The organism is Alicyclobacillus contaminans DSM 17975 (genome assembly GCF_000429525.1).
Classification (GTDB): Bacteria; Bacillota; Bacilli; order Alicyclobacillales; family Alicyclobacillaceae; genus Alicyclobacillus_A; species Alicyclobacillus_A contaminans.
In genome coordinates this window covers 1-50,529 of sequence record NZ_AUCA01000026.1, presented here as the reverse complement: position 1 = coordinate 50,529, position 50,529 = coordinate 1, and the positions used below count along the sequence as shown (strand labels likewise).

The following is a 50,529-nucleotide window of genomic DNA, read 5'->3' as shown; positions in this document are numbered from 1 at the left end:
CGTTATCACCGTTCCGAGCGGCTGTACATCATCCTGGACAACTTTTCGCCGCACAAGCATGAGCGTGTCCGAAACTGGGCGGTCGAGAACAATGTGGAATTGGTCTACACTCCGACACACGCATCGTGGCTCAATCGGATTGAGTGTCATTTCGGGCCGTTGCGCAAGTTTGTGCTGAGTGGCAGCAACCATGAGGACCACAAGGCACTTGCTGACGCAATTCGGGCATATATTCGCTGGCGCAATAAGCACAGGCGAAACGCTAGCCTTCTACGGGAACAAAAGAAGATCAAGGTTGCCTGAAGGGGCACTACAATGCACCTGTCTCAATATGTGATTACAGCCTACATGATGATGATTGGGCTTTTCGAGCCGATGACCGCTTACTTGGCAGATACACTGGGGACCAAGCGAATTTACATCCTCAGCCTAGTCGTGTTTACCGCAGGATCGGTACTTTGCGCCATAGCGTGGAACATCCAATCACTCATTGTGTTTCGCATCATTCAAGCCACTGGCGGCGGTATGATTATGCCGCTTGCACTCTCCATTGTTGAAAAAACCTTTAGTAAGAAAGAATTGCCTCTAGCTATGGGACTGATGGGAATTCCTTTACTGGTTGCGCCCGCCATGGGCCCAACCATCGGAGGCTATTTCGTTGAATACATCAACTGGAGATGGATATTCTGGATCAATATCCCCATTGGGATCACGGCCGTTTTCGCTTCTGTCTTGTTGTTGCAGGAATTTACCACCATGTCTAAGAAACTTGATCTGTTCGGGTTTATCTTTTCCGCGATTGGATTTGCTGCATTGCTGCTTGCCGTAAGTAATGGCCCGACGGATGGATGGCACTCGTTATCCATCCTCTCTCTATTTATCCTGTCTGGAATCTGTCTGTTGACATTTGTATTCGTAGAAGCCAGACACCCAGTTCCCCTCCTCGATCTAAGGATCTTTAAAAATCGAGTCTACACCGCATCTCTGTGGATTACGTTCTTTATGATGATTGGGCTTTTTGGAAGTCTATTTCTTGTTCCGTTATTTATGCAGCAGCTCAGAGGACTTGGGGCAATGGAGACGGGTATCATTTTAATTCCGGAAGTGATTGGAGCGGCGGTATTAATTCCTATTAGTGCTTTATTGTTGCCACTTGTTGGAGCACGGATTTTAACAATCATAGGGATCGCAATAATGACTGCGGGCGCTTTTCCCTTAACCCAAATCCAGATTGACACAAGTATATCATCGATTGAGAGTGACCTCGTCATTGTCGGAGCAGGCATTGGGTTCGCGATGATGCCCGCAATCACGATGGCCTACACTGTTCTGCCTGAACATCTTGTCAATCAGGGTTCGGCGTTTATCAACATGACGCGACAAATTGGAAGTTCACTAGGTGTCGCTATACTGACCAGTGTCATCCAAGAGCGCGTACCTGTTCATTTCGCGCACCTTGCTGAATCGGTTACCCCTTGGTCTACAACTGGACAGATGCTGCAGGTACTTATTCAACGGTTCCAATCCGCAGGGTATGAACTTCAACAAGCTCATCAAATGAGCTTGTCGGTAATCTACCAGCAAGTTCAACTCATGTCGAACGTATTGGCGTTCCATGATGCTTTTCTTGTCTCAGCATTATTAGGTCTTTCTGGAATCATTCCTGCACTGTTTCTCTTTGACAGAAATAGCGAAAAGGAACAGAGCATCTCCATCTCAGAAGATGTATTCATTTAAACCTTACTCAAGGGTCGGAGAGACTCCTGTAAATGGAGAGTCAAGCACATGCTTTCTGCTCGGATGACTCGCCTTTGCCCCCTGGCAGTGTTCGGGCCATTCCGACGCGGCTACACACTCGGCATCCGCCACCAAGAGAGGATAAAATAGGGACATGACCATTTACCAGCTCACCTATCTGTCCGAGGAACTCCCCGTGCGGGCATATCTCGGCATCCCTGACCACGTACAGATCTGTCCCAATGACATACTGATCCTGCTCCGGGCGCGATACGGAGCCCACAGCGGCGTGACGGTGGAGGTGGTACCGACACCTGCGCCTGCCACTGCCGTGCCCGTCCGCCCCGGCCCGCTGCCAGGTCTCGTGTACTGTCGAGGCGGCATTGGCCGCGTGGGCATGGCAAAACTGGACTGGATTCACGATTTCATGGCCCATGGCGTGGTGGTCATGGCGCCATGGTATCGAGGGACATACGGCGGACCTGGAAGCGATGAGTTCGGCGGAGCCGATTGTGAGGATGTGAACGAAGCCTTTCGCCTGGTCCGGTCGCTGCCTTTCGTACAACCGGATCGAGTGGCAGCGCTGGGATTCTCCCGCGGCGCCATCAATGCCGCCCGCTTGGCGGCCACGCTGCCCGGTGTTCACCACCTCATTCTGTGGGGCGGTGTGGCGGACCTGGCCTGGACGTATGAAGAACGTGTGGACCTGCGCCGCATGCTCCGGCGCGTGCTCGGCAAGTCACCCATGCGGCGCCCGGAGGCGTACGCATCCCGCTCTCCCGCTCACTTCGCACAGGCCATTCGCTGCCCGGTTCTCATCGTGCACGGGACGGAGGATGTACAGGTGCCTTACCGGCATGCGGAGCGCATGTGTGAGGCGCTGCAGAGAGCGCATCGGCCGTTTGCGCTGCACACTTATTCTGGATACGGGCACCATCTGCCGCCCGCAGTGCGCAGACTGGCCATCCGTCGGATGTTGGAACACGTCTTTCAAGACCCATGATGCGGATACGCATCCACTGGAAATTCACCAAGCTGCCGTGGCAAACGCACAGGAACGGATACACAGCCCTGCGTATGGTGTAGGCAGAAGCAACCCTGTAAATGTCCCATACGGAGGCTGATTTCATGGAGATGACCAAAGAACATTGCCGGAAATACGTGGGCCAGTGGGTTCATGTCCACTCCATGTACGGCATGCACGTGGGAATTCTGCACAGAACTCTGCACGACGGCATCATCCTCGTGCATCATACCCAACTGACCCACGGGATCCATGCATCTTCGGACACGTTTCAACCCGGCGTGCATCGCGCAGCAGACGGCGTGGACGCGGCACAGGTGCAGTTCTTCCTGCCGGCTCCCGGTCTGTTTGTGCCCTACGCCGGATTGTTCGGCATATGGCCCCGCCCGGCATTCTTCATCTGATGTCGTGCCCTACGCGCCGAATCCGCCGCCCCTGGCGCCAAAAGAAGCCCCCGCATCCATGCGGGGGCTTGTCTATCCGTTGCCCAATGGCTCAGTGGTGTCCATGTCCTTTTGCGTGGACTTGACCGTGGAACGGGGTAAACGCGTTCCAGGGGCCGAAGCCCTGACTGACTGCAACGACCGTTACGCTTGCGGAGGATGGATTTCCGCCCCCGGATCCATCCAACGGCCGTCGTGTGCCATTTCAATATATCCGTGATCCTGCAATGCCTGAAGCACCTCGAACAGACTGTTCTTCTTGTCCGCAGGCAGATCGCGCACGAACTCATTGATGTCACGGGCGTGCCGCAACTGGATAAAGTGTACGCCGCCGTACTTCGCGTGCAAGGAACGCTCGCGTTGCATCACATCTCCCCCTCGCCACTAGTCTGCCTCAATGGTTTGCCGCTATTCCGCCGCACCGGTGACGCTGCAGACGGCATCTACGGGCCCCCGATATGCTGGAACCATCACGGCGAGGAACCAATACTATATCGTAGCCGACACCCCATCCAGGGCCGCGAGGGAGGTGGTACGCTTGGCTGGCACGCCCACCAGAAGAACTGGGGCACACCCGACTTCCAGGGCGCGGCGGACCGGCGTCGCGCCCCGACGGAAATCGACGCCGCAAAAGCGGAAGCGCAGATTGAACAAGCCGACGGCCGCACCGTCCTCGGCTGCTCCGGGATCGACCAGCAACCGATTGAATTTTGGGAAACTCCTATCGCCCAAAAATCTGCAGGACACGCTGAAAAGCGTCGGCAATCTGCGCGGCACCGTGAAAAACTGGCTGCAATATTTACAACAGGCGGATCAATTGTTGGACACGTTGTACGTGGCCTCCAACTCGCTGAAAGAAACCGGCGTGCTCGACAAACTGGTCAAGCACAAAGGAAGGAACCTGAACACCGAGGACTTCACCAACATCCTGATGGCACTCATGAACACGCCGGTCGGCGCTCAGTTGTTCAAAGGCGGCCGTGAAGACAACGCGAACACGGAGTCGTGATGGCTTGGTTCTGCGGTGCCCCGGCGAATGGCCGTCCTCCACACAAAACCCCCGCGTGACGCAGTCACACGAGGGTTTTGTTGTACAGCGTGATTCCGGATGTCAGCCCTTCGCCTTCGGAACAAACTTTTTGATTTGGTTCAGCGTCTCGCTGTCCACGTTCTTCCCGTACTTTTTCACCAACTCATCCACATTGGCGTTCGGACCGTTCTTTGTCGCGTCCTTGTACGCATTCACGAACTGCTTGATGCGCTGTTCCGGCACCGGCAGCCCGAGTTTTCCCGCGAACGTCTTCGCCAGTTGTTCCACCTGGTTCGGATCTTGCCATTGCTCCGGCCGGACCTTTTTCACATCATCCAGAATCTCGAAAATGGCCCTGCGCTTGCCGGACAGATTCTGTTTCAACGTATCCAACGGTTTCCCGCTCGGCGCTGATGTCGTCTCCGCCACCACCGGTTCCTGCTGCACCGGAGCCGGACTGGGCTTGGCAACGCGAACCCTGTGCTTCTTCGCGGTACGCTTGACTGGTTTCGACACGCTGCACCCTCCTTCAGTGTGTGTCGCTCCCCAGCACGGGGAGCCTTCCACACACTCTATGGCCGGGCCGAGGAGGATGCGCCAACTTCTGCGGAAATCGGGCGGGTCTCCTCACCCGACTCCTTGCGCGACCGTGGAACCAGCGGAAAGAACACCATGCCCACCGCCAACATGGCCACGCCGAGCAGGAATGTCTTCCAGTCGGACGATCCCGCCTTGACCACCCACACGGAGTACACACTCGCCAGCACGGCGATGATGCCGTCCGCCAGACGCCCGCGCGGCTGCGTATCGTACGTTTCCCCGCGGACAACCATCACCACGTGATAGACGGTCGAGACCAGATAGGGCAGCAGGTACGACAGGGTCGCCAACGTGATCACAAACGTGAAAGCGCCGGACATGGATTCCGACAGGGTGGAGAAAATGAGGATCTGCGACATGACGTTGGTCACCGTGAGCGCCCGCGTCGGAGTTCCGCGTTGGTTCTGTTTCGCAAACCACTTCGGGAACATGCCGTCCTTAGCCGCTTGGTACGGCACCTCCGCACTCAACAGTATCCACCCAATGGTGGATCCGACCAGCGAAATCAACCCGAGGCCGGCCATGACGTAAGCGCCGCCCGAACCAATCACCCGGTCCAGCGCGTCAATCAATGGCTTGTTGGTCTCCATCAACACGTGTTGCGGCAACGCGCCCATGGTGAGCAGTGTAATCCCCACGTAAATCGCCAGCGCGATCAACAGGCCGAGAATGGTCGCGACCTTGATATCCTTCGCTTTGCGAGCGCGAGCGGACAGCACAACGGCCGATTCCACGCCCACAAACGCCCACAGGGTGGAGAGGGCGGCGTGGTTCACCTGCCCGAGCAGAGACAACGGCGCCCCCGAGGCATCGGTACGCGGTTGAACGAGGGGCAGGAGGTTGGCCTTTTCAAACGTGAACAGGCAGACGACGATGAAAAACACAAACCCGAGCACCTTGGCGGTCGTTGCCACCAGGTTGACTTTACCGGCACCCTCTATACCGCGCACAATCAGTGCGTGAATGACCCACAGCAGCGCACTGCAGACGAGGAACGTGAGCGCGCCTCCGACGGTGACCACAAACCGGCCTACCTGAAAAAGGACCGCCTGGCTCGCCATCACAGGAAAGAATGTCGACAGATAGCTTGCGAACGTCGTGATGGTTGCCACATTGCCGGACCAGTTGGCCGCCCAGTACCCCCACGCCACCATGTATCCCGCAAAGTCGGACCGCCGCGTTCCAGCACGGAAAATCGCTCTGGCGTAGGCCTGGGGCCCGCCGTTCAACTCCGGCCTGCGGATGGCGAGGTTGCCAAAGACAAGCGCCAGCATCAGCACACCAAGACCCGTCACACACCACGCCAGCAGTACACCCGCAGGGCTGGCGGCCTGCGCCAAGGAGGACGGCAGCATAAAGATGCCAGAGCCCACCATATTGCCGACCACCAACGCGGTCAGAATCCAGATTCCAAACAGCCCGTTTTTCACAACGCATCCCCCTCTGAGCACAACAAGGCACGGACAGCAGCGATGGGATGAGTCTTTCCGCTCACACGCTGCAACAGCACCGATTTATTTCTTTACCAAACTAAAGTGGTCGGACAACAAAAAAGGCGCGCATGCGTCCATGCAAGCCTATGAATCCTTCCGCCCGGCGCCCCGCGATACCGCAGAACGCCGAACGTTGTTTCGATGTGTCCTAATATACCTCAGAACAAAAGAAAGGATCAAGCGATTTCTAGAAGGCAATATTCTGCAGACGGAACGCGGTTTTCCAGGCCTTCCTCAGTCCGGTTCATATATCATTTTCTTGGTCATCCCGCCGTCCACCACCAGATTCTCTCCGGTGATAAAATCGTTCTCCGGATGGGTGAGGTACAGACAAGCCCGCGCAATGTCGGCCGGTCGCCCAACCCGACCCGCGGGGTGTTGCGCGTGGTCAATGTCGCGCAGGACGGCTTTCGGATTCGTCTCAATCCATCCGGGGCTGATGGCGTTGACCCGGATGCCGTGGGGCCCGAGCGAGACGGCCAACGCGTGCGTCAAGGAAACAATGCCGCCCTTGGATGCCGCGTATGCCTCGGAGTTGGGTTCGGACATCAACCATCGCGTGCTCGCCACATTGACAATCGCCCCGCCTCCCGTCCGCCGCATCACCTTCGCAGCCTCACGGGCCATGAGAAACGTCCCGCGCAGGTTCACGGCGAGGACCCTGTCCCACTCCTCCACCGTCAGTTCGAGCGGAGACTTCCAAATCCCGATGCCCGCATTGTTAATCAGCACATCCAGTCGGCCATGAGCCGCGGCGACCGCCTCCACGGCACGGATCACATCGGCCGGAGCGGCGACATCGGCCACCACGGGCAGGCAGGAGCCCAGGCGCCCGAATTCGTCAGCCGTCTCCTTCAGTGCAGCCGCGTCCACGTCAACCAATGCCACATGGGCACCCTCGCACAGATACGCGTACGCCACGGCGCGGCCAATCCCCCGTGCCGCACCGGTCACCAAGACCACTTTGCCTTTGAATCCCGACAATGTTTGTGTCAACCTCCGATTTTCGACATTTCCACGCGCGGGGAATGGGTGGTATGCGCGGATCGAACTTCCGAATACCGATCCACGCGGCGGCCCCAGACTCCTGCGAGCGCGTCCAAAAGAGCCTCGTCACTCCAATTCTGCCGCAGCCAAGCGCGCACATCGTGCCCACGACTGCCAAACAGACAGGTGAAGAGCTGTCCGTCCGACGACAGCCTCGCCCGCGTACACCCTCCGCAAAATGGACGCGTCACCGAGGCAATCACGCCGATTTCGCCAGCGCCGTCCAGGTAGCGATAGCGTGTGGCGACCTCTCCCGGATGGGCGGGCGGCACCGGCTCCAGTGGCCAACGCTCGTGGATTGCCCGTAGCATGTCCTCGGCGGGCACCACATCCTCCATTCGCCAGCCGTTGGTGTTGCCAACGTCCATGTACTCGATAAAGCGAAGGACATGCCCCGTGTTGCGGAAATATTCCGCCAACGGGACGATCTGTTGGTCGTTCACACCGCGTTTGACCACTGCGTTGATTTTGACCGGCTGAAGCCCCGCCGCAGCGGCCGCATCCATCGCCGCCAACACGCGGGACACCGGAAACCGGACATCATTGAGGGCCTGGAACACGGCATCGTCCATTGCGTCGAGACTGATGGTGACACGCCGCAACCCAGCGGCTTTCAGAGCTCTCGCACGTTCCGGCGTCAACATCGATCCGTTCGTGGTCAGCGCCATGTCCTCAATGCCCTCGACCTCTGCAATCATAGCCACCAATGTCTCCAGGTCGCGGCGCAACAGCGGTTCGCCGCCGGTCAATCTGACTTTGCGTACGCCAAGTTGGACGAACAGGCGAACCAAGCGGACAATTTCCTCGAAGCTGAGCAGCGCGCTGTGGGGTAAGAACGGGTAATCCGCGCCGAATACTTCCTTCGGCATGCAGTACGTACAGCGAAAGTTGCATCTATCGGTCACCGAAATCCGCAGATCGGACACTGGCCGGCCCAAGCCATCCCGGACTGCTCGCCTTGGTGCCATCATCATCACAACGTTTCTGTTTGGAATGCGGAACGCACGCAAGCCTCCCGTCTTCATCCATAATACCGAAAAGCTGCAGAGGAACAAAGCGGGCACCGTAAAACAAACCATCCGATGCCCACAGCCTGGGCATCGGATGGCGATGAATCACTCGGACACGGGCGTCAGCGCACACGGAGTGCCTGCCCGTATTGACCTTCAAAGACAAACGTTTCGAGCCGACGCCGCGTGGACGGTTGCTCGCGAGCCTTCAGCGGTTCCGGAAGCTCCGCCGGGTCTCCGTAGTAGCCCAGGCTGATGACCACATGGGGAACCACGGACTCCGGCAGATTGAGCACGCGCTTCGCCTGCTCTTTGTCAAAGCCACCCATGGCGTGCGTATACAGACCGAGGCGCGCCGCCTGAATGGAGAGGAATCCCCACGCTGTGCCTGCATCAAATGCGTGTGCCGTGTTCTCGCCCTCCCCGTCCGGGCGGAGCGATTCGGATGCAAGCAGGATGAGCACCGGGGCCTGTTTGCACCAAACCGCATTTCCTTCGAACAGGAACGAAAGAAACTTGGCTCTGTCTTCCTCCGTTTTCGCCACGACGAATCGCCATGGCTGCCAGTTCACCGCGGAGGGCGCCCAGCGGGCAGCCTCAAGTACCTGGAGCAGTGTCTCATCGCTCACGGGACGAGAGCTGTATGCGCGAGGCGACCAGCGCTGGAGGAAAACCGGATCGATTTCGTACTCGGCCTTTCGGTTCGTGAGGACCAGTTGCTGTGGATGTGTGTTCGCGGAAACCGTCATGCGTTGCACCTCCATCGAAATGTGCATATTCCGCTCGGAAATAGCGGTGTCGCACCCTACATTATATCGGATGACACGGACAGATTCACAGACGCGCGTCGTCCACCTGGTTCAGCCACTGCTCGATGTGACCCACGACGGACGCGACGCATCCCTCGTCAAACGGGGAAACCAGCCGCGCTTCCTCAACCAGCCGGAGAAAGGACTGACTCCCTCCCAGTTTGCAGAGACGCAGATAGTCTGCCCAGGCACTGTCCCTATCCTCGTGCATCTTCTTCCAGAATTGCAGCGCGCAAATCTGCGCTAAGGTGTAATCGATATAGTAAAACGGCGACGTGAAGATGTGCTGCTGTCGGAACCAGTAGCCGCCGCGCTCCAGGAAGGCATTGCCTTCGTAATTGCGATGAGGCAGATACACCTTTTCGAGATCGCGCCACACCTGCTTCCGTTCGGCCGGCGTCATGTCCGGATTTTGATACACAATGTGCTGAAATTCGTCCACAGCCACGCCGTACGGGATGAAGAACACCGCATCCGTCAGGTGCGCGTAGTGGTACTTCTCGGTCTCATCCTGGAAGAACTGTTGCATCCACGGCCAGGTGAAAAATTCCATACTCATGGAATGGATTTCGCACGCTTCGTACGTCGGAAAATGGTATTCCGGTACTTCGTAGCCGCGGCTGAGGTAAACCTGGAAGGCGTGGCCCGCCTCGTGGGTGAGGACGTCGATGTCCCCCGCCGTACCGTTGAAGTTGGAAAAAATGAAGGGCGACTTGAACTCCGGGATGTACGTGCAGTATCCGCCACTGGCTTTTCCAGGTTTGCTGACCAAATCGAGCAGCTGATTTTCCTGCATGAAGTGGAAGAATTCCGCCGTCTCCGGCGACAGCGCTTCGTACATCCGCCGGCCATTCTCCACAATCCACTGCGGATCTCCCTTCGGCGTCGCGTTGCCGCTCTTGAACATGAATCCGTCGTCGTAGTAGCGCAGGGTATCCACACCGATGCGCCGGCGCTGCTTCTCCCGCAGCCGCGTGGCAACCGGCACGAGCACCTCGCGCACCTGTTTGCGAAACGCGGCAACCATGTCGGCGTTGTAGTCGGTTCGATTCATCAGGAGGTACGACATCTCCGCGTAGTTGGAGAATCCCAATTTACGCGCCATTCTTGTGCGGATGGCCACCAGGTCGGAGTAAATTTGGTCAATCGTATCCTCATGCTCCGCGAAAAACGACCAGCGCGCGTCCGCCGCGCGCTTCCGCATATCGCGATCCGGCGACAGCTCGAACGGCTGCAGTTGCGGCAGGGTGCGCGTTTCCCCTTCGAAAGGAATCTCCGCTGACGCAATCAATTTCACATAATCGCTGACCCGCTTGTTCTCCTCCTGCAAATCCGCCACGATTTCCGGTGAAAAGGACCGCACGGTGCATTCCGCGAGCGCGAACAGCTGACTGCCCCACTTGACTTCCAGCTCCTGGCGGAAGCGAGATGCGAGCATGGCTTTGTACAGGTCGGCCACCAACGCCTGGTACTTGGGCATGGTCTCGTCGAAATAGTCCTGTTCCGCAGCGTAAAATTCGTCCTTGGTATTCACGCTGTGCCGTATATACACCAGTTGGTACATGGAGTCGAAGTGTTCCCGCAGGTCAATCAACCGCTTCAGCGCCGCGTTCTGAGCCTCAGCCGTGGCGGCCGCGTTGAACTCGGCCAGCCCCGCGTCAAACGCCGCTTTCAATTGATCAAAATCCGGCCGTTCGTACGTCATTTCCTGAAATGTCATGGCATCGCACGCTCCATCCCGTTTTGACATTTTGTACTTCCGCCATTATACCCGTTCCCGGTCACTCGCGCCGCCTGTTTGGCGCTCTGAGAACGGACAGGCTCCATGGTACAATGATGGACAAACATACAAGGAGGTTTCTTTCGCGTGAGCATCCATATTGGAGCCAAACCCGGAGACATCGCGGATACCGTGCTTCTCCCGGGCGATCCGCTTCGCGCCCAATACATTGCGCAAACCTATCTGGAAAACCCCGTGCAGTACAATCAGGTGCGCGGCATGTACGGTTTCACCGGGACCTACAAAGGCCGCCGCATCTCCGTGCAGGGAACGGGCATGGGCGTCCCCTCCATCTCCATCTACGTCCACGAGCTGATGGAGCAGTACGGCGTCCAGAATTTGATTCGCGTTGGCACCTGCGGCGCCATCCAGAAAGACATCCGCGTTCGCGATCTGGTGCTCGCGATGAGCGCCTCCACCGATTCGGCCATCAACCGGGTGCGCTTCGGAAACATCGACTACGCGCCCACCGCGAACTTCAGCCTCCTGCAAACGGCGTACCAAGTGGCCAAGGAACTGGCGGTGGACGTCCACGTCGGCAATGTGTTCACCGCCGACGCGTTCTACAATGAAGATGAATCCGCCGTCCACAAGTGGGCACAGTACGGCGTCCTCGCCCTGGAAATGGAAACGGCGGCTCTGTACACGCTGGCGGCAAAGTTTGGACGGCGGGCGCTGACCATTCTCACCGTCAGCGACCACGTTCTGACCGGAGAAGCCACCTCCGCAGAGGAGCGACAGACCACGCTCAACCAGATGATTGAGATTGGCCTCGAAACGGCGCTCCGGGCATGACCTTGAGATGAGCACAGACAAAGGGAAACCGCTCCGATGGGAGCGGTTTTCACTTCTCCGGCTGTACGCGGACGGGACTCCGTTCATCCCCGCTGCCTCCCTCAATGGCAAGCAGCGAGATGTTCAATTATGAATTCGGCCGTTGCGCCATAAATGCTTCAATTTCCTCGACCGTTTTGAGAATATTTTTTGATAAATTTTCGTGTCCATCCGAGGTCACCAGCACATCGTCCTCAATGCGGACACCAATCCCCTCTTCCGCAATGTAAAGCCCAGGTTCAATGGTGATGACCATCCCCGGCTGCAGAGGATCCGCATCGGACAGCGCGGTCACATCGTGGACGTTCAATCCCAGTTGATGCCCGACCGAGTGGTAGTAGTAGCGGCTGAGTTCCTCGTCCTGGGTTATGAGGCCCAGCCCTTTCAGTCCCTCCGCCAGCCACTGCTTCGTCCATTCATTCAACGCTCGCCACGTGACACCGGGACGCACAGCGGCAATCACGCGTTCCTCCACGTCCAGTACCAGATTGTATATCTGCTTCTGCCTGTCGGTGAACTTCCCATTGACCGGGAACGTACGACTGATGTCCGCGCTGTAGTACCCGTATTGCGCGCCGAGGTCAATCAGCACGAGATCGCCATCCTCCGTCCGGCGGTTGTTCTCTTCATAATGGAGAATGACGCCGTTGGGGCCGCTCGCGACAATCGACGCAAAGCCGGGCTCGCGCACTCCCTGCCTGCGGAGGGGGAACTCGTAATACGCCTCCAATTCGTACTCCATCATGCCCGGCCTGGCATGCGTCAGCATGTTCTCAATACCTTGCCGCGTGAGATCAATGGCCGTCCGAATACACGCCACCTCTTCTTCCCGCTTGAACATGCGCATACCCGCGAGCATGCGATGGGCATCACGAATCACGAGGTACGGGTGTTTGCGCTGCAGTTCGGCGGCGAACTCGTGCGCCTTTGACAACGGAATGTCCCAACCCGCCCGGGCGAGGTCGAGATAAGCGGCATCGCACCGGCTCCGCGCCAACAAGCGTCCGAAGACAGCGGAGAAGTGGTCCAAGATGTGCACGGTGGTGACGCCTGAAATCTCCATCGCCTCCGCGGCCCGCAACCTGCGCCCCGTCCATTTTTCCAAGTCCGGGTTGGCCGGCTCGATGAACAACATCTCGGAAACGTTTTCCGCCTGCTTGGTCAGCAGCAAAATCATGTTTGGACGTGCAATGCCCGTCAGGTAATAGAAGTTCCGGTTCGGCGTATACGGATACTCCATGTCTTCAGACTTGTGGGGAGCGGTCCCGGAAAACAGAACACAGACCGAGTGCTCCTCCATTTGTGCGGCGAATTGTGCTCTGCGCTCTGCGTAGATGGTTGAATTCAGCATGGTTTATGTATGCTCCCTTCGCGTGTTCCTGTTTCCAGTATACCGATTGTTTCCCCGGAAATCGTGCACCGTCACCGCGCTCCCCGAACCGACAGGGTGACGGTGACCCTCGTTCGCTTGCATTTCAGCGCTTCATCCGGGACCTGGCCCAGTTTATGAAGCGCCTCCAGTTTTTCTTTGTCCACAACTTCCACCACGCATTGTTTGCGCGCCTGTGCCGGCAACAACGGTAAAACCTCATCCAACTCGTAGGTGGTGTATCGCGCGCTCAGCAGCGGACGGTCCTGCGTCGCCCGCTCGACGCGGGCCGTTCCATCGGAAGTCGTGATGACGCCGACGCCCTGTTCCGCCATGTAGGGCTCAATCACTTGGCGCAGCGCCTCCATTTCTTCTCGCACCGCCTTCATCTGGGCGTGCAGCCGCACGAACGCATCCACTGCCCCTTGAATGTCCTTGCGTACCGTCACCGGCATGGCCAGTCCCCCTTCACACCACTTTTTCTCTCTTTCTTATGAGAGAAGGGGGAGAACCATGCAAAATGTGAACAAGGTCTGCCCGTCCGCATGGGACTCGGCAGACCACATTCTTGCATGCACCATTCAACCGCCTGCGCTCTCCCCGAATCAACCTCGGCCGGAGCGCAACATCAGCCTTTGATGGAACCTGCCAGCAGACCGCGCACAAAGTACCGGCTGAGCAGGACGTACACAATCAGCGTCGGCAGCGCGGACAGAAACGCGCCGGCCATTTGCACATTCCACTGCACAATCTGGCTGCCCGACAGGTTCTGCAGCGCCACCATGACCGGTTGGTTGGGCGGTTGCGTCATGGAGACGGCAAACAGGAACTCGTTCCAAATCGAGGTGAACTGCCAGATGCCGACCACCACGAAGCCGGAGATGGACAGCGGAAGAATGATCCGCCGGTAGATTCCCCAGTACCCCGTGCCGTCAATCGTGGCCGCCTCAATCAGATCCGTCGGAATTCCGGCGTAGAAGTTCCGGAAAATCAGCGTGCAGATGGGCAGGCCGTAGATGACGTGAATCAGAATCAACCCCGGAATCGTGTTGTACAACCCGATGTTGGTCATGAACTGAATCAGAGGAATCAACACACTCTGATACGGGATGAACATGCCGAACAGCATGATGGGAAACAGCACGTCCGCGCCACGGAACTTCCACTTCGACAGCGCATAGCCGTTGAGCGATCCGAGCACCGCAGAGATCACCGTTCCGGGAATGGCGAGGTAGAAGCTGTTGCCCAGATTCGGCGCCAACTTATTGAACGCTTCCCCGTAGCTCGAAAAGTCCAGGTGTTTCGGCAGCCACCACATGTGGGACAGATCAATTTCCGCGTTGCTCTTCAGACTCGTGACAATCACCACGTATACCGGAATCAGGTAGATCAACGCGAAGATAATCAGAAGCAGATACAACAGCGCTCGATTGAGCCGACGCACCGCCATCAGTCACCCTCCTTCCGCAGGCTGGTCACCATGTACGGCACGATGAACACAGCCAATGCCAGCAGCATGAAGATGGCAATCGCGGCACCTTCCGCGTAATGCTGGCCCTGGAAGGTGGTGTTGAACATGTTGACGCTCGGCATGTCGGTGACGAATTCCGCGCCGGGGCCGGTCATGGCATAGATCAGGTCAAATATTTTCATCGAAATATGGGCCAAAATGATAATTGTGGTCGCGGTAATCGGCCGCAGCTGCGGGAACGTGACCTTCCAGAACGACTTCCACTCACTGGCTCCATCCACGCGCGCCGCTTCATGGATCTCATCCGGAATGGCGCGCAATCCGGCCAGGTACAGCGCCATCGCAAACCCGGACATCTGCCACACCGCCGCAATTACCACAGCGACCAGTGCGACGGGAATGCCGAACTGAATTTGCCCCCAGTGAATGCTCGGGATGATGTTGGTGGACGTGTACCACCCAGGCAAATGGTTCGGATTCCATCCCAGGGCCTTCAAAATCAAGTTGAACCCGGAACGCGGGCTGAGCAGCCATTGCCAGACCACACCGGTGACGATGAAGGAGAGCGCCATTGGAAAAATGAAGATGTTGCGGAAGAATCCTTCCGCGCGAATCTTGCGGTCCACCATCACCGCCAGGAGCAAACCTATGACGAGACACAGCAGAATGAACAGCAGCGTAAAGAACAACAGGTTGCGCAAGTCTGCCTGAAACCGGAATTCGGTGAACAGGCGGGCGTAGTTCTTCAACCCGACAAACGCCATATTCGGCGTCAGCGTGTTCCACTTCGTCAGGGAAATCCAGCCCGTCCAGGCAATGAACCCGTAGACAAATACGACAATGGCCACGAACGAAGGCAACACGGTCAAAAACGGGAATGCCCGCTCCCACGTCCAGGGTCGCTTGCGCTTCGTCGGTACCGGCGGCAGACCTGCCGCTGGCGGGGTGTTTTGGGACACCGGAATTCCCCCTTTCATAGCGCATGAGTGATCACGGAAGTCTCTCGATGCAGAAAGTCAGGCAGCGACGTGCGCTGCCCTGACCCTGCACTGCTTTCGTATGAATGGCAACACACAGTTTCCAACTCCGCCATTCTTAGCTGAGCGGGTTCTGATCCGCCGCAGACTTCAGCTGCGTGATGAAGCTGTTGATGTCACCGTTGCTGACGAACACCTGCATCGCCTGGTTGACCGCATCGAGGAATCCAGGATTTGCAGCCGATCCGTGCGCGAGACTCGGCGTCAGCGAATCCTTCTTGAAGTCCGCAATCGCAGACTGGCTGTACACGTCGTACTTGCTGGTATCCGCGTCGAGACGCGCCGGGATGGAACCCTTCAACGGGTTGAATGCATCCTGCCCCGCCTGGCTGCCGAGCACCTTCAGGAACGCGATGGCGCCGTCCTGATGCGGTGCGCCTTTCGGCAGTCCGAACGTGTCGGAGATGACCATGAAGTCACTGTCGGTTCCGGGCGTGGTGACCCAGCCAAAGTCGACGTTCGGCTTCAGATGCAGGTCGGTGGTGAAGTAACCCTTCGCCCAGTCGCCCATCACATTCATCGCCGCTTTGCCGTTCGCCACCAATTGCGAAGCGTCCTGCCAAACGAGGGATGCGTGGTCACTGTTCACGTACTGCAGCATCTTCTTAAACGTCTCGAGCGACTGTTTCACGCCCGGATCGTCAAAGGACAGCTTACCTTGCCACAGTTGGTCGTACTTGTCCGCGCCAATGGTGCCAAGCAGCACGTCTTCCCACAGCATGGTGGCTTCCCATGTATCCTTGTCGCCCAGCGCCAACGGGGTGACCCCGTGTGCCTTCAGGACGTCCGCGTCCTTGAAGAAATCATCGAACGTCTTCGGCGGCGTCAGGTGGTATTGGTCAAAGATTTTCTTGTTGTACCACAGCACGTTGCCGCGGTGGATGTCCACCGGCACGCCGTAGATTTGCCCATCCTTGCTGACCATGTCAATCAACTGCTTCGGGAACTTGTCGTTCCACCCTTCCTGCTGATACAGGTCGTTCAGCGGCTGCATCTTGCCCGCGTCCACCCAGGACATCAATTCCGCACCCGCGTGAACCTGGAACGTATCCGGTGGGTTGTTTGCGTTCATCCGAGTTGCCAACACCTGCTTCGCGTTCGTCCCAGCGCCGCCGGCCACGGCAGAATTCTGAACCTGAATGTCCGGATTCTGATTTTGGAACAACTTAATCAACGCCTGCAGGCCGTCCGCTTCGCCGGCACCTGTCCACCACGAGAAAATCTCCACCTTTTTCGCCGACGATCCGGACGAATTCGACGTATTCCCACCATTGCTGCTGGACGTTCCACAAGCTGTGGTCAGCGCGACGGCCACAGCCACCGCGGAACCCCATTTCAACGCTTTGCTGAGCTTCACGAACTGAACCCCCTCGTCAATCCTTGATTTTCCTAAAGGAACGCTCGAACCCATTTGTATCCGGTTTCGTAAGCGGATACAAAACTCTGGCTCTTCTGCGCAGAGCCCCCCACATTTCTATTCCGTTTACGACAGTTTGTTTATTTATAAAACCAAGGTGTACAATTGTAAACGGATTCAGTGTATCATGTGAGAGTCTGCACAACATCAGCGCCAGTCTTGGTTTGTATAGTAAACTATCTTCGCTGCGGTTGCAACAGGTTTCCACACCGATTCATGCAGTTTTTAGGGGTGTTCTGACAGAATGACGAAGCGCATTGACGCATCCACAATGAGGCAGTGGAACAAGGCCACCGTCTTGCACTGCATTCGGTCGCAGAGCCCAATCTCGCGCATCCAATTGGCGGAAGTGACCGGCTTGAACAAAGCCACCATCTCTTCGCTGGTAGATGAATTGCTGACGGAACAGTACATCGTCGAAGTGGGTTTCGGCGACTCCAACGGCGGCCGCAAGCCCATCCTGTTGGAGTTCAACGCCAACGCTGCGTTCACCGTGGGCATTGACGTCCAGATCTCGCACGTCACAACGACCCTGTGCAACGCCTTGGAACAGGTGGTCTGGGAGCACACGGTCGACATGACCGTTCCCGGCACTGAGGTGAAAAACATGCTCCTGGAGCTGCTCACGTTGGAAGCCAAGCGCGCCATCGCAGCGGCGCCGGCCAGTCCACACGGGGTCCTCGGCGTAGGCATCGCGTTGCCCGGCATGGTCAGCTTCGAGAATGGATATGTGTACATGCTGCCGAACCTCGGTGTCACCGAGTGGGATGTTCGCACCCCGCTCCAAGCGCGCCTTCAATTGCCCGTGTTCATCGACAACGACGCCAACTGTGGCGCATGGGCGTCGTACCGGCTGCATCCGGAATACCAGAATCTCATTTATGTATCCGCGGGCATCGGTGTGGGCGCCGGATTGGTCATGGAAGGAAAACTGTACCGCGGAAGTCGCGGTGTGGCGGGAGAATTCGGACACACCACCATCGTGGCGATGGGAATCCGGTGTTCTTGTGGAAACTATGGTTGCTGGGAGCGATACGCAGCGCAGGACAGCCTGTATCGGTACCTGCTGGAAAACGGCGTCACCGAGTTTTCTGAAGGAGAACGAGACTTCGTGGCTCGCGTCGTGCAAGAGGCCAATCGCGGCCGCCGGGAGTGCGCGCGTGCGCTCACAACGCTCGGCCAGTTCCTCGGCGTTGGTGTTGCCAACATCGCCAATACGCTGAACCCTGACGCCATTTTCCTGGGTGGTCAATTGATTCAAGCCGAGTCCTGGCTTCTGCCGCAACTGCGCGTGGCCATGCAAATCAAATCGGTCGAAGCGGTGCGCCACACGCCCATCCACCTGGCGAAAGTGGACAGTATGGCGGTGGGCGCTGCCGGCATCGCCTTATCTGAAACACTGTACCCAATCCGTATGGGCAGCGACACCCCTGGCACCGTCGGCTCCACGCTGCGCCACCGCTGAAACCCCAGTGGTCATCCGCCGTGCTTGCTGCACAGCCGCTTACCGAGCGGCGCGTTCACTTCCACCGCAGGCGTTCCTGGTGGAGCACCGCATGGGATTCCGGCAGTCGTTCCAGGGTGACCGGTCGCTCCCAATAATACCCCTGACTCAGCGATACACCGATTTCTTGGACGGCCTGGAGGTCGTCCTTCTCTTCAATCCCTTCGGCAATCACTGACTCTTCTGTATTCATGTAGTCTGCCAGGTGAATGAGCAGTCGGCGCTTTCTGTCTGATGCGGCAATGCCCTGTACCAAGGAGCGGTCGACTTTGACGAAATCCGGATCGAGCTCAACCAGCGCACTCATGCCAGACGCGCATACGCCAAAGTCGTCCAACGCAATCCGCAATCCCATGGAACGCAGGGAACTGACTGCGTCAGCGAGGTAGCGAGGGTTATAAGATATGTACTCGATGAGTTCAATCACGACTTCCTGCGGCACGAGCATGCCATGGTCGAACAACTCCTCCAAAGCCCGCAGGAATCGCGGCTCGGAAATCGTGGTCGGGGTGATGTTTACAAACAGCGGCATGACGTTGTCTGTCATCGCATATGACGCCACGTGTTTGACGGCACTGTGCAATGCCAACAAATCAGCTTCCACCGCCAAGCCGCACTGATGGGCTGCGCGAAACCACAAATCCGGTCTGACCATCTCTCCGTTTGCCTGGGGCCTGCTCAGCGCTTCATGACCGAATAAGATGCCCTCCGCGTGGTTGACAATCGGCTGGTAAACCATGTGCAGATCCCCGCCTGCGAGAACATCCTGAACGATGGATTGCATATTTTTCGGGCGCAGCACCGCGATGTCCGCATCCGTCACGTTCGCGCCATCCCCCGTTGCCCGACTTTTTGTCTCTCTCTTCATGCGCTTGCCCTCACCCCACTAACAAACAACGGGCAACCCCAATCACAGGAGTTGCCCAATTGAAATTCATTCAAATATGGCGTGGCAACCCGGCGATCATAGACCTCCAGTCCGTAGACCCGTAGCTTTGCGCCCCAGCGTTTCCACTGGTTTGCCTTGAGACACTTACTTTTTATGTGATTTGTTTCCACTCAAGCAACTCTATTCTTTCGTTGAATTGACTGGTTGTCAACCCCCAAATCGACACGCCGCGCCGGCAATCGACAGTTCACGACGCCGAGTTTGGATTTCCCTTCAGAAGAATACGCTGAACCACAGACTCCATGGCCCAAGCCACCAGGAGAAGTACCGCAATCAACCCCACCACGCCCGGCCAGGCGAGTGCGCTCCAGAACAGCCCGCCGACGGCGCCGACAATGCTCGAACCGGCGTAATAGAAGAACAGATATAGGGACGACGCCTGAGCCCGAGCGTCTCGCGCCAGTTGGCCCACCCAACCACTGACCACGGCGTGTGCGCCAAAAAACCCGAACGTGAAAACAGCCAGCCCCACCAACTTGATCCACAATGCCCCAAACAGCGTGACAAGACAACCGAATAGCGCAAGGACCACGGCGATGCGCAGCGCGCTGCCTCGCCCCATCTCCTGCGCCAGTCGCCCCATCCAGGCGGAACTGATGGTCCCCGTCAGATATACCAGAAACAGAAATCCAACCACCGTTTGGCTGAGGTGGTACGGTGGTCCCACCAGCAGATAGCTGATGTAGTTGTACATGGTCACAAACCCGCCCATCAAGAGAAACCCAAGGCCATACATGCAAATGAGTGCAGGGTGTCGGATGGCCCGCACAAACCGTCGCCACATTTCCCGGCCGCTGACCGGCTGCGGCGTAAAGTGGGCCGGTTTGGGCAGGCGCAGCCAGAACCACACCGCCAGTGCGAGGCTGATGCAGCCGATGGCGAGTATCGCCAGCCGCCAAGAATACAGGTCGGTCAATACCCCCGTCACAATTCGGCCGGTCATCCCGCCGACGGAGGTTCCACTGACGTACAGTCCCATCGCGGCCGCTGCGGAGGATGGATGAAACTCCTCGTTCACATAGGTCATGGCGATGGATGGAAATCCTGCCAACACCACGCCCTGTACGGCGCGCAGCGTCACGAGCAAACCGAAGCTCGGTGCTGCAGCCACGCCGAAGCACAGCAGGGAAGACAGTAACAGGGACAGAGCCATCACCCGCTTCCGTCCAAACCGGTCGGATAATCCTGACACGAACAGCATGGCGACAGCCAGCGCCCCGGTGGCTGCGGACAGAGAGAGACTGGCCACTGCGGGGCTCACCCCGTAGTCACGCGACAACAACGGCATCACCGGCTGTGTTGTATACAGCACCGCGAACGTGATGAATGCACCGGAAAACAGCGCCAGCGTGGCGGCGCCATATCCCGGTTGTCCGCGTTCGATGTAAGACACCATGAGGACTCCCTTCGCTGTGGTCTCCGTCTATTTTCGCAGATGACGACCCTGGACTCAAAAGCCCGATAAAACCTTCCGTCATCGCGTATGCTGCACAGAGCCGCGAAGGGAGTGACATTTTACTATGACATGCGTACCAGGACGCCTTCGTCATGAGCATTTTGGAGCAAGAGTGCAGCCCCTGAACAAAAGAGGGGCTCCTTGAGTGAAACGGGCTGTCCCAAGCCATTGAAAGATGGACTGAAGGGACCGGCCCTTTCTGTGATGGAAAGCAGCTTTGTCACAGCAGACCGTTCTGTTTCAGCCACTCTTCCGCCACATCGGCAGCCTTTTTGTGCTGCAAATCCACTTCCTCGTTCAATTTCTGCATTTCTGCATCGGTGATCTTGCCCGCCAATTTGTTCAGCACATCCTTCAGCTCAGGGTGCGCCTTCAGGACACTGTCTCTCACAATGGGCACGGCATAGTATGGTGGGAACAGATGTTTATCGTCCTTCAGCAGAACGAGGTGATTGGCGGGAATATTGCCATCTGTGGAGAAGGCGTCAATCACATCGACCTTCCCATTGGTCAAGGCGGAATACTTCAAACCAATTTCCATCGATTTGACAGCCTTGAAATGGGTGTTGTACAGCTTGTTCATCGCGGGAAGACCATCGGCCCGCGTGATGAAGTCCTGCTCTGTCCCGAGCGTGAGTTGATCGGACTTTGCGGCCAACTGAGAGACGGTCGAAATGCCGAGACGCTTGGCTTCGCCTGCTCGCATGGCCATGGCGTACGTGTTGTTAAACCCGATGGGTTCGAGCCAGGTCACGTGGTACTGTTGTTCAAACTGCTTTTTCACCTCATCGTAGACCTTCTGCGGATCGGTCATCGGCTTCTCCTTGAGAATGTTTGCGAGACCGGTGCCCGTATATTCGACATAAACATCGATGCTGCCGTTCTTCATCGCGTTCCAGACCACGTTGCTGTCCAGCCAGGTCTTCGTTTTCACATGCAGCTTCGTATCTTTCTGAATCAAATCGGTCAGCATGTTGGCCATGATGTCCTGTTCGGTGAAGTTCTTCCCACCGACAACGATGGTATCTGCATCGCTCACGCCTGGACCGCAGGCGGTCAGCCCCGCGGTGAGCCCGACGGCCAGTACGACAGTGGACAGTCCTCTCGACACGCCGCGCATTGAAATCCACGGTTTCACGTTCATCCACATCCTGCACATCCCTCCGTTGTTCTCATCTCTGGCAAGGTTAAGCGCCACGCCGCCGAATGTCGGCCGTCTCCACCGTCACATTCCCGTCGGCTCTGCGCTGCCCCGAGCGCGCAGCAACCCGCAATCCACGCGGGGTGAGCCAGCGGTCCAACCACATCAACAACACGTCGAACACGATGGCCAGCAGGGCTGCCGGGATGGCCCCCACCAGAATCGTGGGCGTGTCAATCATATCTATCCCGCGCATGATGATGTCTCCCAGCCCGCCGGCGCCGATGAACGTGGCCAGCGTCGCCACGCCGATGGTGGTCACCGCCGACGTACGCACGCCGGCGATAATGATGCCGCGCGCCATCGGCAGTTCCACCATCCACAGAATTTGCCGGCGCGTCATCCCCATGCCCGTCGCCGATTCAATCAGGCTTCGGTCCACTTCCTGAATGCCCGTGTAGGTATTGCGAACCATCGGCAACAGGGCGTACAGCGTCAACGCAATCACCGCCGGAACCGTGCCGATTCCGAGCAGCGGAATCATGAAGCCCAGCAACGCCAGGCTGGGAATCGTCTGGATGACGGAGACCACCGTCAACACCGGTCCGGCCAAGCGTCGGTGGCGCGTCAGATAAACACCCAGCGGCACCGAAATTACGCATCCCAACACCACGGCGACCAGAGACAGAAACAGATGCTGCCCAAGCGCGGTGGCCAAGTCACCCCAGTTTTGCGACAACGCCTGCATCAGTGCGTTCATTGGCCGCACCTCCCCTGTAGGTCTCTACCACCAGTCGAATCACACTGGCCCGCGTAACCACCCCGAGCAGCTTCCTGTTCGCGTCCAGCACAGGGAGGTACCCTCTGCCCGATTCCATCGCCGCCAGCACGCGAGGGAGCGGGGTGTCCTCCGACACGACGGGCAGATCCCGGTTCATCACGTCCGCCACAGTCTGGCGTTCGTTACCGTAATTCCGATACACTTCCTCAGCGCCGACGACCCCCAGGTAGTGCTGGTGATTGTCGGTAACCATCAGCCCGTTGACGCGCTGGCGCCCCATCAAATGCACCGCTTCCGCAAGGCCGCGGGACGGAGAGATGGTGACAGCGTTGGTCATCACATCCCCTGCCACCGCCGACCACGCGGCCTGCCGGAAACGTTTCTCCCCAACAAAGTCGCGGACAAACTCATCTTTCGGATGTCGAAGGATTTGATCCGGAGAGTCTGCCTGAACAATCTCCCCGTCCTTCATAAGGATGATGTTGTCGGCCAGTTTCATGGCTTCGTCCATATCGTGGGTGACAAACAGAATCGTTTTGCGGAGCGTTCCCTGCAGGCGCAGCAATTCATCCTGCAGACTTTCGCGGCTGATGGGGTCGAGGGCGCTGAACGGTTCATCCATCAGAATGATGTCCGGATCCGCCGCAAGGGCGCGCGCGACGCCCACGCGCTGCTGCTGACCGCCGCTGAGTTCCCCAGGATAGCGGTGGCGAAAACGGGCCGGATCGAGCCCAATCAAATCGAGCAGTTCCTCCGCGCGTCGCAGATAGGCTCGTTTATCCTGGCGGTTCAGCCGCGGCACCAACGCGATGTTTTCCTCAATGGTGAGGTGCGGAAACAGGCCAATCTGTTGAATCACGTAGCCAATGCTCCGGCGCAGTTCGACTGGGTTGCGGCGTCGGACATCTTCGCCATGGACCAGGAGGGTTCCGGACGTGGGTTCAATCAAACGATTGACCATTTTCAGCGTCGTCGTCTTACCGCACCCGGATGGGCCAATCAGAGTGACCAATTGACCAACGGCAACGGCGAAGCTGATGTCCCGAACGACTGGATGGTCACCGTACGACTTGCTGACATTGCGAAATTCGACAGCGAATTTCTCCATGGTATCCCCCTTTTCTCTCGCACGGCGCGCCGTGCAGCATCACCAAGGCAGGGATAGCCAAGGACGAATATGAAGGTGGGTACGATTAGGCCGCCGAACGTCTGTGCGTGGAGACGTCCAGCAACCCATGCGCGTTGTCTCGATGTATGCTGGCATGTGTGAGTCTGGATGAGGAAAACCAGCAATCCCACAGTATTCGCCTACGAGGTTAGCTGACGGGTTTGGCAGACCAAGGCCGCCTATGCGCGGAAGCTGGCGCAGCCGCGCAATTCACCCCCGAACGTTGGTTCCCCCGCTTTTGAGTGTCCCCACTCAAAACTCGGCCCGTCCCTAGATTGCCTAGTGTGGAAATGAATTGATTTCGGTTAGTATAGCAGAAATCGCAGGCAATGTCTAACTTTTCTCACTGCGATCGGTGCTCCCGTGCCATCTGCTGCCTGTGATGCCGGTTACATGACCACTCGCTTCCCCTCCCGGACCGAGAGGCGGTTGGATGGCATTGGACACCTGTGCTGATTCGTCATACTGTTGTATTGGGAGATGATTCATTTTGCGATTCACACACTTGCTCCGGCTGTTGTTGCAGACATCCATCCTGGTGGTTGTGGCGTGGTTGGGCCACGAAATTTCCAGTTTGGCGCATTTACCCGTACCTGGCAGCATCATTGGTCTTCTTTTGCTATTCATCCTGTTGCAGTGTCGCGTGGTGAAAATCGAGTGGGTGGAGCAGGGTGCCGCACTGCTCATCTCCAATATGCTGTTGTTCTTCATCCCGTCTTCGTTGGGATTGATTCAATACGGACGGTTGATCCGGGAAAGCGGCGTGCAATTGCTGTTGGTCATTGCCATCAGTACCGCTGTGGTGATGGGGATGACCGGGTGGTTCGCTGAGTTTCTCAATCGTCGCAGGAAGGAGGCGAAAAGCCGTGCGGCCTTGGATTAACATCGGTCTCACGCTGGCGGTGTACCTGATCTGCCGGTGGGTCTACCGCCGATACCCCCTGCCGTGGTTGAATCCCATGCTCACGAGTGTCGCCCTGCTCATGGTGTTGCTGTTGTCCACACACACGTCGTATGCCGCATACATCCGAGGGTCGGACCTGTTGACGCTGCTCCTGGGCCCGGCCACGGTCGCGTTCGCGGTGCCGCTCCATCGCCATTTCGAACTGTTGAAGCGCCATGCGGTGGAGCTGCTGTGCGGCATAGCGCTGGGGTCTTTATTGGCGGTCGTCTCCTCCGTATCGCTCGCGCGCCTCCTGCGACTGACCCCCATCCTGATGGACAGTCTGGCACCGCGCTCCGTAACAACGCCGATTGCGATGCAAGTCTCCGCGCAGTTGGGTGGGAATGCCATTCTTACGTCGGTGTTCGTGATTGCCACAGCGTTCGTTGGACTGGTGGTGGGGCCTTTGACCATCCGCTGGCTGAAGATCCAATCGGCGCTTGCCAAGGGTATGCTGATGGGCATGGGGGCCCACGGCATTGGGACGTCGCGCGCATTTGAATTCGGACCGCTGGAAGGCACGTTCTCGAGCCTGTCCATGATTCTGGCGGCGGCGTTCACCGTGCTGTTGGCTCCCCTCGTGGTGCCCTTTCTGCGGTGACCGACGCAGAGAGACAGCGCACCGTCGTCCACGTGCTCCACGGTCCGCGCTGTCTCCGCCCGCTCCGGCTTACTCGGCGACAGCTTCTCGTTGGAAATGATCGCGCAACGCCTTCTTTTTAATTTTTCCGGAGGCGGTGGTGGGGAGTTCCGCCATGAATTCCAGCCGATCCGGAAATTCGAATTTAGCCAGCCCATGCGCCGCCAGGTGTTCCCGCAGTTGGTCCAGCGTGAACGGCTCCGCGCCGTCCTGCAGCACGATGCATGCCACGGACCGCTGTCCCAGCGTCGGATCCGGCGCTCCCACCACGGCCACCATGGAAACTCCAGGATAAGCCGCCACGACGTCCTCGACGCGTTTCGGATCAATTTTCGTACCGCCGCGGTTAATCACATCGTCGGCGCGGGCAATGAACGTGTATCGGCCGTTCTCGTCGCGACGCAGCAGGTCTCCGGAGTGGAACCATCCCTCCGCATCCCACTGCCTGCTCGCGACCACCGGATTCTCGAAGTACCCCGCGCCGAAGTTGGGGCCGCGCGACCACATTTCGCCGGGCGTCCCATCGGGAACATCGTTTCCCTCCTCGTCCACAAGGCGGATCTCAATCCCGGGAACGGCGGCACCAACCGTCGTGCTGAGGACTTCGAGCGGATCGTCCGGACGGGTGATGGTCGCCACAAGCCCTTCGCTCCAACCGAACATGCACCCGACCTTCATGCCACCATCCGTCTGGAGGCGTTGCAGCACGGCGCTGGGTACAGGGGCGCCGGCGTAGATGAACAGCTTCACGCTGGACGTGTCCGTGGTGGCCAGCGCCGGGGCATTGGCGACGTGGATGACGTGCGGCGGTGCTCCCACCAAATAGGTGGGCCGCTCTTGGGCCACCCACTTCAACACACGGGCGGCGGAGAAGCGATCAAGGAGCAAGATTCTTCCTCCGCTCGCCACGGTCATCATAATGCCCGCCAGCATGCCGGTCTGGTGATAGATGGGCGCCAAGTCGAGCACGCCCTGCCCGGGTTCATATCCGAAGTTCTTCGCGTAAGCTCTTGCGGCCCAGAGGTAGTTGGCGTGGAGATGGACAACGCCTTTCGGACTGCCGGTGGTTCCAGAGGTGAACACCATGAGGAACGCGTCGAGCGGTTCTGGACGCTGCGCCTGGAGGATGTCCTCGGACAGTGCTGCGTGTCCGCTCCTCAGGTCGGTGAAAGAAAGGGTATCGGGTCGAGGTTTGGCGTAATCTCCCTGAAGAATGAGCTTCTGCACACTGGGGACGTCTTGGAGGAGGGACTTGGCGTTCTCGTAGAGGGGTTGTCCACGGTAGTTTTCGCTCAGAATCCACAGTTTCGCCTGGGCCTGGTTGAGGCTGCCCACCAGCGCCTGACGGCCGAGGTCAATCTGCAGGGAGACTCCAATGGCCCCAATCCGCGCGATACCAAACACCGCCACCACATGGTCGAGCGTGTTTGGCAGTTGAATGGCCACTCGGTCTCCTTTCCGAATCCCGAGTTCATACAGATGGGCTGCCAGAGCTTCTACCTCCTGCCACAGTTGGCGGTAGGTGAGCGTCCGCTCTTCATCTCGGTGAATCAGGTCCGGCCAGGTTTCTGCGGTTTTCTGCAGCACATCGACGAACGATTCTTGCGTCCATACACCTTCCTCCAAATACCTTTGGGCTCGCTCCAATGACAAGGTTCTGCCTGCGAATTCAATCACAGTGCTCTCCTCCCATCTTGTGCATGTCCGTCAAGCCAACCGCTGTGAAAGGTATTCCACCACGTTGGACACTGTGGACAACGCGTCAAAGTCCGCATCCGGAATTTCCAAATCGAACGCGTCCTCGAAGGCGACGACCAGTTCTGTCAAGTCCAGCGAGTCAGCGCCCAGGTCATCCACGAATCGGCTGTTCGGCTGGACCTGTTGAACGTCGACCTGCAATTGCTGACACACCACCTGTGTCACCTTCTCCTGAATTTCTTGTTTCGTCATCGAAACCACTTCGTTCACTCCTCGCGAGGGATGATGCAGAATTCACATGCGTACGACTTCTGAGTCGATCTTAGCACCAGATCGTAAAAAATCCAAATATCTCAATCTAACAGTTCTCGTCGTTCCAGTTTGTTGCCAGAGCGGCGGTGCGTCACACGCCCCAGTATGAAAAGGGCACCCATGGAGGGTGCCCTTTTCCTGCTGAATCGAGCATTGTCAGCCATCTGTCAATCGACCCGCGTTTCGTTGCGCCTGACGGAAGATCTGCGCAAGGCTCAGCTTGCGCCGCTCCGTGTGTGGCTCCGGCACATGTGCGGATGGTTCCTCGGTGGGGGCATCCGCCCTGTCCACCTCGGCACCGCCAGCGGGGTCGGAAGCGGACGACGTGGATGCGGGTGGTTCTTGCCGAGACGTCTCAGTCGGGAATTCGATCACCGATGGCTCGCGCGGATGGACGGACTGACCATCGGCTGGGTCGATGTCCACCGCCGCTTGCGTCGCCGCGGCTGTACGCCCCTTGGATTGGATGTATTCGGTAAGAATGTCGATGACCCCTTGGCTGAAGTTCCCTTCATCCTTGAGGCGATTCAGGTATTCGATGACCTCCGGAGGCGTTTCCGCCGGCACGTACAGCGTGACGTCCTTCCCAGGTCGCACGTACACCGTGGAACGGCGCTTTTTCAATTCGAATCCGTCCCGTCCTCTGTCTTCGCAGCGGAGGTGTCTGCCGCAGGCTGCTTGCCGACCGCCACCTCAGGCTGGGTCTCCAGCGCGTGGCTCAGCAGCAGGAACGTTCCCCGCGCGTTGCGGAATTGACTGTACTCCACGGCGTCGAAACGAATGGGCAGTCCCAATTCGGCATTCAATTTTTCAATCCAAGGCTGCAGGACAATGGCTCCGCCGCCGATAAACCAAAACTCATTCGCATAGCGCACGTGCTTCCACGCGCCGCGGGCGGACTTCAACACCTTCTCGGCGAGGATGCGCATGTGCCGGTTGACCAGGTTGGTCATGTCGAAGACGACTTTGCCTTCCCTATAAATCTCGTACTCTTTGTTCACCAGCATCTGTGTGAGTTCTGCGGTGTTGGCAATCAGTTCCTCGCCCTCGGCGTTCACTTCGTTCCGGATGTTTTCGAGAGCATCATTGAGGTGGATTTTGGTTCCGGTCGAATGCCGTTGATCCAGTTCCAGCCCCGGCCGGAAAAAGGCGATGTCCATGTCCACGCCTCCGACATCGGCAATGCCGAACCCTTTGTGGGACAGCGGAGATTTGGACGTGGCCTCGATGTCGTAGACACCCGACACGTCGTCAATGCCAATGTCGATAGGTAGAGAGAATTCCAGCTCGACGGTCACGCCCTTGTAGACGGGTGTTGTAACAAAGCTGACCGAGTGCACGCCCTCGGTGATTTTGGCTGCAAACTCTGTTCGAAACTTGGCAATTTCACTGATGGGCAGTCCGGTCCCAAGCTGCACAGCGGCCTTGATGCGCTTCACGCCCCGCCGAATGTCCGCCTCGTGCTTTTTGGCCACGGCATAGGCGGCCCCCGTCAGCAGCGTCACCATCGTCTCGGGGCGCTGGGCCTTCTTCTGCGCCGCCTTGTCCCCGACAATCTCGTGGACAACCCCTTCGTCGCCAATCGCCAGGTTGCCGACGTACACGTGGCGATACTGTTCGCTCTCAATCGCCGGCGAGGTGATTTGGACATCGAGGAAGTCCAAAGGATTCCCTTGCTCCGTCAATAGGAACCGTTCACCAACGGGCTGCGATACCACGTTCGGGAAAATGAACGTGTTGTCCAACGCATCGTAAATCCCCTTAATGTGACTGCTGCCGTTGTCCATGGACAATGCGATGGTCGTTACGAGCGCTTCGTTTTTTGCCAAGTTCGTTCTCCTCTCCATCCAATCGTTCTTTACCCTAACAGTATAAGGGATTCCGCCCGGCCCGCCAATCAATTGGACATAAACTTTGGCAGTCTAGACTTTAAATCGTAAAGCTTAAATTTTACACATTCAAAGTTCGAAGTTCGAACTCTAAACTTTATAAAGTTTAGAGTTTACACTTTACGATTTAACGTTTGGTGGCGGAAAGTTTGTCTGTTGGGATCTCGAAAAAACGCCGTCTCCGCGCTAGAAAGCGCGAACGACGGCGGCGTCAGCAAGGACCTCGATGGAGAAACCGACGGAGAGTCCAAACCTACCAAAGCAGGCCCCACAACGCGTAAATGATGAGAAACGATACTGCCCAGCGATACCAAGGCGCAGGACCGAACCCGTACCCCGGAACCCCCCCGTTGGGTCCCCATGGACCCACACCTGCACGCCGGGGCCCTGACCGCGGTATGCCCCACGTCAACGACACGTCCATGCGAGAAGTCTGCCCGTCAGCCGTTGCCGCGGACAGCAATGCCGCCGGCATGTACCTCTGTGGCGTCACAACAATCATCGAATCCTCGGACACACGCTCCACGTAACCCAAATGACATCCATACTGTGTCCGAAACTGCACCCAACGCCCGACAAACCGTTGACACTCCCAGCAGTTGTACATTCCGAACCCCTCCCCTGCGTTTCCAAACAAAACGGCGCGGCGCCGGGCCCCCTCTTCCCATGCGGTGCACCCTGTGTCACATCGTCCTCCATACCCGGATGTCGTGGTACCTGTATTCACATCCGTGGCCACCAGCAGCCACAAGAGCACAAATCAGCGGAAACACCACAGCCCAACGCCTATCTCCTCCGAATGCGCCGTCGTACACAGGGGGCCCTTCCTTCCTCGCAGCACAGTCCACCGTATGCGTGGCCGTCCCAACCGGTAGCGGTAGCCGTCCAAATTCCGCACCCCCGACACTATTGTCCGCCTCGGGACGCCAGCAAAGCCCCTATCTGTCTTGCGGTATGTCGCACCAGCAACCGCGCCATCCCCATCGCCTCGGCCGTGCTCATGGGCCTGGTGACAATCGAAAACACCGCCACGAACTGTTCCCTGAGGCGCTCGGACCAGTTCTCCGCTTGCGCTTCGCCCGAATCCGCAGCGGAACACCCGTCAGTGCCGAGCACACCGTCCGCCAACCCGCCCGACACCAGGATCGGCTTGACCCCGTACCGACGCGCCAACTGAGCCACCAAGTACGGCACCTTTCCGCGCACCGTCTGCGCGTCCGTCCGCCCTTCCCCAGTGATCACCCAGTCTGCACCAAACAGCCTTTTCTCGAGACCCACGGAGTTCGCCACCAGCGCCGCACCCGACCTCACGGTTGCCCCCAACGCCAAAAGCGCAAACCCAAGTCCGCCCGCCGCACCGGCGCCCGGCTCCGCCGCCACGCAGCGCCCCACGGCCGCTTCCAGCATTCTCGCAAAGTTGCCCAACTGCCTGTCCAGCACAGGCACCAAATCTGCAGAAACCCCTTTCTGGGGCCCGAACACCGCAGTGGCGCCCTGTGATCCACACAGCGGGTTGTCCACATCACTCGCCACCGTCAGTTCGCTCGCCCACAAGCGCGTATCCACGTTCCTCACATCCACCCGCTCGGCGCGAAACAGGCCTTCGCCTGTGTGTGACACTTCCTCTCCGGCATCATCCAACACGCGAACCCCGAGCGCCTGAAGCATGCCCAATCCTCCATCGTTGGTGGCACTCCCTCCCAGACCCAAAATGAACTTTCGATACCCCGCATCCAGCGCATGTCGAATCAGCTCGCCCACACCATACGTGGAAGTCCGCAACGGATTCCGATCCGGCTCTGGCACCAGTGTCAAACCAGCGGCCTGCGCCACCTCAATCACCACAGTTTCACCGTCGCCCAGGACTCCGTAGCTTGCCGCCCGACGTTCCAGCAACGGCCCACAAACCTCCACGCACACCGTCCTTCCCCCGGTCGCCGATACCATCGCGCCCAAGGTTCCTTCACCGCCATCGGCCATCGGAACACATGTCACATTCACGTCCGGCACCGCTTCCGCCAGCCCTTCCGCCATTGCCTCACACACCGCTTCCGCGGAAAGACTTCCTTTGAACGAATCACAGGCAATCACCACGTTCACCTGACGTCCCCCCTCCTGGTGCATGTCAAGGTCCCTCAAACCAATGTACATAAAATGTTGCTCGATTCGTCTAGCCGACAGGAACCTGCATCATCTGCAACGAATCGATGATGAGTGATATCGCTCAACGGCCTACGGAGGGATTGTGTTTTCTTCGTAGCAGAGTATGGCACGCGAATCGTAGGAGCGGTCATGGGATGTTACGACGGACGGCGCGGGTTTGTCAATCATCTTGCGGTTGACCCAGATTTCAAGGATACCATCTCGGAACGAAAATCATGGATGAACTTGAAAGCAGATTACGAGACAAGGGATGCGATAAAGTCAATCTATTGGTGTCACCTTCAAATGCCAAAGTGATCGCGTTTTATGTAAAACTCGGATACAACACCGACGAACTGATTTTCATGAAGAAATGGCTGTCTTAAATACAATATTTACTGAGAACTGAGCGTACAATGTAAAATTTTAAACCATCTCACCATTCAGCTTGTGGAACCACTATAATAAATCTACGGTATCTGAACCACGAAAGGGGACCGGCATCCTTGAGCCGATTCAGCCGACAGGAGACCAGCTGGATCTTTTACGATTGGGCCAACTCCGCCTACTCCATCATCATTACAACGGCCGTCTTCCCCCTGTACTACATTCATGGCATCCCAGGCGGGCGACAGCCCGACCCATTCGACCGCATATCTCGGCTACACCATCTCCGTCTCCACCTTCATCCTCGCCATGCTCGGACCCGTTCTGGGAACGATTGCAGATTACGAAGGATTCAAGAAGAAGTTCTTCACCGTTTTCTTTACGCTGGGGATCGCCTGCACGGCGCTGCTGGCCTTTCTGCCATCCCGCTCCTTGCTCTGGCTCCTCGCCGTCACCGTACAGCTCACGCACCATTCCAGCGACGGGGTGTTCAGTCTCATTCTTCTCTTCCTCATCGGCATCGCCGTTCTCTCGCGCGTCCCGAATCCATCCATTGCACCGACTTCGAGTGAGCCGACGGCTTCGTTGCATCCATGAGGTATCGCCATTCCATCCATCACCTCGTGCCTACTTATGATACGGTTCCCCCCGCGCAATCCGAATCCCGCGATACAACTGTTCCAGCAGAACCACTCTCGCCAGCTGATGAGGCAGCGTCAACGGTCCAAAACTCCACCGGACATCCGCGCGCTGCAGCACTTCCTTGGAGACCCCCAGAGATCCTCCCACCACAAATACCACGCGGCCGTATCCCCCCGCCATCAACGACTCAAACCGGGCGCTCCACTGTTCCGACGTCATCGCCTTCCCCTGGATATCCAGCACCACAACAGCGTCCCGATCCCGCACATGCCGCAAAATCCGCTCTCCCTCTGCGGCCAGCACGCGCTCCCGCTCCGCATCCGACGGACCATCCGGCGTCGCCTCGTCGGCCACTTCCACCAACTCCAGCTTTACATACGCGGAAAGGCGCTTGGCGTATTCCGCCAGCGCCTGTTTCCAATACCCTTCTTTCAGCCTTCCCACAGCAATCACAGCACATTGCATCCTGCTCTCAATCCCCAACTCCGTTTGGCATTCCAAACCACCCGCCACCCACGTCGTCCTCCGCCGGACTGCTCGTCGTGTTCATGGACTGCATGGCGCCGAGCTTCACCTTCACCAGCTTCTGTTCGTTGCCCCGGTACACCCGGAGCGCCACCGTCTGACCCGGCTGTTTCTCGAACAAGTAGGTGCGCAGATCCGCCATCGTCTTCACCGTATGCCCGTCAATGCCGACAATCACGTCCTGCGACTGAATGCCGGCCGCTTTCGCCGCATTCCCTGCAGATCGGACCCAGATGCCATAGTCCACCGGAACGTCCGGCCAGTACTGCTCCGGCACCGCCGACAGCGAATACCCAGAAATCCCGAGCGCCGGATGCACCGCATGACCGGTCCGCAAGATTTGATCGGCGATGTGGCGAACCTGGTTCGAAGGAATCGCAAATCCCATCCCCTCAAAACTCTGCGCCACGATTTTGCTGCTGTTGATGCCCATCACATCGCCATGTACGTTCACCAACGGACCGCCGCTGTTGCCCGGATTGATGGCAGCATCCGTCTGAATCACCGCCTGGTAGTCGAGGACCTGCTGCATCGTCGGCTCTTCCACCGGCATGATCCGCTTCTTCGCGCTCACAATCCCCGCCGTGACCGTATCGGCAAAGTCGAGTCCCATCGGCGTGCCAATCGCAATGGCCGGTTCCCCCACCTGAATCTTGTCCGAGTCCGCAAACCGAACCGGCTGGATGTCCTTCACCGCCGCCACTGGCACCTGCAACACCGCCAAATCCGTGTACGGATCCGTTCCGACCACTTTGGCCTGCACATGCTTGCCGGAACCCACCACCACTTCGACCTTGGCCGCGCCTTCCACCACGTGATTGTTCGTGACGGCGTATCCGTATGCACCGCCCTTGCTGAACAGAACGCCCGTTCCCACGCCGGTCGCCTGCAGCTTGCTGCTCTGCGAGAAGAAATCCGAAACCTGGGCGTAATTCACCACACCCATGACGGCCGGTTCCACCCGCTTCACCGCTTCTGTAATCCCGTCCGTCACGTTGACCTGCACCGCGGTCGGCCGCGCCTTGGCATTCGCATCCTGACTCTCTGCGGCCAACGGCGCGAACGTGGAGCGCGTGCCATCTGCCGCAAACACCGTGAGCGTCGCCCACGTCGCGGCACCACCCGCAGCCGCCGAAAGCATCGCCACCGCCAGCCAACGCCCCCACTGGCGTTGACGCCTCGTCCGTTCCTCTGTCGCGTGCCGATAATAGCCCATGTCGCCTCACCCTTTCCTTGCTGCCCAGCATGGGCGCCGTTCGATTGCGACATCACGGCACGCACATTTTCCCCAAAGTCGGAAAATCTATACAGAACCAATCGACCTCAACGCGGTCGCGGTATGGCGAGCGGTCCGATGCAATCGCACCTGCTCCGCGAAGGTAGCACTCATTTCCCGGAGAATGGACGTCACGGTCAGTTCCGCCAGATCCGGCTGATTGTTCTCCTCACTCAGGTGGGCCAAAAACACATCGACCTCCCGATTTTCCAACAAATCCGCCAATGCCACCGCCGAATCTTCGTTCGACAGATGCCCTTTGTCCCCGAGGATACGCCGCTTTACACTCCATGGATAGCGGCCGGCCCTCAGCATGTCCACATCGTGGTTCGCTTCCCACACGTACGTTCCACAGCCCCGAATGATGCCCTTGATGTGGTCGCTCACATAGCCCAAATCGGTGACCACCGCCAGACTGTCCTCTCCCGCGTCAAACCGATACGCCACCGGCTCCTCCGCATCGTGCGACACTGTGAACGGCGTCACTCGAATGTCGCCAATGACAAAGGATTCGTCCGCTTTTACAAAGCGTCGATCGTCCTTTGTGCAAACGTCTTCCAACTGCTTTTGAACATGGTGCCAAGTGCCTTCGGTGATATACAGCGATCCACCCGACAGCTTCATCACCTGCTTGAGTCCTCGCACATGATCCACGTGCTCATGGGTCACCAGCACCGCATCGATGGACGAGAGCGACGCACTGGCCGCCTCCGCCAAGCGTTGCTGAATCTGCTTGCCGCTGATGCCCGCGTCGAGCAGCAGCGCAGTTTCGTCACTTCGAATATACACGGAATTCCCCGAGCTGCCGCTCGCCAATACACTGAACTGCAACACCCGTAAGCCTCCTAGGACGGCGTCTCCACTTCTCCCGTGAACGCGTTGATATAAAACGTAGATTGATTGGTGATCACGCGCCAGACCGGAAACCAATAGGACGTACTCGGCAGCTGTGCCCTGCCCGCCGTTCCGTCCGCAGGCTTGTGGTAATACCCGAGCGCAATATTCAATATCTTATTATCCGACCCGTCCGCTGATTTGTCCACCGAACTGGCCAGGTTGTTCAACGCGTCCAACGCCGTGATGGTCGGTTTCCTGTCGCCGGTTTCCTCCATGGAATCCACGTACGTCTGGAGGTACCCGACCATCATTCCGTTCACGACATCCAGCCGCACCGCAGCGTCAAACACCGGAAAATCCCCGAAGCGCTCCACATACCACGCCGCGCGGTGGCCCTCGCCCACCCCGGAAACGTCCAGCGCATCCCGGCCGACATCCGCCGTATAGCGGCTGCCCTGCCACACATACTGCAGTTCACCATCCGTACCTTTGGCCCCCAGTTTGCGTCCCGCAGCGTAGCTGACTTGCCAGGTTGCGTCGTCCCGATGGAGCACGTGAACAGTACCTTCGTCGGTGCTCACCTGGTCGCCGGTGATCTCCGGTCCCGCCTGCGCCGCCGCGTCCGGAAACGCCTGCTTGGCCAACTGCGTCAGTGCCGGAACCTGCGGTATCGCCTGCAGAAAGGCCATGTCGGGGTGATCCACCGGCACGGTCGTATCCAGGCTGAACCCGTGCTCAGCCAGAAGCGTCTTCGTGTTCGCAAGCTGGTCCGCATACGATTCCACATACCCCGTCAACTCCCGGTGGCTTTCGTACACCTGCCAGCCGAGCATCGCGTCCAGCAACAGGAACATCACAATCAACCAGGTTTTCGCCAGTTCCCAGTTCATTCGTCACTCATTCCTTTGCTCACCCTGCCCGACACGGCGTCGATGGTCGCAACGACCGCGCTCCCCTGGCGAATCGTGTACACAGGCCACAACTGCGCCACCTCCGCGTCGGCGTTCACGCGCAGCGCATACCCGAACTCCACCGTCAGCGTTCGCCGCAACACGCCATCAGAATCCTTGGGATACCGCGACTCCAGCGTGCGCAGCACCGATTTGTAGTCCATCACCCGCACGGTAGATTCCATCGTTCGCTGCCCCAATCCATACAGCGGACGCTGGAACTGCTCCACATGCGTCCCCATCAGCTGCATGGAATAGACCTGGTTATCTCCCAGAATGGGCAGCCCATTCACATAGGTCCGGAACTCCAGTGTCGATACAGCGGCCGGCGAATCCTCGGGAGTCAGCACTGTTGTCGGCCGAATACCTCCGTGATTCCGCAGAAATTCCACCGCAGAGGACAGATCCGGGGCCTGCGCGGGAACCGTGTTGACGACGTTCGGATCGGCAAATGTCAACGTTTGGTTCTCCGCGTCCCACCAAACCACGCGGCTGCCGTCCGTCCACAGTGTGGTCGACAGATTTTCCTGGGCCTTCGTGAGCGCCGTCGGATTGACGAAGAACGAGTGCACGAGCGGCAGTGTCGACGGCATGCTCACAGCCACCCGAAACGTCGGCACCGAAAGCGGGGCGTTCGGCACGTAAACCTCCCCCACCGCGTCCCACGGCTGCCAGGGGGACTTCTGGACGACCTCGGTTACGTCGTGCGTGAATGACGCGGCGGACAGGTTCGTGCTGGCTTCGAAGGACCGCGCGCCTTCACAACGCACGGTCACCTCGTCCGCCCCTTTGCCGACGTACAGCACGATGCGGTCGATCCGCTCATCCCCGATATTCCCCAGCAACGACGGCAACCACGTCCGCAAGTCGCTGGTCGAAAGCAGTGCGCCAAATTCGTACGCCACCGAAACGGATGCCGGATTGCTTGCACCGGATGCCGCGCGCCAATCGGAGACGATCAACTGACCGAGCCGGCGCAGCCAGTCCGTGTACACGGTGGAATCCGGCATGCCAAGCGAATTCTGCCCCGCTGCGGTGAACGCAATCCGGTAGGGCGCCGTCACATCCTTCACCCGGGGAGATTTCACCGGATTCAACTTGACACCCTCGTTCAGTGAAACCGTGCTGGTGCCCTGCCAATCTCCGCGCCATAAGACGAAGCTCAGGCCGACGCTGATCACCACCAAAACCGCCAGCACCACGGACTTCACTCGTTCCTTAACCATCCACAGCCCCCCTGTAACGGGGAAGTCGAACCGTCACTTGCGTTCCACTCCCAGGTTCGCTGGCGATGTTCACGGTCCCGCCATGCCGTTCGGTAATCTCCCGGACCAGCGCCAGCCCGAGTCCGGTGCCGCCCATACGCCGCGACCGAGCTTTGTCCACGCGGTAAAACCGTTCAAACACGTGGGGCAAATCTTCCGCGGGGATGCCGATGCCCGTGTCGGTCACGGTCAGCACCACATCCTCGGTCTCCGCCACCACTCGCACCGCAACGCTTCCATTGTCCGGCGTATATTTGATCGCGTTGCTGAAAAGATTGTCCAGCAACCGATCCAACCAATCGACATCGCCGTACACGACCGCCTCCTCGTCGCACGCCACGGAGAGCTGCAAATTCCTGGCCAGAATTTGAATGTGAAACCGCTGCACCGCCGCCTCCACGTTCGCCGCGACCTTCACAGGCGCGGGATTGAACGCCGTGCGCCCCTGCTCCAAACCGGACAATTGCAACAAATCGTCAATCAGCCGCGCCATTCGATCCGCCTCCTGCCCAATCACCTGCAGAAATTGCGACCGAATCTCCGGGTTCTCCGCATCTTCCTGCAACACTTCGATATACGATTTGATGCTGGTCAAGGGCGTGCGCAGCTCATGCGACACATTGACCACGAAGTCGCGCCGGGACTGTTGCAAGCGCTCCTGCTCGGTCACGTCGCGAAACACGGCGACGTACCCGTCCGCCGCCCCCGACTGATGGATGGCCGTGACGTGCACGTGCAGCACATTCGATCCCAATCGCCGCAGAAACGCCCCTTCCGAGTTGCCGCGCTGCAGCCATTCTCGAATCCCGAGGGCGTCGACAACGTCCATGGCTCCACGGCCGAGCAGCGCCTCTGCCGCCCGGTTCAGAAACACCGTTTGCAACCCGGCATCCAACGCAATCACGCCATCTCCCATCCAGGTGATGACCGCGCGCAGCCGCTCCCGCTCCCGCAAATTGTCCGCCAAAGCCGCATGCAGTTTGTCCGCCAGGTGATTCACGGCCATGGACAAGTCCCCGAACTCATCGTCGCTGCGAACGCCCACGCGCCGCGTGAAATCTCCTTTGGCCATGCTTCGAGTCTGAGCGATGACATCGAGAATCGGCCGCGTCATCGACCTGGACAGAATCACGCCAATCAGGGCTGTCAACAGCAGCACCACCACGCTGCCGGTGTAAAAAATGGTGGTGATTTGGCGGACCGTGGTGTACGTCTTTTGAATCGAGGCCACGTACTCGGCCACGCCGAGGAAACTGCGCTGATTGAAAATGGGCACGGCGACGGCCAGCACGTGTTCGCCGGTGGAAGGGTCGGTGTGAATGGCGACCGACCGTTTCTGCGACACGAGCGCCTGGGTGGCCACGGAATCCACGCGCTTTTGGCCAATCAGAGCCGCACCGGAGCTGGTGTCCACCACCACACCATCCTTGTTCAGAATGTACACCACGCCGGTGAACAGCTGAGGCAGCGAATTGATGATGGACGCGTTGTCCGCCCCTGAGGACGGTGAGACCTCCGGCGCGGCCAACGTCGCAATGAACTGGGCTTGGCTTTCAGCCGCGTCGGTGGCGCTTCGCACCATTGAAATGGTCAGCGTGCGGACGAAATACGCCCCAACCAACTGCAGTGCGAACAAAATCAACAGCAGGTAGACCAGCACGAACTTGCTCCGGATACTGCGCAGAGGCCGCAGCACGGCACTACCTCCTCACAAAGTATCCAACCCCGCGCTTGGTCAGAACGTAGGTGGGATTGCTCGGATCATCCTCCAGCTTCTCGCGAAGCCTCCGCACGGTCACGTCCACCGTCCGATCATCGCCCACATAATCACTGCCCCACACCTGGGTCAGCAGGCTGTCTCGGGTGAACACCACCCCTGGACGTCCGGCGAGAAAAGCCAGCAGTTCAAACTCTCGATGCGTGAGCGGCACGGGCACGCCCCGTTTTGTCACAGTATAGGTGTTGAAATCCACCGCTAAATCGCCGATACGAATGGTTTCACGTAGTTCCGCCCGAAACTCGTCATCGGAGAACGTCCGCCGTAGATTGGCCTTCACGCGAGCCAGCAGTTCCCGCATACTGAACGGCTTCGTGACATAGTCGTCCGCTCCCAGTTCCAACCCCAACACTTTATCAATCTCTGAATTGCGCGCGGTGAGCATGATGATGGGAACCGTGCTGAATCCGCGAACTTCGCGACAAACCTCAAAGCCGTCCATTTCGGGCAGCATGACGTCGAGCAGAATGAGGTGGGGCTGCCAGGTTCTCGCCAGGCGAACCGCGCTGGTCCCGGTGGTGGCCGTCTGCACCTGGTATCCCTCTTTCTCCAACGTGAATTTTAGAATGTTCAAAATCGGTTCCTCATCTTCGACCACGAGGATGTTCACACGAATTCCCTCCTGGCTCAGGATTTCTCAATTTTCAGCGGCATGCCAACCGGCGCGCTCGTCCAAACTAGCTGTGCGACATGCAAATGAGGGGGCTTGCGACATGCGGGAGCGCACCATCTTGGCATCATTCTATTCAGGGGCGGAAGCCCAGAAGGCCGCTGACCACATCCAGGCGATGGGCGTTGAAACCGTTCAGGTGGATCAGCTTCACGCGCTGGGCGGATGGACGCCACCGGATAGGCGGTATCACCCCATCACCGGGGATGTGCCCAGCCTGTCCACGCTCACCTTGAACACGGAACCCCGCACCCGGGACGCGGGCGTGCTGCTCGCGGTCGACCCTGCCGCCAGCGGCATGTCCGACGGCCAGGGGAACATCACCGGCAGAAACTTTCTGCTCACGGTGGTGTGCCCCGAACCATTGGTGGACAAAGCGGTCGAGGTCATTCGGACCTGCAACGGCTACACTTGATACCGTACACTGCGCCGAGGCAGCGCTATGGCTGGGTCTGCACCCAGACCGGTTGCGGTGCCTCCAGAATCGCCGCGTACTTGCCCAACTGGTTGAGCAGATACGCGTAAGGATGAGTGAGCCCCTGATCGTCTGCATTCGGCGCGTATGACGCGAGGTCAAACACGGGCGGCCCAAACCACCACGGCTTCACCGTGATGTACCACTCCGCATGGACGAGGGGACCCTGTTCTGCGTACTCCGGAATATGATAGACAAAGGCGAACTTTGCCCAGAACACCAGCAGCAGCATCACTACACCGGCACAGGCCGTGCGTACCCAAAAACGGAGACTGCGCAGCGCCCGCAGCCGCCGAATCCGCCGAACGCGCGCCAGTCGCCGCTTTCGGCGGCGACGCCGCTGTCGCGCCAACATAGCTTGATGTGCGCGTCGGCTTCCGTTTGGCCGGATGCTTTCGTTCATGAATCCACGTGCGCCTTTTCCAGGTTCACAAATTTGTTATAGTTTTTCAGGAACACCAGTTCCGTTTTGCCGACCGGTCCGTTCCGCTGTTTGGCAATGATGATTTCGATGATGTTCTTTTTCTCAGATTCCGGATCGTAATAGTCGTCCCGATACAAGAACGCCACGACATCCGCATCCTGTTCGATACTACCGGACTCGCGGATGTCAGAAAGCATGGGGCGCTTGTCCTGACGCTGTTCCACGCTTCGGCTCAACTGAGCCAAGGCGACCACCGGCACCTCCAATTCGCGCGCCAGTTGCTTGAGCGAACGCGAGATTTCAGAGATCTCCTCCTGTCGACTTTCTCCTGAGCTGCGCCGGCCCCGAATCAGCTGCAAATAGTCGATGGCGACGAACGCCAGGCCAACCTCCATTTTCAAACGGCGCAGTTTGCTGCGAATTTCGGCAATGGTGATACCCGGCGAGTCATCGATATAAATGGGCGCATTGCTCAGTGTGCTCACGCCCATGGACAACTTCGGCCAATCCTCGTCGTCCAACTGACCCGTTCGCATTTTATGTCCGTCAATGTACGCCTCGGCGCAGAGCATTCGCTGCACCAATTGCTCCTTCGACATTTCCAGACTGAAAATGGCCACGGGCAAGCCGGCGCGCACCGCGATATTCTGCGATATATTTAAGACGAACGCCGTTTTCCCAACGGAGGGGCGCGCGGCGACGATAATCAGATCGGATTTCTGAAACCCGCTGGTCATCCTGTCCAGATCACTGTACCCGGTGGGAACCCCCGTCAACTGTCCTTCGCTGCCGTAGAGCTGCTCCAGGTGCTCAAATGTGCCTTCCAGAATCTCTGAAATATGCGTAAAGTCACGCGTCCGCCGATTCTGGGACAGCTCCATGATCTTGCGTTCCGCATCCGCCAACACATCCATGGCCGGCGCACCCGCGTAGCTGGAACTGGCCAATTCGGACGCGGTTTGGATAATCCTGCGAAGCGTCGCTTTCTCCCGGATAATGTTGGCGTAGTGCGGAAGATGGAGAGGGGTCGGCATCAGGGACGCCAACCCAGCGATATAATCCGGGCCGCCCGCGGCCTCCAACGATCCAGGCGTCGCCTGCAACTGCGCCGTCACCGTGATCACGTCAATGGGCTGCCCCGTCTCCGCCAACTTCTGCATGGCGGAAAACAAGACCTGATGCTCGCGCTTGTAGAAGTCTCGCGCGTCCAACAGTTCAATCGCTTCCGTCGCCGCGTCCTGGGACATGAGCATTGCACCAAGGACATGGCGCTCCGCCTCCAGATGCTGCGGCGGCAGCGCGATAGCGGAATCGGTTACGGGCACGGCCGCACCGGCAAACAGGTCTACCCCATCCATGGACTCACACCCTCTTCCCGTTCTCCCAGCGTAGTTCCGTGCATCGATGTCCCATGGAACGGTTATTCAGCGGAGACAAACACATGGATGGTCGCCGTCACTTCCGGATGCAGTTTGACATGAACCACGTGGCCCCCGAGCGATTTGATGGGCTCCGCCAGTTGAATCTTGCGCTTATCCACGTCGTAGCCGAGTTTGGCCAACGCATCCGCGATGTGCTTGGTCGTGATGGCGCCGAACAGTCGGCCGCCTTCGCCGGTCTGCGCGGTCACCGGCACACGCAGCTCGTTCATCCGGTTGGCGAGGTCCTTCGCCCGCTGCAGCTCCTCTGCCTCTCGGCGCAGTGCCGCTTCCTTCTCCGCCTGCAGCTGTTTGAGATTGGCTTCGGTTGCTTCCTGCGCGAGATTGCGCGGAAACAAATAATTGCGGGCATACCCTTCCGAAACGTTCTTGATCTCGCCTTTCTTTCCCTGTCCTTTCACATCTTCCAACAGGATGACCTTCATCGCATCTACCCCCTATCCGAAACGTTTCCTGCCATTCATGATATCTATCAGACCTGCCAATACGAAGAGATTGTTGATGACAGGCAGCGGAGAAACCATCAGAAGCAGCAAGCGAATCCACAACTGACCGGCGGGACTCGCAATTCGCGCCGCCAATCGCCAGCTCCAAGCAAGCCCTTGGACGCCCAGGAAGAACTCTGCAATCAGCGACGCATTGCTGCACGCCTGCCACCAAAACGGGGCGATATCTTGCCAAGAGAACAGTTGCAGCAATGCCGTCAACACATACACGCCCGCGACACTGGCCGGAAGCCGGAACGCAAGCAGCCATCCCGTCGCGTGGGCGCGCGGGCCGAGCAGCCACTGCCCCAGCACCAACTGGATGACTGACAACAAAAATCCCTGTATGCACAACAACGCGGGGGTCAACAGGTGGAACTGTTGCGCCATGACGGCACCAAAATCCTGGGCGTCAGCGGCCGAGACGCCCTGATCCACCAACGCCTGCACCACCGCCTGCCGCCATTCGCCGTAGATGTCCACGCCCGCGTTCTTCAAGGCGGCCAATCCGACCAACTCCAGCAGCACAATGACCAATGTGCACCAGATGAGCGCGTGGTACGGGCGTTGTCTCCATTTTAACACGTCTCCCAGGGTCCAGCCGATGAAATAGGCTGCCAATCCAATCAACAGCGCCGCCCATTGAAAGCCGCGCACGTACAGCAGAACAGCAATCAACGCTGCCATCATCGGTGGACCAACGCGAACGCCCTTCGCCGCGAATACCACCAGCGGTACGGGCAGCAATCCCACCACCGCCACCCCTACCGGCCAGGCCACCACCAGGGCGCACAAAACAATGAACAGCGCAGCGGCGAATAGGATGGACCGCTCGCCGGAATTCGGTGACGTCAATGATTTCACCTCGAATTGAGATACCTTTGTACGACGGAAAAATCCACCGTCGCATCCGCGTCATACTCGAGCCCCTGCGGCAGACCGGATGCGGCCTGACGGTCCACTCCGGCGAGATTCAGGCCGAGTTGCTGCCCCATGTAGTAGGCAATCGCCACTAACCCGCCGAGCGCCTCCGTCATTTCCCGTTCATTTCCTGTCTGGATGCCTCGAAACACATCCGAGACCTGCTGAATCAAGGCGATTTTCGCTGTCTCAATGGAACGGAGTTTGCGGGCAATCTGCTTGTGGGGATCCGTATTCGGCACAGCGATGCCCTCCTCTGATGGGGTAAAGTCAGGAAACCGACAACATGTCCATATTCCACGCGCAACAAACGATTTCCTGCCCAGGGACTTCCGCGGCTTCGCGCCCCCGGATTGCACAAGCGCCCCGGTCTGGATCATCCTTCCTTGGGAAAACACCGTCCGTCGAGCGGAGGGGAGAAGACTCGTATGGATGAATGCGTGGATTGACATCGTGCGCCCGCAGAGCATTCAAGCTCTGTCCCCAGATTCTTTATGATAAAAGGGCTGCTTCGCAGTCCATCCAGCGATGGTCTGCGGAACAGCCCTTCTCATTGTCACTCTGTGGTGTACGGCATCAGGGCAACCTGACGCGCACGCTTAATGGCAACCGTCACCTGGCGTTGATGACGTGCGCAGTTTCCGGAAATCCGTCTCGGCAAAATCTTGCCGCGGTCAGTCAGATACTTTGACAGACGATTGACATCCTTGTAATCAGCGAAATCAATCTTGTCCACGCAGAACTGACAAACCTTACGACGCTTTCCGCCACGGCCTTTGCGCGGCATGTGAATCACTCCTCGTCGTAATTTGTCTGTATCGGATTACACCTGACCGGACGAGCCCCCGCACTCAGAATGGCAAATCGTCTTCTGAAATGTCGATGGTCTGGCTGTCGTCCGCAAATGGATCATCCTCAAACCGTGGAGTACGCCTGCTTTCCCCCGGAGTGACGCGCGCTCCGCCGGAAACCGGCATCCCGCCGCCGCTGCTCCCCGCCTGATCCCCTCTATCCAAGAACCGCACCGTTTCCGCCACGACTTCCGCCACACGAACTTTCTGGCCATCGCGATTTTCGTAGGTGCGAATCTGCAACCGTCCGTCCACCGCAGCCAACCGACCCTTGTGCAGATACTGTGCACACAGTTCGGCCTGCTTTTGCCATACAACAATGTTGATGAAGTCCGTCTCGCGTTCGCCGTTTTGGTTTGGCCGAGGTCTGTCGACCGCCAAGCCGAACGACGCCACCGCCGTACCGGAATTGGTGTACCGGAGCTCAGGATCCTGGGTCAAACGGCCAATCAAAATCACCCGGTTTAGCATGCATACCCCTCCAACGAGATCTATTCGCCTAAACGCACGGTGAGATAACGAAGAACCCGGTCTTCGAGTCTCAACACGCGTTCCAGCTCGCGAGTCAGGTCCGTGTCTGCGGAGAACTGCATGAGCACGTAATAGCCTTCGCGGTTCCGATTGATCTCGTAAGCCAAGCGGCGTTTCCCCATCTCCTGAAGTTCGGTGATCTGGCCGCCGTGCTCGGTGACGAGGGCTTGGTACTTGTCCACCAATTCCTTGATTTCCTCCGCCTCGAGCTCTGGCTTCAAGATGTACATCGTTTCATACTGGCGCACGCGATTTCACCTCCTCATGGGCTGCGGCCCAATCCCTCGGATTGAGCAAGGCAGGTGTGCACGATGGAACGTGCCAAGGCTATATGTTAACACGCCCATGGCAAAACAGCAAGAAATTTATACGTTAAACCGGAAATGCATCACATCTCCGTCCTGCACCACGTAGTCCTTGCCTTCCAGCCGGAACTTCCCGGCTTCCTTCGCTGCGGTGAACGATCCCGCCGTAACCAGGTCGTCATAGGCCACCACCTCGGCCCGAATGAATCCGCGCTCGAAATCGGAGTGAATGACACCAGCGGCCTGAGGCGCCTTGGTTCCGCGACGAATGGTCCAGGCGCGGACTTCCGGTTCACCTGCCGTGAAGTAGGTGATGAGACCCAGCAGCGAATACGCCGCGCGAATCAACTTATCCAGGCCGGATTCGGCCAATCCCAGATCTGCGAGGAACGCCGCCCGGTCGTCTCCGTCCAATTCCGCAATCTCCGCTTCCAGCTGGGCACAGATCACCACCACCTCAGCCTGTTCGGCGGCCGCACGCTCGCGCACGCGGGCCAAGTGGACATTGGCCTCCGGATTCGCAACGTCGTCTTCTCCCACATTCGCCGCGTACAGCACGGGTTTGGCGGTCAACAGCGGCAAATCCCGAAGCAGTTCCCGCTCTTCATCGGAAAGATCCACGGAGCGCGCAGGCTTGCCTTCCTCAAAGGCGGCCACCAGCCGTTCCAGCGCTGCGGCCTCCACGGCGAACCGCTTGTCTCCCGACTTCATGCTCTTGCGCGTTTTTTCCAGACGCTTCTGGACCGACTCCAGGTCCGCCAGGATCAATTCCAAATCAATCGTCTCTATGTCGCGGATGGGATCCACAGAGCCGGAAACATGCGTGATGTCTCCATTTTCGAAGCACCGGACCACATGGACGATGGCGTCCACCTCACGGATGTGGCCGAGGAACTTGTTGCCAAGCCCCTCCCCCTTGCTCGCGCCCGCAACCAATCCGGCAATATCCACGAATTCAAAGGCGGTTGGGACGATGCGGCGCGGATGGACAATTTCCGCCAGCGCCTGCAACCTCGGATCCGGCACCTCAACCACGCCCACGTTCGGATCTATCGTGCAGAACGGATAATTGGCCGCCTCGGCCCCCGCCCGTGTGATAGCATTGAACAGTGTGGATTTCCCGACATTCGGCAATCCGACAATCCCTGCCTGCAATGGCATGTCAGCACCTCTTTCCAACGCGTTGCTTGCCCCATTATAGTGAAAGCGAAACACCGAAACAATGACCTTCAGCAGACTTTCATACCGTTGTGCACAGCGCATGCACCAGAACGCCGTGACACCTGCCGCTTCGGCAAAATGTCCGTATGGATACAAACGTCCATCTATGGCAAACTAAGAACAGCAAGGAGGTGTTTCATGATGCTTCGGCGTTTGCTGCGTAAATTGCGGGTGCGCAAAGTTCCGACAAAAGCCTTGGCGGCCGAAATGCTCGCGCCGAACAAGCCGTCGAGCGCTACCCTGAACTGCGCTTCCTGACCATCCGGTGAATTGTCTGAACTTATATTCGTATATCCGGGAGCCCTCGGCGGGCTCTTTTTCTCTTATCTCGCCAAACCTTCCGCGTCGACCACCGGCTCCAGACTGACCGCGCAATCGTACTGAGCGGTCTGATCCCCAAGATCCGCTGAACGAACGGAGGTGAAATGATTCACGGTGATGCCCTGCCCCCACCAGCCGGATTCCAGTTTCACCGCACGCGGATGCCCACCTTCGCGAATTTGCACGCGCACAATCAGCTCCGCGCGATCGTTGAACAACCGTGCCAAACCGCCGTGCTGTACGCCCGTTTGCTCCGCCACGGCCGGCGGTACGTCCAAACTCGGGATGTGTGGCAGGTTCGGCGCCAACCGGTGCTGCGAGTTCTCGGACACCCGCGGATGAATCGTCAACAGCGCGTACGGATGCCTGCCGCGTCCGATTTCCTGCGGCGGGATGTAGACCGCGTGCGCGCTGTGGCCTTCCGCTTGAGCCCGCGCCGAGACAAATTCAAATTTGCCGGACGGCGTTGCAAACTGACGGTCCTGCCAGGGAACGTCGGGCAGCGGCAGGCGAATCGTCCCGCGCTCCTTCAAGGTGTCCAGCGTTACCCCGTACGGTTTCAACGGTTCTAGCACGGCCTCCATCCACGCATCCAGTGGTCGGCGCATCTCCGAACCGAATCCCAGTCGATCCGCCAGTTCAGCGAAAATCCACCAGTCCGGCTTGGCCTCTCCGCGCGGCGGCAGCACCGGGTGAATGTACGTCACATACGGATGCCACATGGTGGAAAATACGAAATCCTCTTCTTCGAGCACATTGGTACAGGGCAGAAAGTAGTCGGCCAGTTCTGCCGTCTTCGTCATGAATTGATCGATGGCGACAATGCTGCGGATGGACCGATACGCCTCCACCAAACGCGCGGTGTCCGGTACCTGCACGGCTGGATTCGTCCGCGTCACAAACATCAGTTCCACGGGCGGATTGGCCGAGCGGATCTCACTCGCCTGTTGTCCGCGTGAAAACGTTCGGACATTCGCCGCACTCCGGTTCGCAATGGCCTCCTCGTTCAGAAACTCCGTCATTTGCCGGTTTGCGTACTGGACCCCGCCTCCGGGGACGCCAACGTGACCTGTGGCTGCCGCCAACGCATCGATGGCGCGGATGGCGTTGCCGCCACCGGGATACCGCTGCATACCAAGGCCCAATATCGTCGAGACGGGTTTCTGACAGCCGTAGAAAGCGGCCAGTGCATTCAACTGCGAGAGCGGAACATCGGTGCCGCTGACCACGTCGTCCAGCGACAGTTCGTCGAGATACGCCGACAATTCCGGCCATCCAATCGACCATTGTTGCACAAACGCCTCATCAACCCACCCCTGCGCCTTGCACAGTTTCAGGACGCCAAGCGCCAACAGCGCGTCCGATCCGGGCCTCGGCGCCACCACCAACTCCGCCCGCTCGCCCAACTCAATGGGCAAGGGATTGACCACCGCCAATCGGGCCCCGTCTTTCAACGCCCGCTTCAGAAACGGAATCAGATGAATGTTGGTGACACTGGCGTTCCGCCCCCAGACCACGATGCCTCTGGCGTTGCACAGGTCGTTCGGAGCATGGCTGCGCGCCTGGCCGAAATCGTAACGCTGCGCCTCAATCCCTGCATCCCAGCACAGACTGCCCACCGTCTCCGAGCAGCCACCAAGCAAATAAAAAAAGCGCTGATTCAGGTTTTTCAGTACGGTGCCAGATCCCCAGTCGTACGCGTGAAGGATAGCATGATGCCCGTGGCGGTCGAGGACTTCTCGCACAAGCCCGGCAATTTCGTCGAGCGCTTCGTCCCACGATACCGGTTGCCACTGTCCTTCCACCTTTTTCAGCGGATGCACGATTCTGTCGGGGTGATCCCGGCGGTCTTTCAACCGACTCCCCTTGTTGCAGATGAACCCCTGGGTGACGGGGTGATTCGGATCGCCCGACAGACGACGGATTGCCCCGTCCTCCACCTCCGCAAGCATGCTGCAGGCGTCCCAACAATCCAAGGGACAGGCGGTTTTAACGATCATCTGCCATTCCCCCTTCGGCGGCTTTCAGCAGTTTTCGGACAATCCGGTCAAACCGAGCGCGCGGAATCAGCACACTGTGGCCACACTTGGCGCATTTCACGCGAATATCCATGCCGAGGCGAATGACCACCCATTCGTTGGCACCGCACGCGTGCGGCTTCTTGAGCTGGACGGTGTCTCCCAAACTGTAGGAAATGGTCATGAAACCCCTCCTGTTTGCCGTCCGTCCGCGGTCTTCGGCACGGGCCCCGCCGCAGGACCGGCGGACGATTCAATCCGTATGACATGCCGCTGCAGCGGCGTCTCGATGCCCTCTCGGTCGAACGCTTCCTTGATGCGCTGGTAAGCCAATCGCTGTACGGCAGCGTGGGTCATCGGCTGGCACTCGGCGGTCACTCGGATGATGATGTCGTTTTGTTCCATCGCCTGGACACCGAGGATTTCCGCATCCCGCAGCATGTTGTCATCCTCCAGCCGGACCTGTTTCATGGTGTTGGCGATGACCTCCATCGCTCGGTTCAAATCCACATCGCGGTTGACGTGAATGTCCATCACAGCCAGGGAATTGTGCCGGGAATAGTTGGTGACCTGCTGGATCTGGCCATTCGGAATAATTTCCACTTCCCCCGTCCACGCCCGAATGCGGGTCAAACGCAGTCCGATGCTCTCCACGGTGCCTGTGAATTGATTGATTTTTACGCAATCGCCGACGCCATACTGGTCCTCGAACAAAATGAACAGCCCCGTCAGCATGTCTTTAATCAAACTCTGCGCGCCAAAGCCGACTGCGAGACCGGCGATGCCCGCGCCCGCAATCAGTGTCTCGACGTGCACGTGCAGCGACGTCAAAACCTCGACGACGAAGATGAAGTAAATGATGTAGCGCACCACGTTGTCCAACAAGGAAGTGAGGGTCATTCGTCGACGCTCGTCCAATCGCATCAACTGCGATTTCATCAAGCGGTGCACGGCCGAAACGGAAATCCGGATCGCAATGCGCGCGAGGACAAAATACACAATCAGCAGCAGAATGTGCCCCGCCGCAGAAACCAGCGGGAGATTTCGCGAGTCGGAATACCAATCCAAGTAGCTTTTCACCTACGAACCTCCTGCCTTTCCATCCTCCCATGATAGCACAGCAAACGGGGGCGAGGCAGGGTCTGTGGTGAAGCCAACGGCTAGTGCCCCTTCAGGCAACGTAGTTTGAGGAAAGTGGAGGATCAACCAGTGGAATGGAGAATATCACCAACGGTGGTGATATTCATGTGCCTGTATGTCCGTGAATTGAGCCCTGCCGAGGGTAACAGATTGGTTCGTATTGCCCGTAAGGGGTCCAATCCGGTCTCCGTGCGTAGAGCACTGGTTGTCCTGGCTTCTGCTCAACGAATGAAGGTCCCCGAAATCGCACGACTCTATCACTTGTCGGAGGAACATGTCCGCCATGTGATTCACGCATTTAACGAGAAAGGCTTTGAGGCTCTTCAACCCCGCTATGGTGGTGGA

The 50,529-nt window shown here is 58.3% G+C and carries 54 protein-coding genes, 1 pseudogene and 2 riboswitches; of the genes and pseudogenes, 13 read left to right on the top strand and 42 right to left on the bottom strand.

From position 1 onward, the window contains the following. The 4 genes from G463_RS0110830 to G463_RS0110815 form a co-directional block, all read left to right on the top strand. A partial coding sequence (locus tag G463_RS0110830; protein ID WP_026975184.1) for a transposase occupies positions 1–303 on the top strand: 303 nt, incomplete at its 5' end. 12 nt (positions 304–315) lie between these two features. Next, the gene (locus G463_RS19990) at positions 316–1,737 is read left to right on the top strand and encodes a DHA2 family efflux MFS transporter permease subunit (RefSeq protein WP_051322204.1); all 1,422 of its coding nucleotides are present in this window, start codon (positions 316–318) and stop codon (positions 1,735–1,737) included. 154 nt (positions 1,738–1,891) lie between these two features. Then, positions 1,892–2,740 carry an alpha/beta hydrolase family protein gene (locus G463_RS0110820; protein ID WP_026975183.1) on the top strand — a complete coding sequence of 283 codons (849 nt, stop codon included), beginning with the start codon at positions 1,892–1,894 and terminating at the stop codon, positions 2,738–2,740. A 125-nt stretch (positions 2,741–2,865) separates the two neighbouring features. Beyond that, positions 2,866–3,165, top strand: a complete 300-nt coding sequence (locus tag G463_RS0110815) for a hypothetical protein (RefSeq protein WP_026975182.1) — start codon at positions 2,866–2,868, stop codon at positions 3,163–3,165. A 183-nt stretch (positions 3,166–3,348) separates the two neighbouring features. Here G463_RS0110815 and G463_RS0110810 read toward each other — a convergent pair whose 3' ends face one another. Further along, positions 3,349–3,570 carry a hypothetical protein gene (locus tag G463_RS0110810; RefSeq protein WP_026975181.1) on the bottom strand — a complete coding sequence of 74 codons (222 nt, stop codon included), beginning with the start codon at positions 3,568–3,570 and terminating at the stop codon, positions 3,349–3,351. A 280-nt stretch (positions 3,571–3,850) separates the two neighbouring features. On the opposite strand from G463_RS0110810, the gene G463_RS19985 reads away from it, so the two are divergent. Beyond that, positions 3,851–4,213 carry a hypothetical protein gene (locus tag G463_RS19985; protein WP_245575855.1) on the top strand — a complete coding sequence of 121 codons (363 nt, stop codon included), beginning with the start codon at positions 3,851–3,853 and terminating at the stop codon, positions 4,211–4,213. Positions 4,214–4,315: 102 nt separating this feature from the next. Here the strand turns inward: G463_RS19985 and G463_RS0110800 are convergent, their stop codons facing one another. From G463_RS0110800 to G463_RS0110775, 6 genes are all read right to left on the bottom strand, one after another. Continuing rightward, the gene (locus tag G463_RS0110800) at positions 4,316–4,750 is read right to left on the bottom strand and encodes a hypothetical protein (RefSeq protein ID WP_026975179.1); all 435 of its coding nucleotides are present in this window, start codon (positions 4,748–4,750) and stop codon (positions 4,316–4,318) included. 56 nt (positions 4,751–4,806) lie between these two features. Beyond that, a complete protein-coding gene (locus tag G463_RS0110795) occupies positions 4,807–6,264 on the bottom strand; it encodes an amino acid permease (protein ID WP_026975178.1) in 1,458 nt (485 codons plus the stop codon). Between the two features lie 297 nt (positions 6,265–6,561). Beyond that, positions 6,562–7,323, bottom strand: a complete 762-nt coding sequence (locus G463_RS0110790; protein WP_026975177.1) for an SDR family NAD(P)-dependent oxidoreductase — start codon at positions 7,321–7,323, stop codon at positions 6,562–6,564. Then, positions 7,320–8,345, bottom strand: coding sequence for a GTP 3',8-cyclase MoaA (moaA, locus tag G463_RS0110785; RefSeq protein WP_425387068.1), 1,026 nt, complete (start codon positions 8,343–8,345; stop codon positions 7,320–7,322). Before moaA ends, G463_RS0110790 begins: the two co-directional genes overlap by 4 nt. Positions 8,346–8,506: 161 nt before the next feature. Then, positions 8,507–9,133 carry a nitroreductase family protein gene (locus tag G463_RS0110780; protein WP_051322203.1) on the bottom strand — a complete coding sequence of 209 codons (627 nt, stop codon included), beginning with the start codon at positions 9,131–9,133 and terminating at the stop codon, positions 8,507–8,509. Positions 9,134–9,218: 85 nt separating this feature from the next. After that, positions 9,219–10,913 carry a M3 family oligoendopeptidase gene (locus tag G463_RS0110775; protein WP_026975174.1) on the bottom strand — a complete coding sequence of 565 codons (1,695 nt, stop codon included), beginning with the start codon at positions 10,911–10,913 and terminating at the stop codon, positions 9,219–9,221. A gap of 147 nt (positions 10,914–11,060) precedes the next feature. Between G463_RS0110775 and deoD the strand changes: the two genes are divergently transcribed. Next, entirely contained in the window at positions 11,061–11,768 is a 708-nt protein-coding gene (deoD, locus tag G463_RS0110770; protein WP_026975173.1) for a purine-nucleoside phosphorylase, read from the top strand. A 127-nt stretch (positions 11,769–11,895) separates the two neighbouring features. Here deoD and G463_RS0110765 read toward each other — a convergent pair whose 3' ends face one another. The 5 genes from G463_RS0110765 to G463_RS0110745 all read right to left on the bottom strand — a co-directional run bounded on the left by G463_RS0110765 (position 11,896) and on the right by G463_RS0110745 (position 17,095). Beyond that, positions 11,896–13,158, bottom strand: a complete 1,263-nt coding sequence (locus G463_RS0110765) for an aminopeptidase P family protein (protein ID WP_035486863.1) — start codon at positions 13,156–13,158, stop codon at positions 11,896–11,898. Between the two features lie 71 nt (positions 13,159–13,229). After that, entirely contained in the window at positions 13,230–13,631 is a 402-nt protein-coding gene (locus G463_RS0110760) for a DUF7376 domain-containing protein (RefSeq protein ID WP_026975171.1), read from the bottom strand. A gap of 173 nt (positions 13,632–13,804) precedes the next feature. Next, a complete protein-coding gene (locus tag G463_RS0110755; protein WP_026975170.1) occupies positions 13,805–14,626 on the bottom strand; it encodes a carbohydrate ABC transporter permease in 822 nt (273 codons plus the stop codon). Next, positions 14,626–15,624, bottom strand: coding sequence for a carbohydrate ABC transporter permease (locus G463_RS0110750; RefSeq protein ID WP_051322202.1), 999 nt, complete (start codon positions 15,622–15,624; stop codon positions 14,626–14,628). The genes G463_RS0110755 and G463_RS0110750 overlap by 1 nt, the downstream gene beginning before the upstream one ends. Positions 15,625–15,742: 118 nt before the next feature. After that, positions 15,743–17,095: an ABC transporter substrate-binding protein gene (locus tag G463_RS0110745; RefSeq protein WP_084171543.1), complete on the bottom strand. Its 1,353-nt coding sequence runs from the start codon at positions 17,093–17,095 to the stop codon at positions 15,743–15,745. 250 nt (positions 17,096–17,345) lie between these two features. Here G463_RS0110745 and G463_RS19980 point away from each other — a divergent pair, with 250 nt between their 5' ends. After that, positions 17,346–18,566: an ROK family transcriptional regulator gene (locus G463_RS19980; RefSeq protein WP_051322201.1), complete on the top strand. Its 1,221-nt coding sequence runs from the start codon at positions 17,346–17,348 to the stop codon at positions 18,564–18,566. A 55-nt stretch (positions 18,567–18,621) separates the two neighbouring features. Here the strand turns inward: G463_RS19980 and G463_RS19975 are convergent, their stop codons facing one another. The 5 genes from G463_RS19975 to G463_RS0110715 form a co-directional block, all read right to left on the bottom strand. Further along, positions 18,622–19,473: an EAL domain-containing protein gene (locus G463_RS19975; protein ID WP_051322200.1), complete on the bottom strand. Its 852-nt coding sequence runs from the start codon at positions 19,471–19,473 to the stop codon at positions 18,622–18,624. 80 nt (positions 19,474–19,553) lie between these two features. Then, positions 19,554–19,639: riboswitch (cyclic di-GMP riboswitch) on the bottom strand. Positions 19,640–19,741: 102 nt separating this feature from the next. Further along, positions 19,742–20,950, bottom strand: a complete 1,209-nt coding sequence (locus G463_RS0110730) for an MFS transporter (protein ID WP_051322199.1) — start codon at positions 20,948–20,950, stop codon at positions 19,742–19,744. 280 nt (positions 20,951–21,230) lie between these two features. Next, positions 21,231–22,148 carry an ABC transporter substrate-binding protein gene (locus tag G463_RS0110725; RefSeq protein WP_245575854.1) on the bottom strand — a complete coding sequence of 306 codons (918 nt, stop codon included), beginning with the start codon at positions 22,146–22,148 and terminating at the stop codon, positions 21,231–21,233. Positions 22,149–22,197: 49 nt separating this feature from the next. Continuing rightward, positions 22,198–22,911: an ABC transporter permease gene (locus G463_RS19970; protein ID WP_084171541.1), complete on the bottom strand. Its 714-nt coding sequence runs from the start codon at positions 22,909–22,911 to the stop codon at positions 22,198–22,200. Continuing rightward, positions 22,871–24,040 (bottom strand): ABC transporter ATP-binding protein, encoded by a 1,170-nt coding sequence (locus tag G463_RS0110715; RefSeq protein ID WP_026975165.1) that lies wholly within the window; start codon positions 24,038–24,040, stop codon positions 22,871–22,873. The genes G463_RS19970 and G463_RS0110715 overlap by 41 nt, the downstream gene beginning before the upstream one ends. Before the next feature lie 182 nt (positions 24,041–24,222). Further along, positions 24,223–24,375, bottom strand: a riboswitch (cyclic di-AMP (ydaO/yuaA leader). Positions 24,376–24,590: 215 nt separating this feature from the next. Between G463_RS0110715 and G463_RS0110710 the strand changes: the two genes are divergently transcribed. Then, positions 24,591–24,983 carry a CidA/LrgA family protein gene (locus tag G463_RS0110710; RefSeq protein ID WP_051322198.1) on the top strand — a complete coding sequence of 131 codons (393 nt, stop codon included), beginning with the start codon at positions 24,591–24,593 and terminating at the stop codon, positions 24,981–24,983. Next, entirely contained in the window at positions 24,967–25,644 is a 678-nt protein-coding gene (locus G463_RS0110705; protein WP_026975163.1) for an LrgB family protein, read from the top strand. The genes G463_RS0110710 and G463_RS0110705 overlap by 17 nt, the downstream gene beginning before the upstream one ends. Before the next feature lie 69 nt (positions 25,645–25,713). Here the strand turns inward: G463_RS0110705 and G463_RS0110700 are convergent, their stop codons facing one another. The 6 genes from G463_RS0110700 to G463_RS0110675 all read right to left on the bottom strand — a co-directional run bounded on the left by G463_RS0110700 (position 25,714) and on the right by G463_RS0110675 (position 31,682). Next, positions 25,714–27,360 (bottom strand): class I adenylate-forming enzyme family protein, encoded by a 1,647-nt coding sequence (locus tag G463_RS0110700; protein ID WP_026975162.1) that lies wholly within the window; start codon positions 27,358–27,360, stop codon positions 25,714–25,716. Between the two features lie 30 nt (positions 27,361–27,390). Continuing rightward, entirely contained in the window at positions 27,391–27,633 is a 243-nt protein-coding gene (gene acpP, locus G463_RS0110695; protein ID WP_035486880.1) for an acyl carrier protein, read from the bottom strand. A gap of 216 nt (positions 27,634–27,849) precedes the next feature. Next, entirely contained in the window at positions 27,850–28,317 is a 468-nt protein-coding gene (locus G463_RS0110690; RefSeq protein ID WP_026975160.1) for a hypothetical protein, read from the bottom strand. Further along, positions 28,314–29,522 (bottom strand): ParM/StbA family protein, encoded by a 1,209-nt coding sequence (locus G463_RS0110685; protein ID WP_026975159.1) that lies wholly within the window; start codon positions 29,520–29,522, stop codon positions 28,314–28,316. Before G463_RS0110685 ends, G463_RS0110690 begins: the two co-directional genes overlap by 4 nt. 313 nt (positions 29,523–29,835) lie before the next feature. After that, on the bottom strand, positions 29,836–30,189 hold the full coding sequence (locus G463_RS0110680; RefSeq protein ID WP_026975158.1) for a hypothetical protein: 354 nt from the start codon (positions 30,187–30,189) through the stop codon (positions 29,836–29,838). A 299-nt stretch (positions 30,190–30,488) separates the two neighbouring features. Then, the gene (locus G463_RS0110675; protein WP_026975157.1) at positions 30,489–31,682 is read right to left on the bottom strand and encodes a glycerate kinase; all 1,194 of its coding nucleotides are present in this window, start codon (positions 31,680–31,682) and stop codon (positions 30,489–30,491) included. Positions 31,683–31,960: 278 nt separating this feature from the next. Between G463_RS0110675 and G463_RS23585 the strand changes: the two genes are divergently transcribed. Then, a complete protein-coding gene (locus G463_RS23585) occupies positions 31,961–32,110 on the top strand; it encodes a GNAT family N-acetyltransferase (RefSeq protein WP_245575852.1) in 150 nt (49 codons plus the stop codon). Positions 32,111–32,230: 120 nt separating this feature from the next. Continuing rightward, positions 32,231–32,603, top strand: a pseudogene (locus G463_RS22325) (MFS transporter); the annotation flags it as partial. Positions 32,604–32,738: 135 nt separating this feature from the next. Here the strand turns inward: G463_RS22325 and rlmH are convergent. The 7 genes from rlmH to G463_RS0110635 form a co-directional block, all read right to left on the bottom strand. After that, positions 32,739–33,206 (bottom strand): 23S rRNA (pseudouridine(1915)-N(3))-methyltransferase RlmH, encoded by a 468-nt coding sequence (gene rlmH, locus G463_RS0110665; protein WP_425387067.1) that lies wholly within the window; start codon positions 33,204–33,206, stop codon positions 32,739–32,741. A gap of 19 nt (positions 33,207–33,225) precedes the next feature. Next, positions 33,226–34,494 carry a S1C family serine protease gene (locus G463_RS19965; protein WP_051322196.1) on the bottom strand — a complete coding sequence of 423 codons (1,269 nt, stop codon included), beginning with the start codon at positions 34,492–34,494 and terminating at the stop codon, positions 33,226–33,228. An 87-nt stretch (positions 34,495–34,581) separates the two neighbouring features. Next, complete coding sequence (locus tag G463_RS19960; protein ID WP_245575844.1) at positions 34,582–35,388, bottom strand: MBL fold metallo-hydrolase; 807 nt, start codon at positions 35,386–35,388, stop codon at positions 34,582–34,584. Positions 35,389–35,399: 11 nt separating this feature from the next. Further along, entirely contained in the window at positions 35,400–36,281 is an 882-nt protein-coding gene (yycI, locus tag G463_RS0110650; RefSeq protein ID WP_026975154.1) for a two-component system regulatory protein YycI, read from the bottom strand. Next, a complete protein-coding gene (yycH, locus tag G463_RS0110645) occupies positions 36,278–37,567 on the bottom strand; it encodes a two-component system activity regulator YycH (RefSeq protein WP_026975153.1) in 1,290 nt (429 codons plus the stop codon). Before yycH ends, yycI begins: the two co-directional genes overlap by 4 nt. Beyond that, complete coding sequence (locus tag G463_RS0110640) at positions 37,560–39,302, bottom strand: ATP-binding protein (RefSeq protein ID WP_245575840.1); 1,743 nt, start codon at positions 39,300–39,302, stop codon at positions 37,560–37,562. Before G463_RS0110640 ends, yycH begins: the two co-directional genes overlap by 8 nt. 4 nt (positions 39,303–39,306) lie before the next feature. Beyond that, positions 39,307–39,999 (bottom strand): response regulator, encoded by a 693-nt coding sequence (locus G463_RS0110635; RefSeq protein ID WP_026975151.1) that lies wholly within the window; start codon positions 39,997–39,999, stop codon positions 39,307–39,309. Positions 40,000–40,096: 97 nt separating this feature from the next. On the opposite strand from G463_RS0110635, the gene G463_RS0110630 reads away from it, so the two are divergent. Continuing rightward, on the top strand, positions 40,097–40,468 hold the full coding sequence (locus G463_RS0110630) for a hypothetical protein (RefSeq protein ID WP_026975150.1): 372 nt from the start codon (positions 40,097–40,099) through the stop codon (positions 40,466–40,468). 25 nt (positions 40,469–40,493) lie between these two features. Here G463_RS0110630 and G463_RS19955 read toward each other — a convergent pair whose 3' ends face one another. The 12 genes from G463_RS19955 to G463_RS19950 form a co-directional block, all read right to left on the bottom strand. Beyond that, positions 40,494–40,931: a hypothetical protein gene (locus G463_RS19955; RefSeq protein ID WP_051322195.1), complete on the bottom strand. Its 438-nt coding sequence runs from the start codon at positions 40,929–40,931 to the stop codon at positions 40,494–40,496. Then, positions 40,928–42,310 (bottom strand): replicative DNA helicase, encoded by a 1,383-nt coding sequence (gene dnaB, locus G463_RS0110620; protein ID WP_051322194.1) that lies wholly within the window; start codon positions 42,308–42,310, stop codon positions 40,928–40,930. Before dnaB ends, G463_RS19955 begins: the two co-directional genes overlap by 4 nt. A gap of 62 nt (positions 42,311–42,372) precedes the next feature. Continuing rightward, complete coding sequence (rplI, locus tag G463_RS0110615; RefSeq protein WP_026975148.1) at positions 42,373–42,816, bottom strand: 50S ribosomal protein L9; 444 nt, start codon at positions 42,814–42,816, stop codon at positions 42,373–42,375. Between the two features lie 12 nt (positions 42,817–42,828). Then, a complete protein-coding gene (locus G463_RS0110610) occupies positions 42,829–43,731 on the bottom strand; it encodes a DUF2232 domain-containing protein (RefSeq protein WP_026975147.1) in 903 nt (300 codons plus the stop codon). Positions 43,732–43,736: 5 nt separating this feature from the next. Next, complete coding sequence (locus G463_RS23170; RefSeq protein WP_026975146.1) at positions 43,737–44,039, bottom strand: MazG-like family protein; 303 nt, start codon at positions 44,037–44,039, stop codon at positions 43,737–43,739. Between the two features lie 314 nt (positions 44,040–44,353). Beyond that, positions 44,354–44,584, bottom strand: coding sequence for a 30S ribosomal protein S18 (gene rpsR, locus G463_RS0110600; protein ID WP_026975145.1), 231 nt, complete (start codon positions 44,582–44,584; stop codon positions 44,354–44,356). Positions 44,585–44,648: 64 nt separating this feature from the next. Continuing rightward, positions 44,649–45,119, bottom strand: coding sequence for a single-stranded DNA-binding protein (gene ssb / locus G463_RS0110595; RefSeq protein WP_026975144.1), 471 nt, complete (start codon positions 45,117–45,119; stop codon positions 44,649–44,651). 20 nt (positions 45,120–45,139) lie between these two features. After that, complete coding sequence (rpsF, locus tag G463_RS0110590) at positions 45,140–45,427, bottom strand: 30S ribosomal protein S6 (protein ID WP_026975143.1); 288 nt, start codon at positions 45,425–45,427, stop codon at positions 45,140–45,142. 117 nt (positions 45,428–45,544) lie between these two features. Beyond that, positions 45,545–46,645 (bottom strand): redox-regulated ATPase YchF, encoded by a 1,101-nt coding sequence (ychF, locus tag G463_RS0110585; RefSeq protein WP_026975142.1) that lies wholly within the window; start codon positions 46,643–46,645, stop codon positions 45,545–45,547. A gap of 383 nt (positions 46,646–47,028) precedes the next feature. Then, positions 47,029–49,026, bottom strand: a complete 1,998-nt coding sequence (locus G463_RS0110575) for a molybdopterin-dependent oxidoreductase (protein ID WP_026975141.1) — start codon at positions 49,024–49,026, stop codon at positions 47,029–47,031. After that, the gene (locus G463_RS0110570; protein WP_026975140.1) at positions 49,016–49,228 is read right to left on the bottom strand and encodes a DUF951 domain-containing protein; all 213 of its coding nucleotides are present in this window, start codon (positions 49,226–49,228) and stop codon (positions 49,016–49,018) included. Before G463_RS0110570 ends, G463_RS0110575 begins: the two co-directional genes overlap by 11 nt. Further along, positions 49,225–50,124 (bottom strand): mechanosensitive ion channel family protein, encoded by a 900-nt coding sequence (locus tag G463_RS19950; protein ID WP_051322193.1) that lies wholly within the window; start codon positions 50,122–50,124, stop codon positions 49,225–49,227. Before G463_RS19950 ends, G463_RS0110570 begins: the two co-directional genes overlap by 4 nt. Positions 50,125–50,253: 129 nt before the next feature. Between G463_RS19950 and G463_RS22315 the strand changes: the two genes are divergently transcribed. Next, positions 50,254–50,529, top strand: a 276-nt coding sequence (locus G463_RS22315; protein ID WP_156900173.1) for a helix-turn-helix domain-containing protein, incomplete at its 3' end; no start/stop codon positions are given.

Excerpts from the sequence above, each read along its gene's own strand:
- G463_RS19990 (WP_051322204.1), top strand. The coding sequence starts at position 316 with ATGCACCTGTCTCAATATGTGATTACAGCCTACATGATGATGATTGGG.
- G463_RS0110820 (WP_026975183.1), top strand. The coding sequence starts at position 1,892 with ATGACCATTTACCAGCTCACCTATCTGTCCGAGGAACTCCCCGTGCGG.
- G463_RS0110815 (WP_026975182.1), top strand. The coding sequence starts at position 2,866 with ATGGAGATGACCAAAGAACATTGCCGGAAATACGTGGGCCAGTGGGTT.
- G463_RS0110810 (WP_026975181.1), bottom strand. The coding sequence starts at position 3,570 with ATGCAACGCGAGCGTTCCTTGCACGCGAAGTACGGCGGCGTACACTTT.
- moaA (WP_425387068.1), bottom strand. The coding sequence starts at position 8,345 with ATGATGGCACCAAGGCGAGCAGTCCGGGATGGCTTGGGCCGGCCAGTG.
- G463_RS0110780 (WP_051322203.1), bottom strand. The coding sequence starts at position 9,133 with ATGACGGTTTCCGCGAACACACATCCACAGCAACTGGTCCTCACGAAC.
- G463_RS0110775 (WP_026975174.1), bottom strand. The coding sequence starts at position 10,913 with ATGACATTTCAGGAAATGACGTACGAACGGCCGGATTTTGATCAATTG.
- G463_RS0110765 (WP_035486863.1), bottom strand. The coding sequence starts at position 13,158 with ATGCTGAATTCAACCATCTACGCAGAGCGCAGAGCACAATTCGCCGCA.
- G463_RS0110760 (WP_026975171.1), bottom strand. The coding sequence starts at position 13,631 with ATGCCGGTGACGGTACGCAAGGACATTCAAGGGGCAGTGGATGCGTTC.
- G463_RS0110755 (WP_026975170.1), bottom strand. The coding sequence starts at position 14,626 with ATGGCGGTGCGTCGGCTCAATCGAGCGCTGTTGTATCTGCTTCTGATT.
- G463_RS0110750 (WP_051322202.1), bottom strand. The coding sequence starts at position 15,624 with ATGAAAGGGGGAATTCCGGTGTCCCAAAACACCCCGCCAGCGGCAGGT.
- G463_RS0110745 (WP_084171543.1), bottom strand. The coding sequence starts at position 17,095 with ATGGGTTCGAGCGTTCCTTTAGGAAAATCAAGGATTGACGAGGGGGTT.
- G463_RS19980 (WP_051322201.1), top strand. The coding sequence starts at position 17,346 with ATGACGAAGCGCATTGACGCATCCACAATGAGGCAGTGGAACAAGGCC.
- G463_RS19975 (WP_051322200.1), bottom strand. The coding sequence starts at position 19,473 with ATGAAGAGAGAGACAAAAAGTCGGGCAACGGGGGATGGCGCGAACGTG.
- G463_RS0110730 (WP_051322199.1), bottom strand. The coding sequence starts at position 20,950 with ATGGTGTCTTACATCGAACGCGGACAACCGGGATATGGCGCCGCCACG.
- G463_RS19970 (WP_084171541.1), bottom strand. The coding sequence starts at position 22,911 with ATGAACGCACTGATGCAGGCGTTGTCGCAAAACTGGGGTGACTTGGCC.
- G463_RS0110715 (WP_026975165.1), bottom strand. The coding sequence starts at position 24,040 with ATGGAGAAATTCGCTGTCGAATTTCGCAATGTCAGCAAGTCGTACGGT.
- acpP (WP_035486880.1), bottom strand. The coding sequence starts at position 27,633 with ATGACGAAACAAGAAATTCAGGAGAAGGTGACACAGGTGGTGTGTCAG.
- G463_RS0110680 (WP_026975158.1), bottom strand. The coding sequence starts at position 30,189 with ATGTACAACTGCTGGGAGTGTCAACGGTTTGTCGGGCGTTGGGTGCAG.
- G463_RS23585 (WP_245575852.1), top strand. The coding sequence starts at position 31,961 with ATGGATGAACTTGAAAGCAGATTACGAGACAAGGGATGCGATAAAGTC.
- G463_RS19965 (WP_051322196.1), bottom strand. The coding sequence starts at position 34,494 with ATGGGCTATTATCGGCACGCGACAGAGGAACGGACGAGGCGTCAACGC.
- yycI (WP_026975154.1), bottom strand. The coding sequence starts at position 36,281 with ATGAACTGGGAACTGGCGAAAACCTGGTTGATTGTGATGTTCCTGTTG.
- yycH (WP_026975153.1), bottom strand. The coding sequence starts at position 37,567 with ATGGTTAAGGAACGAGTGAAGTCCGTGGTGCTGGCGGTTTTGGTGGTG.
- G463_RS0110630 (WP_026975150.1), top strand. The coding sequence starts at position 40,097 with ATGCGGGAGCGCACCATCTTGGCATCATTCTATTCAGGGGCGGAAGCC.
- G463_RS19955 (WP_051322195.1), bottom strand. The coding sequence starts at position 40,931 with ATGAACGAAAGCATCCGGCCAAACGGAAGCCGACGCGCACATCAAGCT.
- dnaB (WP_051322194.1), bottom strand. The coding sequence starts at position 42,310 with ATGGATGGGGTAGACCTGTTTGCCGGTGCGGCCGTGCCCGTAACCGAT.
- rplI (WP_026975148.1), bottom strand. The coding sequence starts at position 42,816 with ATGAAGGTCATCCTGTTGGAAGATGTGAAAGGACAGGGAAAGAAAGGC.
- rpsR (WP_026975145.1), bottom strand. The coding sequence starts at position 44,584 with ATGCCGCGCAAAGGCCGTGGCGGAAAGCGTCGTAAGGTTTGTCAGTTC.
- ssb (WP_026975144.1), bottom strand. The coding sequence starts at position 45,119 with ATGCTAAACCGGGTGATTTTGATTGGCCGTTTGACCCAGGATCCTGAG.
- ychF (WP_026975142.1), bottom strand. The coding sequence starts at position 46,645 with ATGCCATTGCAGGCAGGGATTGTCGGATTGCCGAATGTCGGGAAATCC.
- G463_RS0110575 (WP_026975141.1), bottom strand. The coding sequence starts at position 49,026 with ATGATCGTTAAAACCGCCTGTCCCTTGGATTGTTGGGACGCCTGCAGC.
- G463_RS0110570 (WP_026975140.1), bottom strand. The coding sequence starts at position 49,228 with ATGACCATTTCCTACAGTTTGGGAGACACCGTCCAGCTCAAGAAGCCG.